A 57,671-nucleotide genomic window follows, 5' to 3' on the forward strand; every position below is an offset into this window, starting at 1 on the left:
AAGCTGAAAGAGTCGAAGCTGAAAGAGTCGAAGCTGAAAGAGTCGAAGCCGAAAGAATCGAAGCTGAACGAATCGAAGCTGAACGAATCGAAGCCGAAAGAGCAGCAAATATAGAAAAGCCAAAAAAAGAAGGCTTTTTTGCTCGCTTGAAAAAAGGCCTCTTGAAAACCAAGGTAAATCTTGGATCAGGTATTGCGTCAATATTTAAAGGCAAGAAAATTGATGACGATTTATTTGAAGAGTTAGAGACACAGTTACTAACAGCTGACCTAGGGGTGGATACCACTATGAAGCTGATAGATAGTTTGACTGATGCAGCAGATCGAAAGCAGCTAAAAGACGGTGATGCTTTATATGAGCTGATGAAACAAGAAATGGCGGAAATGTTAAAAGAAGCAGAAAAGCCTCTTGATATCCCTAAAAATAAGAAACCGTTTGTTATATTAATGGTTGGTGTTAATGGTGTTGGTAAAACCACCACCATTGGTAAACTCGCTAAGCAATTTCAACAAGAAGGTAAGTCGGTGATGTTGGCCGCTGGTGATACGTTTAGAGCTGCGGCGGTAGAGCAATTACAAGTGTGGGGAGAGCGCAACGATATCCCTGTTATTGCACAGCACACAGGTGCCGATAGCGCTTCAGTGGTATTTGATGCTTTTCAAGCTGCACAAGCTCGTAATGTCGACGTATTAATAGCCGATACGGCAGGCCGTTTACAGAACAAAGATAACCTCATGCAAGAGCTTGAAAAAATAGCTCGAGTAATGAAAAAGTTAGATCCCGATGCACCACATGAAGTGATGCTAACAATTGACGCAGGAACGGGTCAAAACGCAATTAGTCAGGTTAATTTATTTAACCAAGCCGTTGGGTTGACCGGGATTGCACTCACAAAATTGGATGGAACTGCAAAAGGGGGGGTTATTTTTGCAGTTGCAGACAAGTTTCAAGTGCCTATTCGTTACATTGGGGTTGGTGAAGGTATTGATGATTTGCGCACATTTAAAAGTGATGACTTTATTGATGCGCTATTTAGTCAAGAAGATTAAAAGATCTAATGATCACGGGGAGCTTTTGCTCCCTTGTTTTGCTTTATAAAAACAATATAGAAAGCGAGCGAACCATGATTAAATTTGAGCAAGTCAGTAAAACCTACCCTGGTGGGCATCGCGCATTAGAAAAGGTGACATTTGAGCTAGCTCGCAATGAGCTGGCTTTTTTAACTGGCCACAGTGGAGCTGGCAAAAGTACATTACTCAAGTTGATAAGTGTTATGGAGCGACCTTCTGCAGGACATGTCTATATCAATGGGGTCGACTTAAATGTGATAAATAATCGGCAAATACCTTTTGTAAGGCGAGATATCGGCATCATCTTTCAAAATCATCGCCTTCTTGAACGCTATAATGTATTTGACAATGTTGCTTTACCTTTGGTTATTGAAGGGATGCACCACAAACATATTGCAAAGCGTGTTCATGCCGCATTAGATAAAGTAGGTTTATTAGAAAAAATAAGGTGCCAGCCAAGTACTCTTTCCGGTGGTGAACAGCAACGAGTTGGTATTGCACGCGCGATTGTTAATTCTCCTCCACTTTTATTGGCTGATGAACCAACCGGAAATCTAGATCCAGAACTGTCTATGGAAATACTCCAGCTATTTGAAGATTTTAACCGTCACGGTACTGCTGTATTAATCGCAACACATGATTTGGGTTTAATTGCGAGAATGAAGTACCGTAGCTTAACGTTAGATCATGGGCGCTTGATGCAAGACCCTTTGGCACAGGAACGGTTATGAGTTTATTGTTCAAAAGTCGAGATAAGCAAAGTAATACACAAAAAAAATCTTGGTTATTAGAGATGTATTTTTTTGTATTAATGATTATTCGCCAAGGCGTGCATAGTTTAGGTGAAATGTGGCGTACGCCAATCGCTTCATTAATGACAATACTCGTTTTGGGTTTAAGTTTGACGTTGCCGGCGACCTTGTATGTGGTTGTAAAAAATGTGCAGCAGGTCAGCAGCGGCTTTAATGATGCTGCTGAAATTTCCTTATTTGTTAAAGAGTCAATGAATGAACAGCAAACGCAAACATTAGTAAAAAGGTTAGCACTATATCCAGAGATTGACAGTGTGAGTTATATCTCCAGCACACAAGCTTTAGAGGAGTTTAAGCGTGTATCAGGTTTTGGCCACGCGTTGGATTATTTAGAGAGTAATCCACTGCCTAACGTCGTGCTCGTAACGCCCACGAGTCGCCATAGAAAGCCACAAGCTGCGCAAAAATTGTTGGATAAACTCGAAACAGAACGAGAAATCGAATTTGGTAAACTTGATATTGAGTGGCTTGAGCGACTCAATGCATTGCTGAGTTTGTTGAAAGAAAGTGTTTTTACTGTGGGTCTATTGTTATTGAGTGCCGTTATATTAATTATTGGTAATACTATCAGACTGTCAATTATGGATAAAAAGGAAGAGATCCAAGTATTAAAACTGGTGGGAGCGACGAATACGTTTATTCATACCCCATTTATTTGGACTGGCGTATGGTATGGCGTTATTGGAGGTTTGGTTGCCTTTATTTGTGTTGTACTAATGCTTTGGTGGTTAGAATCCGCCGTAACGATGGTTGCAGGCGTATATCAAAGTAGCTATGTATTACAAGGGTTAGGAGGGCAAGAGTTACTGGTTTTACTGGGTTTAGCAGTTACGTTGGGCTTTAGTGGTTCATTTATTGCCGTTGCTAAATATATTAAAGAAATAGAGCCTGACCGAGTTTAGAGTGCCATTAAAGCGCGAATGGATAAAAGGTGGTTAGCGCTGTATTCGTCATTTAAAAGTCATAGTTTTGACTTATAGTGCATGAAAGGGCAAAGTTGCCCTGTTGTGAGTGTCTAGAAAATTCAATAATTTCAATGAACTATATTTATATTTTTTTAGACGATAAAAAGCTTGCTTTTTAAGTGAAAAACCTATTATATACACCTTAGCACTCTCAAGGAGAGACTGCTAATTTGAACTAAGATACTTATCACCGAGGTGAAAAATGAGTAAAGATTTATACGCAATGGCATTAATGTCTGGACAGCAAAGTGCAAGCATGGAAGGTTACTTACAAACCGTAAGTACAATACCTATGTTAGATGCTGAGCAGGAAAAAGTGTTAGCAACTCGCCTTCAGCAAGAAGGGGATTTGGAAGCTGCAAAACAGCTCATTGTGTCTCATTTACGATTCGTAGCGCATATTGCGAAAAGTTACTCGGGGTACGGCTTACCGCAGGCAGATCTCATTCAAGAAGGTAATATTGGCTTGATGAAAGCGGTAAAACGCTTTAACCCAGAAGTCGGGGTGCGTTTAGTCTCTTTTGCTGTGCATTGGATTAAGGCCGAAATACACGAATATGTGTTAAAGAACTGGCGTATTGTGAAAGTTGCAACAACAAAGGCGCAGCGTAAATTATTTTTCAATTTAAGAAAAAATAAAAAACGCTTAGGTTGGTTTAACCAAGATGAAGTGTCAACGGTTGCATCAGAGCTAGGTGTGAGTGAGAAAGAAGTCCGGGAAATGGAATCTCGTATGAGTGGTCAAGATATGGGATTTGATTTAACCAACGATGATAACGATGATGCTCCTGCTTCGAGCTTTTCTCCGGTACAGTATTTAACTGATTCTGCAAGTGATTTGGCGGAAGAAGTTGAGCAAGAACAGTGGAAAGAGCAGTCTCAAAACCGGTTGTTCTCAGCGCTTAAGACACTAGATGAACGCTCGCAAGACATTGTTAGCGCACGTTGGTTGGCGGATGAAAAGGCAACGCTGCAAGAGTTAGCTGAAAAATATAGTGTGTCTGCCGAACGAGTTAGACAACTAGAAAAGTCTGCAATGAAAAAGCTACAGACCGCGATGAGCTGAGTATCAAGTTTGTAATAAACATAATGTATAAATACAGAAATGCCGCTTCCTAGCGGCATTTTTCTTTTATGTGCTTAGTAAAAATTTGAGCTTACAAGTGTTCGCTATTTTGATTATAATGCGTAGCAATATAAATGAGGAGCGCCTATTTTGTTAGTTTTATTGCGCATCATTGCGATGGCATTATTTATTATTTTAAGTGGTATTTTAGGGTTATTGATGTGTTTGGTGAGACCATTTCATCATAATAATGTTCATGTCATTGCTAGCTGGTTTGGGAAAATGTCATGTGTTATTGGTGTGAAGCTAGAAATAACACGTCATCCAGACAGTGAGCAAATAGGACCTGCTATATATGTTGCGAATCACCAAAATAACTATGATTTGTTTACATTGCCAGCAGCAGTACCGAGAAGTACAGTTAGTATGGGTAAAGAAAGTTTAAAGTGGATCCCATTTTTTGGCCAAATGTATTGGCTATCAGGCAATATTTTAATAAACCGAAGTAACCGTTCAAAGGCTATGGGGACTTTGGGTAAGTCAGCACAGAAGATTAAGCAACAAAGGCTTTCAGTATGGATGTTTCCAGAAGGCACACGAAGCTATGGTCGTGGTCTACTGCCTTTTAAAACGGGCGCGTTTCATACTGCAATGAATGCAGATGTTCCTATTGTGCCAGTATGTATGAATACCACGCATAATTGTATTAAACTAAATCGCTGGGACAATGGTACAATATATATTGATATGTTAGCGCCGGTTTACCTTGATAAAAAAATCAGTGCTAGAGACCATGCTGGGGCAATTCAGGCATTAATGCAATCTAGAATTACCGAGCTTGATGCGAAAATGAGAGATAAAAATGGAAAATTGGCGCGAAATTAGCGAAGAAATTGTAGAGTCACTATTAGAGGATGGCTCATCAACCGATACTTTATATGAAGTTGAGCATCACTTTGTTTGCGAAGATTTTGATAAATTGGAAGCTGCTGCACTTGCTGCATTTAAGCTTGGCTATGACGTTGAAGAGCCTGCTGAATTAGAGTTAGAAGACGGTGGTAAGATTTGGGGCTTTGATGTTGTTGTGGAAGTTGAATTAGACGCCGATGTGATTATGGAAGATGTTGATAAATTGGCGGCGTTAGCGGTTGAACATAATATCGAATACGATGGTTGGGGAACGTACTTTCAAGAGTGATCAGTTTGAAGGCTAATTAAATACCAAAGAAAAGGAAGCGAGTGCTTCCTTTTTTGTTTTAAATAGTGGTCACTGATGTTATGGGCTTGATTTTAATTTAGCAACTAAGCTAAGTAAAAATCATTAAATATGGTGTGAATGATAGACTTTTTATAGTAAAAAGTGCTATTAATCACTTTTACTATTCAATAGTGCATTAATCCTAATATGCGGGTAACGCTTCCAATTACAGAGCTTCTACCAGGTATGTTTGTTGACAGTGTCAATAAGCAGCGCAGTGATGCGGGTATTAAAATCAAATCACGTGGTATGGTTAGAGATCAAGCTATTATTGCGAAGCTATTGGCTGAAGGTGTTTTAGAGCTCAATATAGACTTTGCGCAAAGTGATATTGAGATCCCGGCGAAATACCAACCACAGCCTATAGAATCGTCCCCACCAGAGCCTATATCTAAACCACCAGAGCAGACTAAACTGGCTCAACCTTCGACAAAGAAAGTCAGTAAGGCGATAGCACCGCTAACATTAGAAAAAGAGTTTGAACGTGCAAGCCAGCATTTTGAAATGCATAACCGAAAAATTCAATCTTTATATGGTGATGTGACTGCGGGCGGGAAAGTCGACATTAGCTTGATAAGTGATGTAAGCAAAGAAATAGTTCAGTCTGTGTTGCGTAATAGCAATGCCATGGCAATATTAACTCGATTGAAAGATAAAGACGGTTACAACTGGCGTCATATGATCAATTGCACCATTTTAATTAGCGTGTTTGCAAAATACCTCGGGTTAAAAAATAGTGTTATTCAGCAACTAGCGATGGGCGCTATGTTACATGATGTCGGTCATGCACGTTTACCACAAGGGCTAGTCAGTAAAGATTCAAAACTTACCGAGCTTGAGTATAAAGCGGTTAAAAAGCATGTGGTGCAATCGCTTGGGTTAATTAAAGGTGAAAAAGGGATCACACCGGTTATGATGGATGTGATTATTAATCACCATGAACGTGTTGATGGCAGCGGTTACCCAAGAAGGCTTCGCGGAGATAAAGTGAGTAAAGCTGCGCGTATTATGGCCATTATTGACGTGTATGACGCGATGACATCTGATAGGCCTCATCAAATGAGTGAAGAGCCCGTTCATGCGCTTAGGTATCTATTAGCAAATAAAGAACAGTTTGACGCAGAGCTTGTACAGCGATTCATCAAGTGTATGGGGGTTCACCCCGTAGGGACAATCGTTAAGCTGACAAATGAACGCTTGGCATTAGTGTTAGAAGGTAATAAACAAGCACCAACCGCACCGAAAGTACGTGTTTTTTATAATACCAAACATATGCATCATATTACGGCAAAAGAATTGGATTTAAGTGATGCAGAACATGAGGTGAAAATTGTTGCGAGTGTGAGACCTCTAGATTATCAAATTAATTTATCCCGCCTGTTAAAAGAGCATCTGTTGGTTTAGATTTACTGCAATGGCGTAGCTTCTGTTTGCGGGCTGACAATAAAGCGCCTGATAAGCAACTACTCATGAGAAGTAACCACACATAAGTCCCATCTTGCGTGTGAAAAGCAAAGCAGCAACATCCCAATGAAATAAGTGAAAATAATATCGAAGCTAACCAGTAATGATTGATTGGGTTATCACACTCACCAGCATGGTTACATGCACAATAGTTTGCCTTGCAAAAACTAAATACACTGGCGCCTGAAAATAATAGTGCCGCAACTACGAGTATTATCATTGTTATCATTATTTAGTTCTCCATACTGAATCAAGCCTGAGCAAGAGTATACAAAGTTAAGGTGATTCGTCAATACAAATAAGAATTAATATCAATTGCAGGTTTGGTCAGTAAGTCATCCGATCTGTTCCTATATTTCATTATTTGCTGTTAAGTTGTGCAATTGGAAGCTTAATTTCCGTTAGTTTGAAGATTTTTGTTTTGAATTTAGGTAGGGTGTAGCCGATTATTTAGATGTCGGTACATAACCGGGTTTACAGATGGGAATGAAAATGACGGGATTTAAGAAAACTTTATTAGCATCGAGTGTGATGCTGTTATCTGGGCAAACATTTGCTGCAGCGTTTCAGTTGGCGGAGCAAAGTGTATCGGGTCTTGGGCGTGCATATGCAGGTGAAGCTTCGGTGGCTGATGATGCGTCGGTCGTGGCACGTAATCCAGCATTGATGAGTCAGTTTAAAGGGTCAAAAGTGAGTGTGGCTGCAATGTATGTTAAACCTGATGTTAGCTTGTTAGGCACTTCGACTAATAATGGGTTGAGCCCATCAGTGCTTGATAGTAACAGCATTGCGCCAAGCGCGATCGTACCTGCTGCATTTTATACGACAGATCTAGGAAATGACTGGTATGTTGGTGTTGGCTCATACTCCCAGTTTGGGCTTGCGACCGAATTTGCAGCCGATTATGCACCAGGTCAGCTCGCTGGCGAAACCGAGATTATTACGATTAACACCAAATTAAGCGTTGCTTATCGGCTTAATGATGCTCTGACAGTTGCATTGGGTTTAAACCATGTCTACGCAGATGCAAAAATTTTGCGTACCTTTGGTGCATCACCAACGGCGATACCTACTGCAACAGAGGCAGTTAATTTAGAAGGGGATGATCATGCGTATGGTTGGGATGTGGGTTTTAGTTATCAGTTAGACAAACACAATCGTTTTGGTGTGCATTATAGAAGTGAAACTGATGTGCGTTTTGAAGGAGAGTTTAGCAACCAGTTGCCAGCAGGTGCACCGTTTTATGGTACGCAAGATCAAGCGCTGCCAGGCTTTGTTGAACTGACTTTACCCGCGATTGCTGAAGTGTCTGGTTCTCATCAAATTGATAAGCAAACGGCCTTACACTACAGTGTTGTATGGACTGGGTGGAGTAGTTTTAAAACCCTAGCGGCGCAAGTTGAGGGACGTGGCACCGTGTTTAGTAAAGATGAAAACTTCTCGAACTCACTGCGTTACGCTGTTGGTGGAGATTATCAATATAGCGAACATTTAAAGTTACGTGCCGGTATAGCTTATGATGAATCCCCTGCCGATCAGCATCATATGTCAATTTCTATTCCGGATACGGATAGAACCTGGTTTTCATTTGGTAGTGAATATCAATTAACAGCCAAGAGTAGTGTTGATATTGGGGTGAGTATACTACGGGGAAAAACACAGAACTTTGTAGAATCAGATAACCTAGGCCAACAGTGGGGTTTTGAATCAAAAGGGCACGCAACGGTCATAGGTGTTCAGTACAATATGCACTTTTAATTAGAATCTTTGTTAAAAAGAAAAGGGCAGTATTCACTGCCCTTTTTTATTGATGTTTATTAAATTGAGCGTGTTAGTCTCAGGTTTTATAAACTTTCAATTTTTGTTTTTTGCTCTAATAGTTTACTTTTAGCATCTGAAAATTCAGCGAGCTTTTCTTTCTCTTTCGCTAATACGGCTTCAGGTGCATTATTTACAAATTTTTCATTCGCCAGTTTCTTTTCCACTTGCGCTAGGCCTTTTTCGGCTTTTTCAAGCTGTTTTGCAATACGTGCAAGTTCCGCTTCAACATCGATAAGGCCAGCCATTGGGATTAATATCTCTAGGTTACCAACAAATGCAGTTGCACACGCAGGGGCATCATCTGTATTTTCAAGTACAGTAAACTCTTCAAGCTTCGCAAGCGCACTTAAGAATGCTTTGTTTTGCTCTAGGCGGCGTAAATCTTCAGCATCTACTTTGGCCAGTAGAACACTTAATGGTTTGTTTGGACTAATGTCCATTTCACCACGAATGTTACGAATGGCCAGAATAAACTGTTTCACCCACTCCAAATCAGACATTGCTTGCGCATCTACTTGGCTTGCGTCAAATTCAGGGAAGTTTTGTAGCATGATGGTATTTGCTTCAATACCGGCCAATGGTGCAACACGTTTCCAGATAGTTTCTGTAATGTATGGCATGAGTGGGTGCATTAAGCGTAGTAAACCTTCCAATACGGTGATCAGAGCATGGCGCGTACCACGTTGCTGTGCTTCATTCCCCTTAAATAAAACTGGTTTTGTGAGCTCTAAATACCAATCGCAGAATTGGTTCCACGTAAACTCATAAATGGTATTAGCTGCAAGGTCAAAACGGTAATTATCAAGGTGCTCAGTAAACGTTTGTACTGTATTTTGAAATTGACCCAAAATCCAGCGGTCGGCTAATGAATATTCTTTTTCACCACTACTAAAACCACAGTCTTGTTCTTCAGTGTTCATTAACACGTAGCGACTGGCATTCCATAACTTGTTACAGAAATTACGATAACCTTCTAAACGGTTCATATCCCAATTGATATCACGGCCAGTCGATGCCATTGCCGCAAGGGTAAAGCGTAACGCATCAGTACCGTGTGGTTCGATACCATCAGCAAAGGTCTTACGGGTTGTTTTCTCAACTTTGGCAGCCACTTTTTCTTGCATTAAGTTGCTAGTACGTTTGGTTACAAGGCTTTCTAAGTCGATGCCATCGATCATATCGAGAGGGTCAAGTACATTCCCTTTAGATTTTGACATTTTATCGCCATTTTCATCGCGAATAAGGCCAGTGACATACACCGTTTTAAATGGGACTTGTGGTTTGCCATCGTCATCTTTAACAAAGTGCATAGTCATCATGATCATGCGGGCGACCCAGAAGAAAATAATATCAAAGCCAGTAACAAGTGTATCAGATGGATGGAATACTTTTAAATCATCGGTATTTTGTGGCCAGCCTTGGGTTGAGAACGTCCATAAGGCAGATGAGAACCACGTATCAAGTACGTCTTCATCTTGAGTTAGAGCGACGTCGTCAGCAATATTATTGTCACGGCGAACTTCTGCTTCATCACGACCAACAAACACATTACCTTCTGCATCGTACCAAGCTGGAATACGGTGTCCCCACCAAAGTTGTCGTGAAATGCACCAATCTTGTACGTCGTTCATCCAAGAGAAATACATATTCTCGTACTGTTTAGGGACAAATTGAATGTCACCATTTTTTACAGCATCTTTTGCCGGTTCAGCAAGGGGGGCTACGCGTACATACCATTGATCTGTAAGCAGAGGTTCAATCACAACCCCTGAACGGTCGCCGTAAGGGACCGTTAGGCTGTGGTCGTCAATTTTTTCAAGTAAGCCAGCTTCTTCAAACTCAGCAATAATCTGTTTACGAGCATCAAAGCGATCAAGACCTTGGAAACGCTCAGGAATTGGCGCATCTAGTTCAAGTTCTTTACCATCAAACGTATAGCCTTCACCTGCGGTTAATACGGCCGCATCTTTATTAAATACGTTGATCATAGGTAGTTGATGACGTTTACCGACTTCATTATCATTGAAATCATGAGCAGGTGTGATTTTTACACAACCAGTGCCTTTTTCCATATCAGCATGTTCGTCAGCAACAATGATAATGCGACGATTTACAATCGGAAGTAAAATTTCTTTTCCGATTAAGTTTTGGTAGCGTTCGTCATCTGGGTTAACTGCAACTCCGGTATCGCCAAGCATTGTTTCAGGACGGGTGGTTGCCACAACAATATAATCTTTCCCATCGTGTGTTTTAACACCATCAGCCAGTGGGTAACGTAAGTTCCACATATGACCTTGCTTGTCTTTGTTTTCAACTTCTAAATCAGAAATTGCAGTATGTAGTTTTGGATCCCAATTTACTAGGCGTTTACCACGGTAAATTAAATCTTCTTTATGCAAGCGAACGAAGACTTCTTTTACGGCTTCAGATAAGCCGTCATCCATCGTAAAACGCTCGCGCTCCCAATCAACTGAGGCGCCGAGACGACGAAGTTGCTTGGTGATTGTGCCACCTGATTGCTCTTTCCATTCCCAGATTTTGTTAATGAATTCGTCGCGCCCTAGGTCATGGCGAGTTTTCCCTTCTTCGGCTGCGAGTTTACGTTCAACAACCATTTGCGTTGCGATACCTGCGTGGTCTGTACCGACTTGCCATAAAGTATTATTGCCTTGCATACGCTTGTAACGCGTTAGGGTATCCATGATAGTGTCTTGGAATGCATGGCCCATATGCAGGCTACCCGTGACATTTGGAGGTGGGATCATAATTGAATATGCGTCACCCTTGCCAGATGGCTTAAAGTAGCCATTATCTTCCCAGTCTTGGTATAAAGACTGCTCTATATCTTGTGGATTATAGGTTTTATCCATTTCACAGAACCTTAATAAAATACTTTAGTTTTCAATTTCTTTGGTAGAAATATTGGCACCAAACTGACGTAAACTTTTAAATCGTTCACGAGCGGCTTGCTTGGCGGTTTGTTCAGCGGGTACAAAATCATACACCGTACTGAAGCGTCTAATAAAATTAGGTAGATGCGTCGCTAAATTGATCAATACCGCTCGTTTTCCTACGGGAGGTGTTTGACCTATTTCGACCGGAGCTCCGCCTTTTGGACCTTCACCTTGTAAATTGTGAGGCACAAAACTGTCGGGCTCAAAACACCACAAATGTTCATCAATAGCATGTGCATCATCAATCGAGTCGACATAAATAAATATGCGCTGCCCGGCACGATACTGTTTGGCCGCCGTTCGAGCGGCTAGATCAAAATGAGCCGGGCATGTTGCTCCCAGCTCATTATCATGCTTTAACACATAAAACTGTGCATTGATGGTCATGGCGTTGGCTTAATCTTAGGCACTTGGTGATGTTTTTTTATCATCAATTAGTGCGTTCAAAATAAAGCCGCATTTTGACACATAAAGCCAGCGCCATCAATCAAGCACAGAGGTTAATCCTGCTGTGCGTCACTCACCTCAATACGGTTTAGCAAGTATTGAGTCAACATTGGGACTGGGCGGCCTGTTGCCCCTTTATTCTTTCCACTTTTCCATGCTGTGCCAGCAATGTCTAAATGCGCCCAATTATACTTTTTAGTAAATTTAGATAAGAAACATGCTGCTGTGATGGTGCCGGCTGCACGACCTCCTAAATTAGTAAAATCAGCAAATGGGCTGTCAAGTTGGTCTTGATAATCATCCCATAATGGCAGTTGCCATGCTCTGTCGCCGCTTTGCTCGCCGGCCTTAAGTAAGTCGTGGGCAAGTGGATTATGGCTTGATAATAAGCCTGTTGCATGCGCACCTAGGGCGACAATACAGGCACCGGTCAAAGTGGCAACGTCGATCACAATTTCAGGCTCAAACTTTTCTACATACGTCAGTGCATCACACAGAACTAAACGCCCTTCGGCATCAGTATTGAGCACTTCAACGGTTTGTCCTGACATGGTGGTGAGTATATCGCCAGGACGATAAGCATTTGAGCTCGGCATGTTTTCACAGCCGGCAAGAATACCGATTACGTTTATCGGAAGTTGCATTTCTACCAGTGAGCGCATTAAACCGATAACGCCTGCGGCACCGCCCATGTCGTATTTCATCTCATCCATCGCTTCGCCAGGCTTAAGTGAAATGCCGCCTGAATCGAAGGTAAGGCCTTTACCAACAAATACTATTGGAGCTTGTTCTTTATTACCACCAGAGTAGTTGATGACTGACATAACTGATTCATTGACACTACCACGGCCAACAGCCAGATATGAATGCATACCTAACGCTTCCATTTCCTTTTCGCCAAGGAGCTCAACAGAGACATTATCAAATTCTTCAAGTACTTTTGCTTGCTCACCCAAATAGCGCGGATTACAGATATTTGGTGGCATGTTCGCGACGTCTTTACATAGTTTTGCACCAGAAGCAATCGCTAAACCATGTTCAATCGCGGTTTCGCCGATGGTGAGTTCTCGTCTAGTTGGCACATTGAATACAATTTTGCGTAACGGGCGACGTAAATCAGTCTTTTTACTTTTTAATTGGTTAAAAGTATATAGGCAGTCCTGTGTTGTCTCAACTGCTTGGCGTACTTTCCAATAGGTATCTCTGCCTTTGACATGTTGTTCAGTCAAAAAGCATACGGCTTCCATTGAGCCTGTGTCATTTAGAGTATTGATGGTTTTAGAGATAATTTGTTTATATTGCTTATCGTCTAATTCTCGCTCTTTTCCACAGCCGACTAATAGGACACGCTCGCTGAGGACATTGGGTACATGATGTAATAATAATACTTGTCCCGGTTTACCTTCTAAATCACCACGGCGTAGTAAGTTTGAAATGTAGCCATCACTGATTTTATCCAGCTGCTCACCGATTGGAGATAAGCGGCGTGGTTCATATACGCCAACAACAATGCATGCACTGCGCTGCTTTTCGGGGCTACCACTTTTAACGCTAAATTCCATTACGACTCCTGAGTCTATTGTTATGTCTTTTTGAACTTTATATGTCTTCTGCAATCAATACCATAAAAGCAGTATTATCTCTCGTGCGTCGGTATAAAAATTACGTTTGATGACATATAATAAAGTGACTAAAATAACCAGTTTACTCAAAATTTCCTACTATTCCAGTGAAACAAGACGTTTATAGGGGCAGGCATTGCTAATATTTCGTTATTTAACTGCTGAGGTGCTGAAATCGCAAGTTGCGGTGTTCCTCACATTAATGACCATTTTTGTATCTCAAAAGTTTGTGAGAATTTTAGGGGATGCGTCAGAAGGGGGGTTGCCCTCGCAAATGGTGGCTGCGTTTTTACTATTAAAATTACCACAATTGGCAGTGTATATTTTACCACTGAGTTTATTTCTTGGCATTATTTTAGCCTATAGCCGTGTATATGCCGACAGTGAAATGACGGTGCTGCGTGCGTGTGGCGTCAGTGAGTGGTACGTTGTAAGGATAACGCTTATTTCAAGTGTGGTGTTTGCGTTATTTGCAGGTTCTGTGAGTTTATATTTGGCGCCATGGGCCAGTGAAAAAGAATATCAATTAAAAGAGCAAGCGGATGCTGAATCAGGCTTATCAGCATTGAGGGCTGGGCGTTTTCAGCAAACGGGTAATGAAAAAGCGGTTGTCTTTGTTCACAATATTATTGATCAGGGGCGGGAATTGAATAGAGTTTTCGTTGCTCAAATGCCGGATAAAGACTCGAATCAAGCAGCACGAATAGTGTACGCACAAAAAGGGCAAGTGATTGAGCTAGAATCTGGTGAACAGCAGTTGTTATTAGATCAAGGCAAACGCTATGAAACAGATGGCCTCAGTCAGGCGTTAAGTAAAACTGAATTTGCCAGTTACCAAGTGCAAATACGTGAACAAGAAATAGAACATCAACGCCGAAAATTGGAAGCGATTCCATCGTTAACATTATTGGAAATGGGTACGCCAGCAGCATTGGCGCAGTTTCAATTACGTTTATCTGTACCCATTTCAATTATATTGTTAACTTTAATGGCTGTGCCATTGAGTGTTGTAAACCCTCGCCAAGGCAAGTTCGCCAAATTAGTACCTGCAATTTGTTTATATTTAGGGTATTTCATACTATTAAATGCAGGTAAATTTCTGGTTGCTGAAGGGAAAATACCGGCTACGGTGGGCCTCTGGTGGATCCACTTAAGTGCACTATTTATAGGCACCTATTTAATTGTGAAAGGACGTCCAATGGGAGTTTGGATTAGATCACTGTTTGCAAGTAAGGAGCAGACAGCATAATGAAAACTTTAGATTGGTATTTAGGGCGAAGCATATTACAGACTACCAGCTTTGCATTGCTGGTATTTGTTGGTATTAACACTTTAATTAAATATATAGAGCAATTGAAGTCAGTGGGTCGCGGCAGCTACGATATGACAACAGCATTACTGTACACGCTATATAGTATGCCGTCAGATATTGTGGTTTTTTTCCCGATGGCTGCATTAATTGGTGGATTGATAGGGTTGGGTGCATTGGCATCGAGTAGTGAACTGGTAGTGATGCAAGCTGCCGGTATGTCACGATTGCAAATTATAGGGTCGGTAATGAAAACGGCTATTGTGTTGGCTTTATGCATGATGGCACTCGGTGAGTGGGGAGTTCCACAAGCAGAAAAGCAGGCCAAGCAGCTTAGAAATAATGCAATATACGGTGGTGAAGTATTTAATGCTCAAAAAGGCGTTTGGGCGAAAGATGGTAATAACTTTATTAGTATTGATAATATAGAGGCTTCTGGTGATCTTAAGAATGTAAGTATTTATCACTTTAATGACTCATTAGCACTGGAAAAAATAACACGCGTAGCACAAGCCTCCAGCGTACCTCAAGGTTGGCAATTTAATGGCATTGAAGAGGTGAGTATGGGGGAGTCTCAGATTCATACCGAGTATAAAGAATCTATGTTGTATACCTCAGAGTTAACATCTGAAAAATTAGACGTGGTATCTGTCGAGCCTGAATCATTATCGTTTAGTGGCTTATGGTCATATTTGTCTTATTTAAAACAAAATGAACAAGATACGAGTAGCTATGATTTAGCGCTTTGGCGCAAAATTATGCAGCCGCTTACTATAGCAGTGATGTTACTTGTGGCGTTATCGTTTATTTTTGGTCCATTACGTTCAGTGAGTATGGGAGCAAGAATTATTATGGGGGTTGTGACAGGGTTAATATTTCATTTGAGTAATGAAATATTTGGTCCAATCGTTATTGTTTATAATGTGCCGGCTATGCTTGGGGCAGCCATGCCTAGTATTATTTTTGTTTTAGTTGCTAGTTACTTATTACAACGAAAGCAGTAAAAAAGGCGCGAGGCGCCTTTTTTACTTAATCTAAGCTATTGTATACTTTTTTATTTTCTTCTTTACTTAAAAATATAACTTCAGTACCGCATAGGAAATCTTGTAATGCGCGCTTTTTCTTAAAGTCAATTAACACAAATAAGTTACCTAACCCTAATAGCGATGTTAAGCTGCGTAACATTGCTGTTTTCCACGAAAGCAGATCCCCGTCCTGTGTTTGCACCTTTAGTCTCCATGCACGCATACCAATTGTTTGTCCACTCTTTGTCCAGAAGTAACTAAAAAACAATAGACTAACGAGTACGAGTAAGATTGCACGAAGGCTATAAAGTAGTGTTGAGTTTTGAATGAAGGCCGATACGTCTTCATGTTCTCCGAGTTGGAGTATGCCAGCCGAGATGAAGCTCTGTATAATGATTAAATAAACGATGGTCGTTAACATAGCAAACGCGATGACCACAAGGCCATCATACATTAACGACGCTAAACGACGACGAAGACCCGCTTTAGGGAAGTCTGACATAACAATACTCACAGTGTCATAGAGAAATAAAAACTAGTACTATTCTACACAAAGCGTTTACTAATGGCGAAGCCTATTGAAATTTGTAAGCTGTTTACTGGTTAGGTAAAAACAGGCGTAATAAGTATGTTCTTTCTGGGTGAATATTACACTATTTGTACATTTGTTAGTCTGTTGATATGAAATTGCAAAAAACAGCTTGCCGGGCTGAGTTATATTTGTATAATGCATGGCATAGAGACGAGGGCATACAAAAAAAGCCTTAGCTCAAAGTGGTTTTTCTTTATTTTCTCTTGTTTTAGAAGATGAAAGAAAAATTATGCCAGTGTGATGGAATTGGTAGACATGACGGATTCAAAATCCGTTGCCTTCGGGCGTGGCGGTTCAAGTCCGCCCACTGGTACCACTTTTTATAGCCCGCTGATTTATCAGCGGGTTTTTTCTTGCCTGAAATTTGAAGTTTTTCATCAACTTCTAAAATTATCGCTTCTACAGTAATAATCATTATTAATCTAACGCATTGACACCATGCGTCTTAATCATCAAAGGTCAAATGATCTTTAAATTCACTTTTATCATAGTTTAGTATTTACGACACAGTCCCTTTTCTGAGCTAAACTTAGTGCATTGATAGCAGCTAGGTGAGTTGTGTGCAGTTAAGACATTCAGTGTTATTGTTTAAAGGGGCTGCGTTTATAAGTACTTTGGTTGTGTGTATTGTAAGTTGGTTTTTATACACAGAAGTAACGAATGGTATTAAACTTGAGAGAGCTCTTAGCGATTTTGAAGGTTCAATTAATCGCTTAATTGAACATCAAGAACGTTATGTGGTTGAAAGAGAAGTGCATTTGGCACAAGCCATAGCACCTTTATTTTTAAATTATCAAGATCAATTTAATCACCTATTAACACTCATTCTTGACGAGCCCGAGCATGTGACTCAATTGAGTAAAATTGATGAAAAAATAAAAAAATTTAGCCATGTACTTGGTCTATTTGAACAGTCTCAAACTAAGCTCGGTTACAATGAAACTGAGGGGGTTTATGGGGAGTTTCGATACCATGCACATCGACTGCAATCTATTGCTACCCAAGAGTCGCTTCCTCAATTGGAAATTTTAATTTTGGAATTAAGGCGTGCTGAGAAAGATTACTTACTGCGCTTCAAACCACATTACCTAACGTTACATCAACAGCACTTTGAGAGAGCTACAGAGTTGATAGAAGCATCATTTGCGAAACAAGCAGGGTTTTATTTACAGTATTTAGCGAAATATCAACACGGTTTTCTAGAATATGTTTCATTAATACAGCAACAAGGCTTAACCCATAAGCAGGGGCTAAGGGCCAAAATGTATGAAAATATTCAAGCAGTAAAAACCCACAGTAAGATTTTAAACGAAAGCTTATCTAAGATGCGCCATGATAATAAGCTATCTCTCGTTTTTAGTGCGCTTATAGGAATAATTTTAATCAGTATAGGATGTTTGATATTACTGAACTATCTCAATAATCGAGTCTCAAAACATATATTAAAAATCAACAAAGTATTACAACGGGTAACGAAAGATGAGGATTTTTCGCTAAGAGCAGATCTGTTTGGTGATGATGAAATTGCACAAATAGGTCATCAGTTAGATGGTTTGTTTGCCTTCATTGAAACACTACTATCTCGTTTAAGTGCGGCTCAGACTCGACTCATTGAGGAAGCTAAAATAGCAAGTTTAGGTAATATGGTTAGTGGCTTTGCCCATGAACTAAATACTCCATTGGGCATTGCAATTACAAGTCAATCTCACTTAAAAGAGCAAGTTCAAGTGATCAAAGCTGATTTAGAGTCAGGCCTATTACAAAAGCAGGCACTGACAAAGTTGATAACTGAAGCTGAATCGGCTTTATTTCTTCTAGAGAACAACCTATTAAGAACCGCTTCTTTAATCGATGATTTTAAAAAAGTCGCCGTACATCAACAATATGATAATCTCGACGAATTTAATTTGAAGACACTTGTAACCGGGGTGTTTGATTGTTATCAATCGGAGTTATTCCCAGAACAGTATTCGGTTGAAGTCGAAATACCAGACAATTTGGTTTTGGATAGTTACCCAGCGACGTTTTGTCAAATTTTAAGTTATTGTATTAATAATAGTATTAGCCATGCCAAGGTGCCGAGTAGGCCGCTAACTATCCTTGTTTCAGCGATGGTAGTTAATGATTTTGTTCACGTGTATTTTAAAGATGATGGTAATGGTATTGATAAAGAGTTGATCTCAGTTATTTTTGAGCCATTTATTACCACTAAGCGACATGATGGAGGGACGGGGTTAGGGCTAAGTATTGTGTATAACCTAGTTACGCAAAAGCTAAAAGGAGAGGTGAAAATGCTAAGTCCAGATCACGGCGGCGCATGTTTACATATTATATTAGAAAATACCAAGTATCGTTACACAACGGATGAAGGTATTGCCAGCTGATCGTAAAAAGGGTAATCCGGGCATTATTTATTCAGTGGTTAATTAATTGAGTAGGTTAGACAAAATAGGTGGTTAGTGATCATGCCTATATTTTGTGTCTACTTCATTTATTTTATGGTTTATTTCTAAGCGCTTCAATTGCAAGTCTGGCTGCTTTTGCACAAAAAAAACCTTTAATAGGTAAATTCGTTCTTTCAATAAAACTTTCTAGCAAGTTCATTTGTACACTATGACTGCACACAACCGCAATAAACAAACATCCATGCTCTAATGACCAGATATATGAATCTCGAATAACCTTCATAACCTCCAAACAGCCTAGCGTTTCAGGATCAAGTTCTTCAATACGATACCATTGCTCATGTTGTGCGCTATTGACGATTGTTTTCAGTTGTTCAAATGCTTCAGTTACGCCTTTCATATTAAAAGGGCCTGATACATTTAAGCACAGTATATCGTCTTGCCATGTATATTCTACAAAGCCGTGGATATGCATGATGCTACCTCATTACATTCGAGATTAATTTGATGTAGGGGTAAATAACACGACAGCATGATTTGAGTCAAGACCCAGTTTAGCTGTGGCGTAAGACAGAGCGGGTATTTTTGTGCGGCTCTGTCTTAAGAGGTGTTAGTGTATTACTTTCCTTGATTTAAACTGGTTAATTTGTCCCCAATAGGTTTTGAGAAGTTATAACCGTCAAATTTGTCCCAGTTAATAGACCAAGTCATTACGCCGCCAAAGTTCGGGGCATTTTTAGCCGGTACAATGGTAGAGCAATTAATGCCTTTAACTAGGCAGTCTAATGCAGCAATAATGTTACCTATGGGGGCTTGTCCTGAGTTTGCAGACTGAGGACCAGATGGAAGGCCAATTGCAACTTGGTCATCACGTAGTGGCGCAAAGCGTGTACCGTTGGCTAATTCAAACCCTTCAAGTAACATTTTAGCATGTGCAACCATCATATTAACGGAGCCTTCTGGTGCACTGCCTGGCTGATATGGATTTGGTAACCCGCCATTGTTGTACAGTTGTACATGAAGTAGATCCAATGTGTCGCGAAGTTCATTTATAAGTGGAATGTAAGCGCCCCATATACCGGTATATGCAACCATACCACCGTGAACATAGGGGTGCTCTGGTGCCATTGTAAGGACCATATCCCCACCAATGTTTTGCTCAATTTCTTTTAATGCACGAGGTAACCTAGCTTGAATTTGCGTACCGTGCATGAGATTCGAACCACTTTCAAGGTCAATGTCTAAGCCGTCAAATCCCCATTCATTGATAATCGCGGTAAGGCTTGATACAAAGTTCACTTCATCACTGTCGGTATTTAATGTGATAGTACCTTCTGCACCTCCAAGGCTTAATACAAACACTTTCCCTTGTGCCTGAAGTGCTTGCATATCTTGTTTGAACTTCACTGGGTCAATTGCTGGGCAGTTAGAGTGAATGTCTTTTTCAAATAAGTTGAAATGAACCGTACCGTTTGAGTTACGATCATTGTCGGCAAATGCAATATCAATAATATCCCATGCAGGTGAGATTTGATCGAGTGGTAGTGGACAGCCAGCTGGATTAACAAAGTTATGCCAGTAACCAATTAGTTTGTGCGTTTTAGCTATGGGCGTGTCAATCACTTTAACACTAATACCTTCGCTAGTTGCTTGGTTTCCTAGATTATCTTGAGCAATGGCCGTAATGGTTTTATTGCCTAAACTCGCTGGAGTGTATTGTGTAGAGTACGGAGCTGTGGTGTCAGTAGCAACCAAAACCCCATCTACCGCAAAGCTGACTTGTGTTACTTGTCCTATTAAGGTTGATGCATCAGCGGTCAACTGCGTTGAACTACCTAAGGCTAGCTGGCTTCCTGCAACTGGGGAGGTAATTGAGCTGACGATTGATTTGTCTGTTATGGTAACGACTTGAGAGTTCGTTGTTTGATTACCTTCATCATCGGTCGCAATTGCTTTAAGCTGGATGGCTCCCAATTGTTGAGGTACCCAATTAACCAGATATGGTGCTTGCGTTAAGCTCGCTAGCAAACCATTACCAGCATAAATATCTACTTGACTGACTTGACCATCAGCATCAGATGCCGCCACTGCGATATCATAATTACGGCCTTTTAATAATGTGCTGTTTGCCGCTGGTGAATTAAAGGTTATGGTCGGTTTAATCGCACATATACCTTGGTCTGTCCAAGCGTCAGTCCATGCTTGACCAACACCCGGTTCATAAGCCCATAGAGCGTCAGAGCTACACCAAGGTCCAATATCACAGCGATATTTGTTGTTATTGTGTGCTACCACATCGCCTGTACTATAATTGCCACTTGCTTGATAGTTTGGAATGTTAGTACATCCACCCGACCCTAGCTGTGATACCGAAATAGTGGCAATCGCAGATGCCGTGGCATTTTTATTATCTTTAACAATCGCTTTAATTTGTTGATTGCCTACGGTTGCATTCCAAAGTGTTTCATATGGCGCACTGTCATCTGTTGCAAGTAATGTATCATTGACCCAGAAAGTTACATTCGTTACTTGGCCATCGGAGTCGGCTGCGGAAGCTGCAATTTTAACTTGCTCACCTTGCCTATATTGTGCGTTATTAAGCGGTGCAGTTAATTCAATTGTCGGGCTGACATTGGGCATACCATCAGAGACTGTTAATGTTGCAGCTGTGCTGGTGGTACTTGCGCCTACATTATCTGTGGCCACTGCGGTTACTTGATACTGTCCTGCTTGTGTTTGCCAGATAACTTGAAATGGCGCTTGTGTATCAATACCAGCCGATAGACCACTTACGAAAAACTCAACCTGTGTGATTGTGCCATCAGGATCAGTTGCTTGCGCATTAAAAACAGCGCTGTCATTTATGGGTAAAGTTGAACCGTTAGCGGGTGAGAGCAGGGTAACTTCTGGCGCTTGATTACCTCCACATGCCCCTAAATCTTGCCACACTGCATATGGGGTGGAATTGTCTGCTGGAGATTCTGCTTGTGTCCACCACTTGGCTTTATATGCGGTGTTATTTTGAGTGACAAAGTTGTCTGCGACATAGGTATTATTACTCGACCATGGTTCAATACCTTGGCAATCATAAGCAAATGAATAAAAGGGTAAGGAGCATAGCCCTATTACTGCACTATGTAGCACCTTGTTGGTGTTAAATTTCATCTTAATTTTCCTTTACAGTTGTGTTTTTTTTGCTCAAAAGCAAAGTTCAGCATATATGTAAGCTAAATGTTGATCAATTGTATTATTGTAACCAAACGGTTTGTTTAGTCTAAAGAGGTTAATAAATATGGCATAAAATAGGGGATTAGGTAGCGATCTGTTATACTTGATTTTCTTACAACAGCATCAAGATATTCAACAGCCTGTGTAAGTGCAGTCGGCTTAGCAGATGTCACATTGCTTTCATTTGTTAGGGCTTATGCCGCTGTGGTTTTCCTATCTATTTGTTGAAGATAAGCCCCAACACATGAGAGTTTAAATGACGTTTTCAGATTTGGGTTTGTCACCATCAATTGTTCAAAGTATTACAGATAAAGGCTATACAACCCCAACAGCGATTCAAGCTAAAGGGATCCCTGCGGTTTTATCAGGGCAAGATGTGATGGCTGCGGCACAAACGGGTACAGGTAAAACAGCTGCTTTTACGTTACCGCTTATCGAACAATTGTTAAAAGAGGACCGTCCACGTGCTAATCAAGCATTGGCGTTAGTGTTAGCTCCAACACGAGAGTTGGCTTTGCAAATAGCCGAAAACGTGGAAGCATATAGTCAAGGAACACGCTTACGTTCTGCGGTTGTATATGGTGGTGTGAAAATAAACCCTCAGATGATTCAATTGCGTAAAGGCGTGGATATTCTCATCGCTACGCCTGGGAGGTTGCTTGATCTCTATAGCCAAAATGCTGTTAAGTTCAATCAATTACGTACATTGGTGCTGGATGAAGCCGATCGTATGCTTGATATGGGCTTTATTCATGATATTAAACGTATTATTAAGGTATTGCCGAAAACGCGCCAGAACTTACTATTTTCAGCGACATTTTCAGATCCAATTCGAGAGTTAGCCAAAGGGCTGATTGTATCGCCAATTGAAATATCAGTGACACCAAAAAATGCAGCCTCGAAGACTGTAACTCAGTTTGCATATGCCGTAGATAAGCCCCAGAAAACTAAGCTATTGAGCCACTTAATTAGAACCAATAAATGGCAGCAAGTATTGGTGTTTTGTCGTACTAAGCATGGTGCAAACCGGTTAGTCACGCAGTTAGAGCGTGATAAAATAACTGGAGCTGCAATTCATGGTAATAAATCTCAATCAGCACGCGTAAAAGCACTCAATGGGTTTAAAACAGGCGAAGTCAATGTGCTTGTGGCAACAGATATCGTCGCGCGCGGATTAGATATTGCAGAACTGCCTTATGTGGTTAACTATGACTTACCGAATATTTATGAGGATTATGTTCATCGTATAGGGCGTACTGGGCGAGCAGGAAGTGATGGTCAAGCAATTTCATTTGTGACTGCCGATGACGCAGTTGATTTGTATGGCATTGAACGTTTTATTGGCGCTTTGATCCCAAGAGCTGAAGAAGATGGCTTTTTACCGCAACACCCTGTTCCTGAAAAAGCATTGGATACACGCCCAGTGAAACCTAAAAAGGCAAAGAAACCGAAAACCCACAGTGATCAAGTTCAAGGGCAAAGTCCATCAAATAAAGCGAAGCAAGGACAAAGCAAGCATAAACCACGTGGAAATGGAGGAAGCTCAGCAAAGTCACACGTAAAAGCTGCAATTGATAATCCGACCAATGCCAAGCCTAAACGTCGACGTTTTTCGGCGCCCAAACCTAAGGCGTCATAGCTGCCAGTGAAACGTACTTAATATAGTGTGACGCAGCGATAAAATAAGGTGATTTAACTTGCTTATCATCATTATTCATTGATAGTAGTAACAAACTACTTGATAAGGATAATGATGATTTATTATGTTTTGGCCAGCATAGGCCTTGTTCTGTTTATATATTCCATTAGTGTCCGGCAGCTTGCCAAGGCAGAAGTCACCGCCCCCATATTGTTTGTGTCATTTGGTGCATTACTCGCATTATTACTCCCTTATGAAAGCACTTCTACTCTGTTAGACGCCTCGATAGTTTTACCTGTCGTTGAAGTTACATTAGCAGTGGTTCTTTTTAGTGACGCTGCAAAGACACGATTGCGTATACTTTATGAGTCCTATCAATTGCCGTTACGATTATTACTGATTGGGCTGCCTTTAACGGTGCTTTTTGGGGCTATATTTGCTTATTGGTTATTACCGATCACTTGGGTTGGAGCCACTTTACTGGCCGTGATCATTGCGCCTACCGATGCCGCTTTGTGCAAAGGATTTTTGACAGAAAAGCGGGTGCCAATAAGGTTGAGGGAAGCGACTAACGTAGAAAGTGGCTTAAATGATGGATTATGTGTACCGCTTTTTTTATTTATGTTGGGAATTTTTGTAAATCATGAGAGTGCCGAATTATCAACGCTATCTTGGTTTTTTTTCAGAGAGTTAAGCATAGCTTGTGTGATCGCAATCACGGTGACGTGGCTTTCAATTTTGCTTATAAAAAAGGCCAAGCATCACCATTTTTTTGCGACGACGACAAGTCCTTTTTTGTTTGTTGGTGTTGCATTACTTGTTTTTTCACTGGCACAAGCACTGCATGGTAGTGGCTTTATTGCCGCTTTTGTAAGTGGTTTGCTATTTGACCGCTTTTATGATGATGAGGTGAAAGATCAATTGATTGAAGAGAGTGAGCATCTAGCCGATTTTGCGACATTATTAATATGGACGTTATTTGGTGTTGTATGCACTTCACTGTTGAGCAATGGGGTCAATGTTGATGCGATGGTGTTTGCTGTGTTAGCAATTTCAGTGGTCAGGATACTTCCAGTAATGCTGAGCTTGCTGCACAGTGATACTACGATACATGAACGGCTCACGTTAGCATGGTTTGGTCCTAAAGGGTTGGCAACGGTGGTTTTTACCCTAATGCTATTATCAGTAATGACAGGAGAGGAAGGAGCGCTAATTACTGAAGTCGCCATCTACAGTGTTTTACTGAGTATTTTTGTACACGGTATATCTACCCGGCCGGTTTCTTTGAGTTTTAAAGGATTGGAGTAAGTACTCAAAACGTCATGTAAATGAAATAAAAAAGTCATTATACGTCCCTAAAATGAGCATCGATTTTTAATTGCATAAGACTAATTTGCTCATACGTTACGGGAAGACCATGAAAAAGAAACTAATAACATTAGCAGTATCTGCTGTTTTACTCACTGCATGCAACGATGATACTAAAACGGTTGAAGTGATCAAAGAAGTAGAAAAAGAGGTTATAAAAGAAGTTGCACCCACACCAGTAACGTCAGTGAAAAATGTAATTTTAATGATTGGTGACGGCATGGGTGCACAGCAAGTTGGTTTACTGGAAGAGTATGCTCGCCGAGCGCCAAACTCGACTTATAACGCTCGTGGAAATCAAACGGCTTTATCCAAGTTAGCAGACGCAGGGCACATGGGGCTTTCATTAAATGCTCCGCATGGGGAAAATGGCGTGTTAGTGACAGACTCGGCATGTTCCGCGACACAATTGGCAACGGGTATGGCTGCTGGCTCTGAAATGATCGGTCTTGATGAGCAAGGTAACATTGTAGAAACTATTTTAGAAAAAGCGAAAAAAGCGGGTAAAGCAACAGGCTTGGTCTCAGATACACGTATTACTCATGCTACGCCAGCTGCATTTGCTGCGCACCAACCACATCGATCTATGGAACCTGAGATTGCTGAACAACTCGTAAATACCGGTATGGTTGATGTATTATTATCGGGCGGAGCGCGAGTCTTTATTCCATCAGATATTAAAACAGATGAAGCAGATCAAAAAGTACTTGCTGATTTAGGGATGCCAGCGAGCGTATACAAAAAGTCGAAACGCAATGATGATAAAAATATTGTATTAGCTGCGAAAGAACAATATGGATACGCATTGGCTTTTGACAAAGCACAGTTGCAAAATAGTGATGCAGATAAGTTATTGGGCTTATTTGCAAATTCAGGTATGGATGATGGCATTGCATATAAAGCATGTCAGGCAAGTAACAGTTGTACTCAGCCATCATTAAAAGAAATGACCGTTAAAGCATTGGATATTTTATCTAAAGATGAAGATGGATTTTTCTTAATGATTGAAGGTGGGCAAATAGATTGGGCTGGGCATGCAAACGATGCTGGCTGGATGCTTAATGAGCTTTTGAAGTTTGATGAAGCCGTTGAAGCTGTGCATGAGTGGGTCAAAGATCGTAATGATACATTGGTGGTGGTGACCGCAGATCATGAAACGGGGAGCTTTGGATTCAGTTATTCAAACGTTAATAAACCTGAACCGGTTTCTCTCCCAGGAGATGGTATGAATAATCGAGATTATAAGCCTAATTTTAATTTTGGATCTTTAAATATTCTGGATAATTTATACGAACAAAAAGGTACATTCTTCGATGTGATGGGAGCCGTTAATGCCGATACCGATTATAGTAATAGCACAGATGTACAGTGGCAAAAAGCCATAGAAGAATTGACACCATATACAGTCACATTAGAGCAAGCTGATAAAATTGATGAGTCGTATAAAGTAGGGGCTGATGATAAACCACTTCCTTATTTTAATGATTTTTCAGAGTTCTACGTATACGGTGGTGAAGATTTTACAGGTAAAATAGCGCGCGCAGTGGCGAGTCAGCAAAATGTTGTGTGGGGAACTGGTACGCATACAGCAGCACCAGTCCCTGTTTATGCTTTTGGTCCAGAAGGCGTCACTAAGCAGTTTTCTACTTTACAACATCATGTTGATATTTCTAATAAAATGATGGCTGCGTTAGAACTTAAATAAAATATTAAAATAGTATTCATTGAACAATTATCTAGAAAATTAATAATTGTTTAATGTTTTCTGGTTATATTTAAACCTCATTTTATAGGGAGTTTTTATGAGGTTTAAATTTACATTTTTATTCTTGCTTTTATCTAGCCAAATTAATGCTAATAATAACGAATATATAATTGAGGGCGTTGATGAGTTAGGTCAAGGAATAAATCAGAAAGTTAAAGTTGAAAATAAAAATGGAAAGACTTTATATCAAGGTGATATATTGGTTTCCGGTGTTAATATTAGAGATGTATTTGATATATCTCCTATGGCTATAGTAAAACCTAGCAATTATAGATGGCGTAACGGAGATGATTCAATTGCTTACTATCGATTTAACGGATTAGATTTTCGGCAGAGGCAGGCAGTATATCACGCAATGTCAGTTGTTGAACGCTCTTCAGGAGTACGCTTCAAAGAGTCTCAATCAGAAAAGGATATCATCGAAATAGTTAAAAGTGGTGATAGTGAGTGCTATTCGCAAGTAGGTAAAGTAGGTGGGATACAAGAACTCGGGTTGGGTAATGGTTGCTTTACAAGTGGTATTATCATCCATGAATTATTACATGCGCTAGGTTTTTGGCATGAGCAATCTCGTTCGGATAGAGATAACCACATTTTGATACATTGGGACAACATTACAGAAGAAAAAAAGCATAATTTTAATAAACAAGTTGGTAGTAATGTTGGCAACTATGATTACAAGTCTATCATGCATTATTCGAACTATAGCTGGGCGATAGATAAAACCAAACCAACTATAACAGTAATAAACGATCCCAACCTAGTTTTAGGTAGCAACTCTTTAAGTAGTACAGATATTAGCACTTTACAGAATATGTATGGTACTACGCCGAAGCTACGAGCAAGTTCCGGTCAATGTGGGGGGAATTACGATTTATATTGGAGTATGCCAAAACAAGGGGGTTACTATGAATATTATGCGGAAATTTACTTAGATAATGAGTTTAATAGAGATAGTGACTTTAGATTTGGAGAGACATCAATAAAAATCTATTCTAATAGTAGTGTCAAAGTAAGGTTATGTGAATCTGTTCAGGGGTATTGTGGCCCCTTTAGTAATACAGTGTACTTGCCAAGAGATACATCAGATGATTGCGATAGAGGGCCAAGAGATTAACGTTCTCTCAGCTACTTATTGAGTAATTTAACAAATGCATCTAGGGGCATGGGTTTAGCGTAATAAAACCCTTGCCCAAAATCACAGCCTGCTTGCAGTAACAATTGATGTTGAGTAGCGGTTTCAATCCCCTCTGCAATCACTTTTAAGCCCAATTGATGAGCCATCATTATCATCGCTTCACACAAAGCTAAATCGTCGGCACTGTTGGCAATTCCATCCACAAAGCGTTTGTCAATTTTAATGAAATCGGTATCCATCTGCTTCAAATAGGCGAGCGAGGAATAGCCAGTACCAAAGTCATCCAGTGCTAAAGCGAACCCTTGCTTAGTTAAAGCGGCTAGCCGCTGTTGGGTACGAGGCAGTGCATTCATCATTAGACCCTCGGTGATTTCAATAACGAACTGTTCAGCGGTTAACCCTTTGGCATTGAGTTGTTGATGCCAATTATTGAGGGTACTGTGCTTAGCCGTAAATTGAACCGGCGATACATTGATACTGAGCTGTACCTGATGACCTAATTGATTAAGGGTGCAGAGCGTATCGCATGCACTATTGAATATAAACTCGCCCATACCGTGTATTAACTGAGTCTCTTCAGCCAAAGGAATAAATAGAGCTGGGCTGACGATGCCTTTATCAGGATGAAGCCAGCGGATCAGGGCTTCAGCTTTAACAATGGATTGGTCCGTCATTTTTACAATTGGTTGGTAATATAAAGCAAACTGCTGTTGAGCTAATGCGACCCGTAAATCTTTCAAAAGCGTCATTCGGTGCTCTGCTTGTTCACGCATTTGTGCATTGAAAAATGCAAATCCGTTTCGACCATGTTGTTTTGCTTCATACATAGCTTGATCAGCAGCTTTGAGTAGTAATTCACTGCTGTCACCATCAACGGGAGCATGTGCAATGCCAATACTTGCGCTAATATGGCACTGCTCATTGTCAATTTGAATACTGGGCTTTAGTTGGGCGAGTACGGCGTTTGCTAATTTAGTTAATGCGGTGGTGTGATTGGTGTTTGTGACCAATACAAATTCATCGCCGCCAATTCGAGAGATCAAACTACAAGAAGGTGTTAATGCTGTTAATCGGTTGGCAACCTCAGTTAATAATTTATCGCCGAAATAATGGCCTAGAGTGTCATTTATGTCTTTAAAGTGGTCCAAATCGAGTAAGAGTATTCCGACTTTTACTGCGGTATTTTCCAGTTGAATTTTTAAGTGTCGTTTTAGTTCTCTGCGGTTCGCAAGCTCGGTGAGTTGGTCAAAATGAGCTTGACGCCAGATTAATTCATCTTTGCGTTTGCGATCAGTAATATCTGTGAAAATAGCAACGCGACGATACGCTTCGTTATATTGATTATACACGGTATTGATTGTTAACCACTCGGTGTAAAGCTCACCATCTTTACGGCGATTAATTATCTCGCCTTGCCAATATCCTTGCTCACATAATTGTTGCCACATTTGCGTATAAAAGTGTTTGTCATGCTTACCAGAACTTAAAATGCTGGTTGCTTTTCCGAGGGCTTCTTCTCTTTTAAACCCTGTTACTTGGCTAAATGCTGGATTAGTGTCAAGAATAAAACCATTTGCGTCAGTGATAACCATACACTCGCTGCTGTTATTGTAAACAAGCGCAGCCAAGCTAATTGCTTCTTCGTGCTCTTTTCGCTGACTAATATCTCTTATCACTAAAATAGCCTGTTGGTGCTCACTTATGTGATTAATTCTGCACTCATAAATACGCTGTATGTTATCTGTATCTAAATGTGAAAACTCAAGTTGACTGTAAGGTTGCTCTTCTAATAACGCAAGTTGTGCCATGATGCGTTTAAAAACATGCTCGGGAAATATAACGTCAATTGAGGACGCTGATTTTGAAAATGGACCATGAGACATTAAAATTTCTCCGTCCTTATTTACTCGTAAGTAACTGTCTGGTAATGCAGTGAGCAAAGCGATTAATTCAGCATGTTTGTGAGTGAGTGCTTGCTCTGCATTGAGTCTTGTATGCGCCATGTGTTCAAATTGTTGTGTGACCACATAAAACTCAGGACTCGACTGTTTGTTTTCCCATTGAGCTATTTCACCTTTTGTTACTTGTGCTATCGCATCTTGAAGGGCTTTGAAAGGTTGTAGTAACACTCGGTTGAGTTGCCATTTAGCCTGCCAAATTATCAATAAAATAGCCAATATGAAGAGTATTAGTGTGGTTGCAACTTTACTGTTAGCTCGATTTACTGCATCCTCAAATGGCAGTGAAAAGTGGATATATAAGCTCGTTAAGGGTTTACTTTGCTCAAGAGGAAGCTGCAAATATATTCTGCTTTGGTCATTGCCATCTTTTAATACCTGTGCAGTATCCAAAGTGCTAGGCCAGAACTCTTTTAAAGGCCGGCCGAGTTGCGCTGGTTGAAGCGGGTAGTGGGCAATAACATTATGTTGCGCATCACTTATCATAACCTCACTGTCAACGGGTAAAGAAAGCTTTGCAAGTGCATGACTCCACTTAGTGAGGGATTGAGCGACGACGATGGTGTGCCGAATATTATTATTTTCATCAATAACAGGTATCGCAAAGTTAACCGTGGCTTTGTTTAGTGATCTATCATGTTGAAATTGCCCGACAGTAAAACGTTTTGTTTTATTCGCATCTTGAAAGTATTTTCGGTCGCTGATATTGATTGGTTTTACGTTACTGATTATGGTGCACAACACATTCCCTTCTGGGGATACTATGCCAATATTTGCAATTCTTGAAGAGAGGGTTTGTGCATATCGTAAAATTGAAGGGCATTGTTCGGGTATTGTGGTATTCAATTCTGGATGACGGGCGAGCTGGGAGAGTAGTGCTTTTGTTTCGCTAATGTCATTTTGTTGTACCGCGGCAATATGCTCCGCTAATAATATCGCTTTAAACTCACTTTGCTGTAGTATTTCTGAATGTTCTTCAAGCAATTGGGCTAAAATCACCAAAAGTCCAGGTACACAGATCACGATGAGTAATCGATAAAATCGGTACGGTATTGATAAATTTGAAATAATCATGCCTGTGAGTAATTTAATTGTGGTGTAATATAATACAAAGATTTAAGGAGTATGAGCAAATAAATCCGTACTAAGAATAGGGGAATATAGAATTTAATCTCGCTTTTGTGCTGTAACAGAGGTTTGCAACCACACCAAATTTATTATTTTCAAGGTTTTATTATTTTGTAATTTTTTTGTTATCTGAAAACAATTTCTTATGCTTCCCACTTTTTCCCACCGAATTCATACACTTTCAGCAAAGCCGCATTTTTTCTGGGTTTTTAGCGCTTTACCAAAGAGCCTTTTGCTTGACAAAAACAGCTGTCAAGCCCTAAACTAACCTATCGTGGTAAAAAGTGGTTTTTAGTGGATCAAATTGGATCTTAGAGCAAAATAAAGGTCCACGGTAGGGGCAAGATGTTTAAAGGTGCGAGTTCACTGAGTTTGGACGATAAAGGCAGATTTGCGGTACCTACGAAGTATCGGCAAATGCTTATGTCCGAAGAACAGGGTTCACTTATTTGCACTATTGCTATCAATGAGCCTTGTTTGTGGCTGTATCCAATGAGTGAGTGGTATGAAATAGAAGCTCGCTTACAAAAACTTTCCAATATGAATCCTAGAGCGAGACGTTTACAACGTATGCTGCTGGGCCACGCAACTGAATATCAATTAGACAAAAATGGTCGGGTTTTGCTAGCGCCTTCTTTGCGGACGCACGCAGGGTTGAATAAAAAGGTCATGCTGGTAGGGCTATTAAACAAGTTTGAGATTTGGGATGAAGAACGATGGCATCAACAGATGCAACTTGATACTGATATTGAACGCAGTGGAGAGTTTGAGTCTAACTCCGAATTTGATAATTTTTCGCTGTAAGAATAAAAAGGCAAAATTTGAGCATGACAGCACAATTTCAACATGTATCAGTGTTAATGCAAGAAACTCTTGATGCACTCGCAATCGATCCAAATGGTACTTACATAGATGGTACATTCGGTCGAGGCGGACATTCAGGCCAAATATTGGCACGTTTGGGGGAACAAGGGTGCCTGCAAGCAATAGACCAAGATCCACAAGCGATTGCGGCTGCAGAGAAGTTTGCTAACGACCCCCGATTTGCGATTGCTCATACTCGGTTTTCAAATATAAATGATGTGGCTGAAAAAGCTGATTTACTGGGCAAAGTGGATGGAATTTTATTAGATATTGGAGTCTCATCTCCCCAGTTAGATGATGCAGATCGAGGGTTTAGTTTTATGAAAGACGGGCCACTTGATATGAGAATGGATCCAACCTCGGGACGAAGCGCAGCACAGTGGTTAGCTGAAGCAGAACTTGAAGACATTACTTTTGTGATAAAAAAGTATGGTGAAGAGAAGTTTGGACGAAGAATTGCCCATAAAATTATTGAAACGCGTGATGAAACTCCAATTTTAACGACAAAGCAATTGGCAGACTTGGTGGATGAGGCGGTGCCGGTTAAAGATAAACATAAACATCCAGCTACGCGCACGTTCCAAGCTATCCGTATTTATATTAATAGTGAATTGGAAGAGATTCAAACGGCATTACAGGCGTCTCTTAATGTGCTCAAACCTGGCGGGAGACTGGTTGTGATTTCATTCCATTCACTAGAAGATCGTATCGTTAAACAATTTATTAAAAAGCAAAGTAAAGGAGAGGCTTTACCTAGAGGGTTACCTTTGACTGATGCTCAATTAAAACAAAATTTAACTTTAAAAGCGCTTGGTAAAGCAATTAAACCCAGTGCAGAAGAAATTAGTGAGAACCCAAGGTCTCGCAGTTCGGTACTAAGGGTGGCGCAAAAGCTGTAATGAGTAAAGTGGTAGATAGGCAGCCAAAACTTTTTTCTGAGATGCTTTTTAGCTTATTTTCGAACAAGCTAACTTTATTGCTGCTGCTATTAACTTTTGTATCGGCATTGGTTGTTGTGCAAGTAACACATTTTGCTAGGCAGCAATTAATAGATCAAGATGTTTTGTTGCAACAACGGGATGAGCTTGACCTACAATGGCGGTACTTGCTGGTTGAAGAAGAGTTTTATTCTCAACATGCTCGCATTGAAGAAATAGCTAAAACCCAGTTAAAAATGAAGCGGCCAACCAGTAAAGATGAACAAGTTGTGGTATTGCAATGATGAAGCCTAAAAATACATCCGTAAATTTGATAACTTGGCGCTTTGCGCTGGTGTGTGTTGTTTTGGTTTTGGTGTTTATTACTTTAATGGCAAGAGCGGCTTATTTACAAGTAATTGAACCAGATAAAGCGCGAGCTGAAAATGCCAAACGTACGGTACGTGTTGAAAAACTCACCGTGCAGCGAGGTATGATTTTTGATCGTAATGGCAAAGAGCTAGCAGTCAGTGTACCTGTTGTTAGCGTGTATGCGGATCCATTAGCGTTAGATAAATCGATCGCAAAGAAAGTACTTAGAGCAGCACGTAAAAAAGGTGAAGACCATAAAGCGTTAGCACTTGATGAAGCCACCTTATCATTCAGAAAGCAACAATGGTATGAACAAGATTTACGCTGGCGAGAGCTGGCTGATGTACTTCAGATTGCGAATGATAAAGTCGACACACGTTTACGTGACAATACCAGCCGGCGTTTTGTGTACTTAAAACGTCAAGTGACCCCCGCAGTTGCCAATTATATTCGCCAACTTAAATTACCAGGCATTCATTTACTTGATGAATCAAAGCGCTTTTACCCGAGTGGTGAAGTTACAGCCCATATTTTAGGCTTTACCAATATTGATGGTGTTGGGATTGAAGGTGTAGAAAAGCTGTTTGAAAATGCATTAACGGGCGCGGAAGGGCAGCGTACTATTCGTAAAGATGCGCAAGGCCGAGAAGTGCAAGTTTTATCAGAAGAGCAACGTGTAGAACCTGAAAGTATTGAGTTGAGTATTGATTTGCGAATTCAAGCAATTGCTTATAAAGCACTAAAGAGTGCTGTGCTTAGTTATAAGGCGACTTCAGGTTCAGCCATGGTTGTTGATGTAACAACGGGTGAAGTGCTTGCTATGGTTAATAGCCCAAGCTTTAATCCCAATGACATGCGAGATGCGGCTCCTTATAAGCGCAGAAACCGAGCAATAACCGATTTATTTGAGCCAGGTTCGACCTTAAAGCCATTGGCAATACTTGCGGGGCTCGATTATGGCGCGATAGCAATGGATGATACCGTAAATACATACCCAGGGTGGATGCGTTTAGGTGGCAGTCTTGTAAAAGATACGCGTAACCACGGTGAAATGTCATTAAGAGAGATCTTAAAAGTATCATCTAATATGGGGGTTGCAAAAATTAGTCAAATGTTACCTAAAGAATACTTAGTCGGATTATATCAAAAAGTAGGGTTTGGTCAGGATACGGGCACGTTGATGGTGGGCGAGAGTAGTGGACTGTTTTACCCAAATCGCCGTTGGTCTGATTTTGAAATTGCCACGTTAGCATACGGTTATGCGGTATCTGCAAGTACCGCACAAATTGCGCGTTTATACGCCACATTCGGTGCCGGAGGTGTTTCTCGCCCTTTAACCATATTGAAACAACAAAAGCCACAACAGGGGCAACGGGTATTTAAAGAAGAAGACGTAAAAGCCGTTGTTACAATGATGGAATCAGTATTTGAAAAAGGTGGCACGGCTGCCAATGTAACTGTTGATGGTTATCGAGCCGCGGGGAAAACAGGTACGTCTAAAAAAGCAGTCGCAGGTGGGTATGGTGATGAGTATGTTGGCTACTTCGCTGGTGTAGCGCCAGTCAGCGATCCTCGCTTGGCTGTTGTGGTGATGGTGAATGAGCCAGGAGATGACATTTATTACGGAGGCCAAACTTCAGGGCCTGCATTTGCTGAAATTATGTCGAACTCGCTACGTATTCTCAATGTCGCTCCAGATAAAGAGCGTGTGGCGTATGTGGCGGAGTTAAAAAATGATGCGTAATTTAACGACTGTGCTTAATAGTTTTTGTATTGAGGGGCCTCCAATTATGATTCGTGATTTGCGAATTGATAGCAGGGAGATCGATGCTGGCGATGCATTTATTGCGTTACGAGGCCATGAACAAAATGGTGAAGACTATATTGAAGCAGCACTACACCAAGGAGCGCATTGTGTTCTGGTTGATAGCAGTTGCGAAGTATTAAGGCATGATAAGCGGGTTGTTCGTATCACCGCACTCAAGGATAACATAGCTCAAATAGCCGCTGATTTTTACGATAAGCCCAGTGAACGCGTTAAATTAATTGGTGTAACTGGCACGAATGGAAAGTCTACGACGACCGCGATGATAGCCAGTTTAGCCCAAGGCTGCGATGTGAAATCGGCTGTTATTGGTACTTTGGGTTATGGGGACATTGAATGTTTAACTCCACTTGCTAACACAACTCCATCCCATATTGACTTACAACGGATTCTCGCCAAATTGAGTGAGAATAATAAGTTGGTTGCGATGGAGGTTTCTTCGCACGGATTGGCACAAAATAGGGTTGCTAGTAGCCATTTTGAAGTTGCTGTTTTTACCAATTTGTCTCGTGATCATTTAGATTATCATGGCTCGATGCAGGCGTATGCTGATGCGAAATTGACACTTTTTCAGCAATGCCAACCGAAAATATGTGTGATAAATGCGGATGATGCATTTGCTCAGCAGTGGTTGAAAGAACACGAATTCAAAAACTTAGTGGTGTTTGGAGAAAAGCCTAAATCACATATATTCTCTCATTATGTGTGGTTTGATGATGTTATTTACTCACAATTTGGTATACAAGCCACAATAACGTCCAGTTGGGGTTGTGGCGTTATAAAACTTCCGTTATTTGGGTTATTTAATTTATATAACCTCGTCGCGTCTTTGGCTGCACTGTTGGCTCAAGGTTATGACTTTGAAATGCTGCTTAATGCAGCATCTACATTACAGCCTGTACCTGGACGGATGGAAGCGGTGTTTACTGAAGGCAAACCGACATGTGTGGTGGATTATGCCCATACACCAGATGCTTTAGCCTTGTCATTACAAGCGTTACAACAGCATGTACCAGGTAATGTGGTCTGCGTGTTTGGATGTGGTGGAGACAGAGATCGGGGCAAACGCGCTTTAATGGCAAAAGCCGCAGAGCAATATGCTAATAAAGTCATTATTACCAGCGACAATCCGCGCAGTGAAAACCCCGAACAAATCATCGCAGATATTAAGGCTGGGCTCAGCCAACCTCAGTATGCTTATTGCCAGTCAGACCGTGCATTAGCCATACGTTATGCGATAGAGCAATCCGCAAGTAGTAGCGTGGTGTTAATTGCAGGTAAAGGTCACGAAGATTACCAAATTATAGGAAAACAACGTTTTCCGTTTTGTGATAGACAATGGGCTAAAACAATTTTAAAAGGGGAAAGTGCGTGATCAAAGTGGATTTCACTTGGCTTGCTAATGTACTAAATGCCTCTTTCGATGGGGAAAACCGAGCTGTCGGTAATATAAACACAGACACAAGAACTATAACGAACAATGATGTATTTTTGGCGCTAAGAGGCCCTAATTTTGATGGGCACAAATTTGTTCGTCAAGCACAAGAAAAAGGTGCGATTGCAGTAATTGTTGATACATTAACTGAATGTGATATTCCTCAGTTTGTGGTCCAAGATACACGCTTGGCGTTGGGGGAGTTAGGCAAGGCTGTTATGAGTCAGGTTGCCCCAAAAACTATCGCAATTACAGGTAGTGTTGGTAAAACGACGGTAAAGGAAATGTGCGCGGCAGTGTTATCACGACGTGGTAATGTGCTAGCAACAGCGGGCAATTTCAATAATGATATTGGCGTACCGCTAACACTGTTGAGACTTAATGAGGCGCACGAATATGCCGTTATTGAACTCGGTGCAAACCACATTGGTGAAATCGCTTATACCACAGCATTAACGCAGCCCGATGTGGCTGTAGTCTGTAATGTTGCACCAGCACACATTGAAGGGTTTGGCTCCATCGAAGGTGTTGGCCAAGCTAAAGGCGAAATTTATTCGGGATTAAAATCACATGGTGTTGCGATCATTAACTGTGACAGTGAGTTCGCATCGATGTGGCAAGACTCCATTGTGGGTAAAGAACAAGTTCGTTTTTCATTATCGGAACAGCTTGATATTTGGGTTGAAGACGTAGCGCTTGATAATATGGCCCATGCTAGCTTTTTGCTGTGTTCGCCAACTGACAGAGTGTCAGTAGCCTTACCATTACCAGGGGAGCATAATGTGATGAATGCAGTTATTTGTGCTGCATTGACTATGCAATTAGGAGCGAGCTTAAGCGATGTTGCTGAAGGTATTTCGCATATGAACGCACCAAAAGGGCGAGTTAACTTAATAAAAGTTCACGAGACATTAACCGTTATTGACGATACATATAATGCTAATGTGCGCTCAGTCAAAGCTGCTATTGATTTATTAACAAAAATGCCGGGGTATCACATTTTTGCTTTGGGAGATATGGGAGAGCTTGGTGAGCAATCCCGTGAATATCACGAAGAAGTAGGGGTGTATGCACAGCAAAAAGGTATAAATGAGTTATTGACTTTAGGGGTGTTAAGTCGTTATGCCAGCGATGTTTTTGAAGATAATGGCAAACATTTCTCAACCCGAGAGCATTTATTACAAGCGGTAAAGCATAGTCTTGCTACACGGCCAGAGCATTGCACCGTGGTAGTGAAAGGATCGCGCAGTTCTCGTATGGAATTATTGGTAGCAGAATTAGTCGACAGTGGCCGTAAAACAGGCACTGATGGAGCATCAGTATGTTAGTTTGGTTAGCTGAATATTTAACGCAGTACTACAGTGGTTTTAATGTTTTTTCTTATTTAACTTTACGCGCGATACTAGGGATTTTAACGGCGTTATTTATTTCGTTGTATTTTGGCCCTAAGTTAATTCGGGCATTACAACGGATGCAAATAGGGCAAACAGTTCGTGATGATGGACCTGAATCTCACTTATCTAAATCAGGTACTCCTACTATGGGCGGGTTGTTAATATTAGCCGCTATTTTTATTAGTACGTTAATGTGGGGAGATTTAGACAACAAATATGTGTGGGTGACGCTTTTTGTTGTGGGGAGTTTGGGGGTTGTTGGCTTTGTAGATGATTATCGTAAGGTGATCCGAAAAGACAGCAAAGGGCTGATAGCTCGATGGAAATACTTTTGGCAATCAGTGATAGCGATTAGTGTGGCAAGTTTTATGTATTTCACCTCAAACTCAGCTGCTGAAACCGTACTGGTAGTGCCATTTTTAAAAGATGTCATGCCTCAATTAGGCTTATTCTATTTAGTGATGAGTTACTTTGTTATTGTGGGAACATCGAACGCGGTTAATTTAACCGACGGTTTAGATGGGTTAGCTATTGTGCCGACAATATTAGTCGCAGCTGCGCTAGCCATCATTGCTTATGTAACTGGTAACGTTAATTTTTCAAATTACCTCCATATTCCTCATATACCATTGGCATCAGAACTTGTTGTAGTGTGTACCGCCATTGTTGGAGCCGGTTTGGGCTTTTTATGGTTTAACACCTACCCTGCACAGGTGTTTATGGGCGATGTTGGTTCATTGGCCTTAGGTGGTGCTCTTGGGATTATAGCCATTTTAGTTCGTCAAGAGTTAGTGTTGCTCATCATGGGCGGCGTATTTGTTATGGAGGCATTGTCGGTTATTTTACAAGTCGGCTCATATAAATTACGGGGACAGCGAATTTTTAGAATGGCACCAATTCATCATCATTACGAGCTTAAAGGTTGGCCTGAGCCTCGGGTGATTGTGCGGTTTTGGATTATCTCAATAATTTTAGTTTTAGCTGGCTTAGCAACTTTAAAGATTCGATAGATGCAATATTTAGACGAACTGAAAGATAAAAAAATAACAGTGCTTGGGCTCGGTGTTACTGGCCTGGGCATTGTGCGCTTTCTGTTGTCGCATCAAGTCACACCAAAAGTCGTTGATAGCCGTGCAGTTCCCCCTGGAGCTGATTGGTTAGCAGACAATGCACCTGAATGTGAAGCTGTATTTGGACCACTGGCAGAAGCAGGTTTATCTTATGCAGACATGGTGATAATTAGCCCAGGTATAGCTTTGTATGAAAACAGTGTCGCGCATGCGATTGCTGCTGGTGTCGAAGTTATTGGTGATATTGAACTATTTGCTCGATTGAATAACACCCCTGTTGTCGCTGTGACTGGTTCAAATGGTAAGTCTACGGTTGTTAGTCTAGCGACTGAGGTATTTAAAGCTGCTGGCTTACACGTTGGCTTAGGTGGTAATATTGGTACATCGGTTTTGGCTCTATTAGATACAACATATGATGTGGTTGTATTGGAGCTATCTAGCTTTCAACTGGAAACCACGGCTAGTTTAGAGTGTCGTTCGGCCATGATACTCAATGTGACTGAAGACCATATGGATAGGTACCCAAACTTTGCTGGGTATTGTGCGGCTAAACAGCGAATTTATAAGCATGTTGAGCATGTGGTATTCAATGCGGACGATGCTCTTACACTTTCAAATGACCATAAAGGCACCAGCGTTTCAATAGACGGTGGGGACTATAGTATTGCAACGGTTAATGGGGTCGCGCAATTTTCTGCTCACGGTAAAACCCTGTTACCTGTTAACACATTAAATATGTTAGGTCGACATAATCAATTTAATGCACTTGCTGTATTGGCATTATTGGCACCGTTTAATTTATCAATGAACGCTTTTGCATCTGCTTTTAGTACATTTAAAGGGTTAGAACACCGCTGCCAGCTAGTGACGGAGTATAACGGTGTTCGCTATTTTAATGATTCAAAAGCAACTAATGTGGGCGCAACAGTCGCAGCTCTTGAAAGTTTGCATAATGAGCAAGGAAAGATTTTATTGATCCTAGGTGGAGATGCCAAAGGCGCCGACCTGCAACCTCTTATGGCACCGTTACAGAAGTACTGCAAAGCGATCTTTTGTTTTGGTAAAGATGGTGCGCAGTTTTTGAGGTTACATGAACAGGCGAACCTGGTCAGTGGTTTAGATGAAGCGGTTCATAAAGCGTCATCTATTGCAAGTGATGGCGATAGCATATTGCTGGCGCCAGCGTGTGCCAGTATTGATATGTATCCAAATTATATGGTGCGTGGCGAAGCATTTTGTAAACTCGTGATGGAGCTTGACGTATGAGCAGACTGTCACAACTCAAATTAGCTTTAACACCGCGTCAATCAGATGCTTTGTTTGATGTACCGTTGTTTTATAGCATGTTATGTCTCATAGGTGTGGGCTTTGTTATGGTAACGAGTGCATCAATGCCAGTAGCAGAGCGGCTTTTCAATAATCCTTACCATATTAGTATTCGACATGGCGTGTTTTTGGGAATAGGACTCTTTCTATTCTGGGCTACAACTAGTGCACCAATGACGTGGTGGAAGCGTTGTAATCCATACTTATTATTACTTGGGTTGGGCTTATTGGTACTCGTCTTATTAGTAGGCCGGGAAGTGAATGGTTCTAAACGCTGGATCCCAGTTGGACCTGTTGGAGTACAAGCTGCTGAATTAGCTAAGCTCTTTTTTTTCAGTTATATAGCAGGTTACTTAGTCCGAAAAAAAGAAGAAGTACAAGAGAACTTAAAAGGGTTTGCAAAGCCAATAGCTGTTTTTGCTGTATATGCTTTTTTAATTTTAATGCAGCCAGACTTAGGTACCGTGGTCGTGATGTTTGTGACGACAGTTGGTTTACTTTTTTTAGCTGGCGCAAAATTATGGCAGTTTTTTGCATTGATATTAACCGGTGTTTTTTTAGTTGTTTTATTGATCATTTTTGAGCCTTATCGTATGGCAAGAGTCGTGGGGTTTTTAGAGCCATGGGATGATCCATTTGGCAAAGGCTACCAACTTGTTCAATCTTTAATGGCGTACGGGCAAGGTGGCTGGTTTGGTCAAGGGTTAGGAAATAGCGTACAAAAGTTACAATATTTACCTGAAGCACATAACGATTTCATTTTTGCGGTGATAGCAGAAGAGTTAGGGTTTATCGGCGTTGTTAGTATTATCCTACTGTTGGGTTGTCTTGTGTTTAGGGCCTTATTGATTGGTCAGAAAGCCTTAAAGCATAACAAAGAATATGAAGGCTATTTTGCGCTAGCTATTGGGATTTGGTTTGCATTTCAAACCATGGTTAATATCGGAGCGAGTGCCGGTATTTTGCCAACAAAGGGGTTAACGTTACCATTTGTATCTTATGGAGGCTCTAGCTTGCTAGTGATGGTGGTTGCTGCCGGTGTTTTGCAACGAGTGGACTTTGAAACGAAAATGTCGACTAAGCAAGCGACGTCCAGAGGAAATAAACGATGAGTAAACGCTTATTGGTGGTTGCTGGTGGCACAGGAGGTCATATATTCCCTGGTATTGCTGTTGCAAATGAACTCAAATCCCAAGGTTGGGAAGTCTCTTGGATAGGAACGGCGGATCGTATGGAATCTGAGGTAGTACCTAAACATGGGATTGACATTGATTTTATTCGTGTTCAAGGTTTGCGTGGCAATGGAGTTAAACGATTAATTAAAGCCCCATTTTTGGTGATAAAAGCAGTTCTTGATGCACGTAAGGTAATAAAAGCTCGCCGACCAGATGTGGTACTCGCGATGGGAGGATATGTAACGGGTCCTGTTGGTATTGCTGCTAGGTCTTTAGCTGTGCCATTGGTAATTCATGAGCAAAATGCAGTTGCAGGGTTAAGTAACCGACTATTAGCAAAAATTGCTGATGTTGTGCTGAGTGCCTTTCCAAGTGCGTTTAAAACAGCGCAGAGTAAGGTGGTAGGAAACCCAGTTAGGGCCTCAGTTTCGCAGTTACAACCAAAGCAAGCGGTGCAACAGATTAACTGTTTAGTTATGGGGGGCTCATTAGGTGCGAAAGTCTTAAACGATACTTTGCCTGATGTTTTTGCGAAGTTACAAACAAAAACTGAGCTGCCTTTATTGGTTAAACATCAAAGCGGGAAAGGTGAAAGTAGTACATTGCAGTATCGTTATGATAATGCGGGTGTTACGGCTGAAGCCGTCGATTTTATTGATGATATAGATAAGGCTTATGAGTGGGCTGACATTGTAATCTGCCGTTCTGGTGCGTTAACGGTGAGTGAGGTTGCTGCCGCGGGCAAGATGGCGCTGTTTATTCCTTACCCGCATGCGGTTGATGACCATCAAACTGCTAATGCAAACTATTTAGTTAAAGGTGAAGCTGCGCTGATTATGCCGCAGTCTCAATTTGAATCTGCAGCGATTATCAAGATGTTGTTACCATTTATTTTACAGCCTCATTTGATTACCGAAGTAGCTAAAAAAGCTAAAAATCTAGCTGAATTAGATGCTACGCGTTCAGTAGCCCAAGAGTGTGTGCAATTAAGTCGTTAGTTTATGAAGTGATAACATGATTAAAGAGTGTGTAGTGAAAGAATCAAGTAAACGCCGAGCTATGAGAAGAATTAACACCATTCATTTTATTGGAATTGGTGGTGCCGGTATGGGTGGAATAGCCGAAGTGCTTGCTTTTGAAGGTTATCGAATTACCGGCTCAGACATTGCTAATAACGCGATGACCGAGCGCTTAATTAAAGCTGGGGCCGAAGTTTTTATTGGCCATCATCAAAGTAATGTCAAGGATGCAGATGTTGTGGTTGTATCAACAGCAATTGATGTAACAAACCCAGAGATCGTGGCGGCTCAAGCGGCACGAATCCCTGTAGTTCGTAGAGCGGAAATGCTTGCTGAATTGATGCGCTTTCGCCATGGTATTGCCGTGGCTGGTACGCACGGAAAAACAACTACGACTAGTTTAATTGCCAGTATTTTTGCACAAGCTCAATTAGATCCCACATTTGTTATTGGTGGCTTGTTAAATAGTGCAGGAACTAATGCCAAACTAGGTAATAGTGATGTGCTCATTGCAGAAGCAGATGAAAGTGATGCGTCTTTTTTACATTTACAACCTATGGTATCGGTGATCACGAACGTTGAAGCTGATCATATGGATACATATGGCGGTGATTTTGAGAAGTTAAAAGATACCTATGTTGAGTTTATTCATAATTTGCCCTTTCATGGTTTAGCGGTCGTTTGCATTGATTCAGAGGTCGCTTATGAACTTATCCCGCGATTTGCTCGCCCAACAATTACATACGGTGAGTCTGAAATTGCTGATTACAAAATGGTGAATTTTACTCAAACTGTGAATAGTTGTGAGTTTACAGTAATGACGAAGCAAGGTGAGTGCATTGATGTCGTGCTAAATATGCCCGGCAAGCATAATGCACTAAACGCCACTGCGGCAATAGCTGTGGCAAAAGATCATGATATTGACAACGCGTTTATTTTGAAGGCATTAGCAGATTTTGAAGGTATAGGCCGACGTTTTCAGCATTATGGAGAATATGAGAATGAGCGCGGTAAAGTGATGCTAGTGGACGATTATGGACATCACCCATCGGAAGTTCAGGTTACAATTCAGGCTGCAAGAGCTGGGTGGAGTGATAAACGCTTGATCATGATATATCAGCCGCATAGGTTTTCCCGTACCAGAGATTTATATGAAGACTTTGTACGAGTACTTGCTGACGTTGACCAGCTGATCTTATTGGACGTTTATAGCGCAGGAGAGAGTCCTATTGTCGGCGCTGATAGTAAAAGTTTATGTCGAAGTTTACGTCAAAGGGGCGTAGAGCCTATTCATGTATCGGACCATAATGAACTGGCGGGTGTGCTGTCAGAAACTTTGGCTGATAATGACCTAGTTATTACTCAAGGTGCGGGTAATATTGGACAAATTGTTAAAAAGCTAGCGGCTACAAAGATGTCGATTAACATTTTAAAACAAGGTGATGCATGAAGCAGTTTGGTAAAGTAGCAGTTTTGCTGGGGGGAAGTTCAGCAGAGCGCGAAGTATCATTAATGTCAGGAAAAGCCGTTTTAAACGGATTGTTAGCTGCCGGAGTGGATGCAGTTGCCTTTGATCCAGCACAACGTAATATTTTAGAGCTGAAAGCACTGAAAATAGATAGGGTATTCATTGCACTTCACGGCCGGGGTGGTGAAGATGGTACAATTCAGGGGGCATTGGAGTTTATGTCTTTGCCGTATACTGGCAGTGGTGTGTTAGGCAGTGCGTTAGCGATGGATAAAGTGCGGAGTAAACACTTATTCAAAACAGCTCAGTTAAGTACGGCTGCATATACAGTAGTGAATGCTTCAGAAGGGTTTGATGCAAACGCGATTATGGCTGATTTTGGCAAAGTTATGGTTAAACCAAGTCATGAAGGATCAAGCATAGGAATGGCGCAAGCTAATACAGCACAGGAGCTGACGCAAGCTTTAACAGCCGCATTTGACTATGATGACGAAGTATTAGTCGAGCAATGGATCACTGGTCGGGAGTTTACCGTTGCGATGCTCGGGAATGACGCGTTACCCGTTATTGAAATGAAAACACCGCGTGGTTTCTATGATTACGAAGCTAAATATCAGGTAAATAGCACCGAGTATTATTGTCCTGCGAATATGAGTGATGCTCACAGAGCGCAGCTCCAAGTTATGGCGAAGCATGCATTTAAATTAGTCGGGGCTTCAGGCTGGGGACGAGTGGATGCTATGCAAGATGAAAATGGTCAGTTTTACTTATTGGAGGTCAATACGGTCCCCGGAATGACGGAAAAATCATTGGTTCCTATGGCTGCGAAAGCACAAGGTGTGAGTTTTGAGCAATTAGTTGTTCGCATTTTGGAGCAAACGCTTTAATATGCGTGCGTTTTTCAAAAAAGCTAAATCCTTAAATCAAAGATTGAATTGGTCTTTGCTTTTCGGCTTAGGTTTTTTCATGGTGGTAATTTTCGGTTTAATAAAAAGTATGTACTGGGTTAGTGATTGGTTAGTTGCACATAAAGATGCACAGTTTAGGCAACTTACTGTATTAGGGCAGCCCAATTATAGCAGTGAACATGACATAGTTACCGCGATTAGGCGCGTGGATTTAAGTAGTTACTTTGAGTTAGATATTAAAGCTGTACGGGAGTCCGTGTTGTCTTTGCCTTGGGTGGCAAGTGTGTCTGTTCGTAAGCAATGGCCGGATCAATTGCTGGTTTATGTGGTTGAGCATAAACCAGTGGCAATATGGAACAGTGATTTATTGCTGAATGAAAGTGGTGATGTTTTTCAGGCACCAAATGAAAGCTTAACAAGTATGTTGCCGCAACTATATGGGCCTGAGGGCAGTGAAACGGAAGCATGGCATACTTTTTTACAGTTAAAAGCCATGCTTGAAGTTAACCAATTCCACTTAGTCAGCCTTGCATTATCAGAGCGATTTGCTTGGCAGCTGTGGTTAGAAAATGGCATTCGTCTAAATTTAGGTCGAGAAGAAAAAGCAAAACGAGTACAGCGCTTTATTGATGTTTACCCGAAAATGCACAAGCCGAATGGGGCTTTAATTGATGCTATTGATTTACGCTATGACACAGGGCTTGCGGTGAGCTGGAAATACCCGCTAATTGAAGAACAACAAAATAAGAGTAAAGCATGACGAAGTCAGCAGAAAGAAACTTAGTGATAGGGCTCGATGTTGGTACCTCTAAAGTAGTCGCAACGGTTGGAGAGATCACGGCAGATAATCAGCTCAGTATTGTGGGAGTGGGCAACCAAGTATCCCATGGTATGGATAAGGGTGGCGTGAATGATTTAAATTTAGTTTCTGAATCTATTCGCCGTGCAATAGATGAAGCCGAATTGATGGCTGATTGCCGAATAAGTTCTGTTTACTTAGGCATATCAGGCAAGCATATTCAATGCCAAAATGAAAGTGGTGTTGTTGCGATTAATAATTCTGAAGTAACAGACGATGATATTGCAAATGTCATTCATATAGCGCGATCAGTTCCAATTTCCGCAGAGCGGAAAATGTTACACTCTTTGCCACAAGAATATAGCATTGATATGCAAGAGGGAATAAAAAACCCTTTGGGTATGAGTGGTGTACGTATGGAAGCAAAAGCACACATTATTACGTGCTCTAATGACATGGCAAAGAATATTGAAAAATGTGTTGAGCGATGTGGCTTAAATGTTGACCAACTGACCTTTAGTGCACTGGCGTCATGTTATTCCGTGCTGACTGAAGATGAAAAAGAGCTCGGTGTGGCGGTTGTTGATATAGGTGGTGGTACGATGGATATCGCTATTTATCTTAATGGAGCTTTACGTCATTCGGCTGTTATCCCTGTTGCCGGTAATCAAGTTACGGGGGATATCGCTAAGATATTTCGAACCCCGATTTCCCATGCTGAATCTTTAAAAGTGCAATATGCATGTGCAAGTAGCCAAATGGCCAGTAGTGAAGAGACCATTGAAGTTCCTAGTGTTGGTGGAAGACCTGCGCGTTTAATGTCACGGCATACACTTTCTGAAGTTGTGGAGCCACGTTTTAGGGAGTTGTTAGAGTTAACACTGGAAGAGATACGTCGTTCGGGTTTTGAAGATCAAATAGCAGCGGGACTAGTTATCACGGGCGGGAGTGGTAAAATGGCGGGTGCGCTCGAAGTTGCTGAAGATATATGTCAAATGCCCGTAAGAGTTGGTAAACCTATTGGAATTACCGGATTAACAGATTATGTTAACGATCCTGCATATGCAACAGCTGTAGGTTTGTTACAATATGGCCGTACTTTGCAATCGATGAATGCACAGAAGTCGAAAGCTGAGTCGGATGGAAATTGGTGGAACCGAGTTACTAAATGGTTTCAAGGCGAGTTTTAAGCTCAAGTCGGAGAGTGAAAGATGTTTGATATAATGGAAGAACACAGCGAAGAAGCTGTTATTAAAGTGATAGGTGTCGGCGGTGGTGGTGGAAACGCCGTTGAGCATATGGTTAAGCAGGAAATTGAGGGTGTACGTTTCGTTGCTGCAAATACGGATGCACAGGCATTGCGGAAGTCTTCAGCAGATATAACTGTTCAATTGGGTACGCAAATTACTTCAGGGTTAGGCGCAGGCGCAAACCCTGAAGTTGGTCGTAAATCGGCTGAAGAAGACATTGAAACTATAAAAACAGCACTTGAAGGTGCTGATATGGTATTCATCGCTGCAGGTATGGGTGGTGGAACAGGTACTGGGGCAGCCCCTGTTGTTGCTCGTGTAGCGAAAGAGTTGGGTATTTTAACGGTTGCTGTAGTGACAAGACCTTTTGATCTTGAAGGTAAGAAGCGTATGGCGGCCGCTGATCAAGGTATTGGTGAGCTGTCAGAAATTGTTGACTCACTGATTACAATTCCAAACAATAAATTACTTAAAGTTTTAGGTAAAGGAACTACACTTTTAGACGCGTTTGCTAAGGCGAATGACGTACTCTATGGTGCAGTTCAAGGTATTGCTGAACTAATAACACGTTCTGGTTTGATCAATGTGGATTTTGCAGATGTAAGAACTGTTATGTCGGCAATGGGCACCGCGATGATGGGAACGGCTTCTGCATCTGGGCCAGATAGAGCACAAGAAGCAGCAGAAGCTGCAATTTCAAGCCCTTTATTAGAAGATGTAGATTTAACGGGTGCAAAAGGTATTTTGGTTAACATTACAGCTGGAATGGATATTACCATCGAAGAGTTCGAAATTGTTGGTAATCATGTAAAAGCATTAGCATCTGAAAACGCGACGGTTGTTGTTGGTGCCGTAATCGACCCTGATATGAGCGATGAATTACGCGTAACAGTGGTTGCTACAGGGCTTGGCGGTGAGCGTCGTCCTCAGTTTGGCATAGTTGATAATGGCTTTAAGAAAGCCGCTGGTGGTGATGTTACCTCAGCATCAACAAATCAGCAATCCAGTGGTATGTTTGTTCCAAGCTTTACTCAATCAGAGGTTACATCTGAAAACACTGGAAATGTAACGAACTCAACATCGACAGTGAGTACAGCAGCGCAAGAGAGTCAGGCGGTAAGTAAAAGTGTTGATCAAGACACAGACAAGGGAGATTATTTTGATATCCCTGCGTTTTTACGTAAACAGTCAGACTAAATTTGGTTGATAATTAAACAATTGGCAGGTGGTCGTATCTGTGATACAATCCCCCGTCTAAGTGTTATTTGAAGTGGGCGAAGTTATGATTAAACAACGTACAATTGCTGAAGTTGTTAAAGCAACAGGTGTAGGGCTTCATAAAGGTGAAAAGGTCACAATTACTCTCCGACCTGCGAGCGAAAATACCGGTGTGGTATTTCGTCGTGTAGATCTTGACCCTGTGGTAGATTTTGAGACTACGCCAGAAGCTGTTGGTGATACGCAGTTGTGTACTTGTTTAACGAACAAAGATGGAATACGTCTTTCCACCACTGAGCATTTAATTGCAGCTGTTGCGGCACTGGGTATAGATAACCTAGTTGTAGAGCTTGATAGTTCAGAAGTGCCTATTATGGATGGTAGTGCATTACCATTCATTTATTTATTACAAAAGGGCGGTATTAAAGAGCAAAACGTCGCAAAGCGGTTCATTCGAATTAAAGAAAAAGTTCGTGTGGAAGATGGTGATAAGTGGGCTGAGATCACCCCTTACGATGGCTTTCATATTGATTTTGAAATTGCCTTTGATCACCCTGCGATAAATGACAGTCGTCAGCGCATCGGTTTAGATATTACCGCACAGAGTTTTACGGAAGAAATTAGTAGAGCCCGCACATTTGGTTTTATGAAAGATATTGAGTATATGCATGCTAATAACCTAGCGTTAGGCGGTAGTATGGATAATGCAGTGGTACTTGATGAATATAAAGTATTAAACCCGAGTGGTTTGCGCTATTCAGATGAGTTTGTTAAGCATAAGATATTAGACTGTGTGGGTGATATGTTCATGGCAGGGTATAATATTTTAGGTAAAATTACGTGTTATAAGTCAGGTCATGGTTTGAACAACAAACTTTTACGTGAAATTATGGCATCAGAAACTGCATGGGAATGGGCTACTTTCGAAGAACCAGTCAGCATGCCAGCGCCGGGTATGGAAATTACCACGGCTTGAAAATCGAAAAATTCTAAAAAATGACGCATATCGCGTCATTTTTTTTGTGCATGACTTGCTAATTTGAGCAGTTTGGCTTGCAAGCTAGATGGTGCATTGTTGGCTAGTTCGATGAGCTGTAAACCCGTTTGTTCACTCATAGATCTCCTTTCATGCGTTTCATCATTGATTGTTTTGTTTTCTTTTTTCGGGGTAAGTCTTTGCTGCGCTTCGGGGTTAGTTACTATTTTTACTTGCGCGCATTCGAACATTCCAGAAGCTCTAAACTGAGACAGAATATCCATTTTTAAAAAATTAAGCCGGGTGGCTAATGTTGCTGAAGCAGCTTCAATAACTAAAGTCCCGTCTCGGTAATTTCCTATGCGGCATTTCTTAATTAATACGGGGCCCACCGCTTTTTCTAGGCAACTTTGCCACTGTGACATGGCTTGTGATTTCTCTGAATAACTGACCATTTTATTGGACCACTTTCCCATAAGCTCATTAAGTTGTTTTGGGGCAAAACGGTTCTTAGCCATAGTTATTAGCTCATAATGTTCATTTAATCAACGTAAGTATAGCTGCGTCGAAAAAGTAAAAAAAGTTAAATCATCTAAATAGCTTGAATTATGCCTAAATATCACCATATATACAGTTAATCTCGATTATGTTTCAATTTGTTGCTACATTGGGTATTTGTTGCTAACAAAAATAGCAACATTAGTTTACGTGGCTCCGCTTTTTACCAGTAAAACTTCGCTGTTTTGACTTCAATGGTTTGCAGCTTCGCAGAGTCTGGTATGATAGGGGCAATAAATTGAATTAGGCACATTGCAAAAACAATTAAGCATTTGTTGCCCACAGGAAGCAGTGCGACCTCAGTACCCAATGACGAATAAGCATAGGTAAGGTCAGCCATCAATAGAGTGAAAACGGTTTTAACATGATAGCTAATATTTTTACCAAGATTTTTGGTAGTCGCAATGACCGCACTATTAAAAACTTAAGAAAGACGGTCACCTTAATCAATGCCTTAGAAGAGCAGTACGCAGCTCTAACTGATGAGCAACTAAAAGCGAAAACAGCAGAGTTCAGAGAGCGTTTTGAGCAAGGTACAAGCTTAGACGATATCTTACCTGAGGCCTTTGCGACAGTACGTGAAGCCTCAAAACGTGTTTACAACATGCGTCACTTCGATGTGCAAATGGTGGGTGGGATCGTGTTACACCAAGGCCGTATTTCTGAAATGCGCACCGGTGAAGGTAAAACATTAACAGCAACATTACCTGCATACTTAAATGGTTTAACAGGTAAAGGTGTTCACGTTATTACAGTGAATGACTATCTTGCAAAACGGGATGCAGAAACAAACCGTTCGTTATTTGAATTCCTAGGTCTAAGTGTTGGTTGCAACGTTCCGGGTATGATGCCTGAGCAAAAGAAGCAAGCCTATCGTGCTGATATTACTTATGGCACGAATAATGAATTCGGTTTTGATTACTTACGTGACAATATGGCGTTTACCGTAGAAGAGCGAGTGCAACGTCCACTATATTATGCTGTCGTGGATGAGGTTGATTCAATTTTGATTGATGAAGCTCGTACACCACTTATAATTTCAGGTCCAGCAGAAGATAGTTCTGCGCTATACACTCAGATAAATAAGATCGTGCCATCGCTAATTCTTCAAGATAAAGAAGATGAAGAAGGTGTGGAAGGTGACGGTGATTTCACAATTGATGAAAAGTCAAAACAGGTTCACTTAACTGAACGTGGCCAAGTTAATGTTGAAGAGCTATTGCTTGAGCATAAACTAATTGAAGAAGGCGATTCACTCTACTCAGCAGCAAGTATCACCTTGTTAAGCCATGTTTACGCCGCTCTTCGAGCACATAAACTTTATCAAAAAGATGTTGATTATGTTGTTAAAGATAATGAAGTTATTATTGTTGATGAGCATACTGGTCGTACAATGGAAGGGCGCCGTTGGTCTGAAGGGTTACACCAAGCAGTAGAGGCGAAAGAAGGTGTTCGTATTCAAAACGAGAACCAGACATTAGCATCAATTACCTTCCAAAATTACTTCAGAATATATGACAAGCTGGCAGGTATGACTGGTACAGCGGATACTGAAGCATTTGAGTTTCAATCAATTTATGGCTTAGATACTGTTGTTATTCCAACAAATAAACCAATGGTTCGTGATGATCGAGCAGACCTTGTTTATCTAACACAAGAAGAGAAGTTTGAAGCCATTCTTGAAGACATTAAAGACTGTCAGGAGCGTGGGCAGCCTGTTCTTGTTGGTACGGTGTCAATTGAAAGCTCAGAGTATTTATCGCACTTCTTGAGAAAAGAAAAAATAGAACATAATGTTCTCAATGCCAAATTCCATGCTCAAGAGGCCGATATTGTTGCTGATGCTGGTTTGCCTGGTAAAGTCACAATTGCTACAAATATGGCTGGTCGCGGTACAGATATTGTTTTGGGTGGTAATTGGCAAAGTGATTTAGAAAAACTTGATAACCCATCAGAAACACAGATTACAGAATTAAAAGCTCAGTGGAAAGTTACTCATGATGCGGTGTTAGCTGCAGGTGGTTTGCATATTATAGGTACTGAACGTCACGAATCACGTCGTATCGATAATCAACTACGAGGGCGCTCAGGTCGTCAAGGAGACGCGGGTTCTAGTCGTTTCTATTTGTCGATGGATGATGCGTTGATGCGTATTTTCGCCGGTGAGCGAATGACAAATATGATGCGTAAGTTAGGTATGCAACGCGGTGAGGCGATAGAACACCCGTGGGTAAACCGAGCTATTGAAAATGCTCAGCGTAAAGTTGAAGCGCGAAACTTTGATATTCGTAAGCAGTTGCTTGAATATGATGATGTTGCTAATGATCAACGCCGAGTTGTTTATGAGCAGCGTAATGAGCTGTTGGAAGAAGGCGATATATCGGAAACGATTAATGCGATCCGCAGTGATGTTTTAAATGGCACAATTGATCAATTTATTCCACCACAAAGCTTAGCTGAAATGTGGGATATTAAAGGACTAGAAGATCGTATAAAGGGCGATTTCTTAATCGAGTTACCAATTGAAAAGTGGTTAGCTGATGATGAAAAACTGTATGAAGAAAAGCTGCGCGATCGAATTAATGATGAAGTTGAAAACTCATATAAAGATAAAGAGCAAATGGTTGGCCCTGACGTACTGCGCCAATTTGAAAAAGCGATTATGCTACAAAGCCTTGATCAACATTGGAAAGATCATTTAGCAGCGATGGATCATCTCAGACAAGGTATTCACCTGCGAGGCTATGCTCAGAAGAACCCTAAGCAAGAGTATAAGCGTGAGTCATTTGAGTTATTTTCTGAAATGTTGGAAAATTTAAAAATTGATGTGGTGGGTATTCTTAGCAAAGTACAAGTACGCGCTGAGGAAGACGTTGAGAAAGTAGAAGAGCAGCATCGCCGCAGTGAGCAAATGCCGAAAGAGTATCAACATGCTGAGGCTGAGCACGTTGGCGGTAATGTACCTGAGGGGGTATCGGTAGCAGCAAGAACTGACGTAAAAGTTGGTAGAAATGAAGCATGCCCTTGTCAGTCTGGTAAAAAGTTTAAGCAATGTTGTGGTAAACTAAAGTAATAACATTGTAAATTTTGATTTTTTAAAAAGCGGCTTTAGAGTCGCTTTTTTGATCTGGAGAAATGTTGTGAGTAAAAAAGTGATTGAAGTCGCCGTTGGTGTGATTAAAACAGGCTCAAAGATATTTATCAGTAAGCGGCATGAATCTCAGCACCAAGGTGGTTTATGGGAGTTTCCTGGAGGAAAAGTAGAGATAGGAGAAACGGCTTTCACAGCTTTGAAGCGAGAATTAAAAGAAGAGGTAAATATTGATGTATTAGGCTCTCGTGAGCTACAAATCATAGAGCATGATTATGGAGATAAATGTGTACGATTGATTGTTCATATAGTTGATAAATTTGCAGGAGAAGCTAAAGGCTTAGAAGCGCAGCTATGTCAGTGGGTTGAGATAACCTCATTAAATAATTATGCGTTTCCTGCAGCGAATCAAGCAATTATTGATAAATTACACACTGAAATGTCATAAAGTATGCCATTGTAAATATAGTACATGTTGTACTTCACGCGGCTTTCTTAAGATGACCATAACTGTTGCCACTATGGGAATGGGTAGCTTATTATAAAATTAAACTCATATTGGAATACATTGATGAAAAATATATCTTTAGCAGCTTTAGGTGTTGTAATCTCCCTTGGTGTAGCTGGTTGTAGTGAGCCTCCCGCTGAAAGTAAGATGCAAGTAGATCCAATTGACCTGAATAAAAACAATAAATTAGAACTAAAGTCAGGTATTGAATTGAATAATATTGATACTTCAGTCCGCGCAGAAGATGACTTTTACTATCACGTCAATGGAAAATGGCTTGAGAAAACAGCAATTCCAGCGGATAAATCGAGTTATGGTTCTTTTACAGCTTTGTATGATGAATCACAAAAAGCTTTGCGTAAAGTATTGGATGATGCACTAAAAAACACCACAATGGCGGTCGGAAGTGATGAATATAAGCTTTCAGCCTTTTATGGGAGCTACATGGATGAAACTGCAAGAGAAGAATTAGCTTTATCACCCTTGAAGGCATATTTAGAGCCAATAGACTCGTTGATTAGTCGTGCCGACTTACCTCGTGTCATGGCTTCTATGTTATTGAATGGTGGAACAACTCCCTTTGGCTGGTATGTAAATAATGATGCAAAAAACTCAAGTGAGTACGCATTGTATTTGTATCAAAGCGGTTTGGGGTTACCTGACCGAGATTTTTATTTAAAGGATACCGAGAAGTTTGTAAGTATACGCGCTGCATATAAGACATACATTCAGCAAGTTTTTATTCGATTGGGTTATCCTCAGCCTGAGCAGGCTGCAGATAACATTCTGGAGCTTGAAAGTCGTATAGCTGCGGTTCAGTGGTCTAGAGTGGAGAGTAGAGATGCAACTAAAACTTATAATAAATTGTCGATGGTTGATGCAAATAGACTCATTCCATCATTTGATTTAGAAAGTTATTTTGTTTCCGCAAATTTAAACGTGACGGACGTTGTCATAAACCAGCCATCTTACTTAGAAAACCTCGCGAAAGTCGTGGCTGATAGCCCATTAGAAACGTGGCAACACTATCTTACTTTTCACTTCGTAAATAATCATGCTGAGCTTTTGAATAAAGAGATGGTAAATCTTAAATTTAATTTCTTTGATAAAATATTACGAGGCGTACAAGAACAAGCACCAATCTGGAAGAAGGCAGTTGACTCTAGCAATGAAGTTTTAGGTGAATTGTTAGGTAAAATTTACGTTGAAACGTACTTTCCTCCAGAAGCTAAAGCACGGATGACCGAGTTAGTAAGTAACCTAATTAAAGGCTTTGATCAGGCCATTGATGACCTTGAATGGATGAGCCCTGAAACAAAAATTGCAGCAAAAGATAAACTAAGTAAGTTTACACCTAAAATTGGTTACCCAGATAAATGGCGAGACTATTCGCAACTACAGATAAGTCCAGATGATCTATTAGGTAATTATGTTCGCTATACGCAATGGTCTTATAACGATATGATCAATAAAATAGGAAAGCCAGTGGATCGCTCTGAGTGGTTCATGACACCTCAAACAGTGAATGCTTATTATAACCCTGTAAATAATGAGATTGTGTTCCCTGCAGCAATATTGCAACCACCATTTTTTAATCTTGAAGCTGATGATGCGGTGAATTATGGAGCCATTGGTGCTGTAATTGGTCATGAGTTGGGTCATGGTTTCGATGATCAAGGGTCTAAGTATGATGGAGAAGGTAATTTACGTAATTGGTGGAGTGAATCGGACCTTACACAATTCGATCAACGAGGCAGTAAGTTGGTTGCTCAGTATAACCAATTCAGCCCTTTTGAAGATGCGCATGTAAATGGTGAACTTACCTTAGGTGAAAATATAGGTGACTTAGGAGGCTTAACGGTATCTTATAAAGCTTACTTACTTTCTTTAGCGGAAAGAAAAGCTCCTATCATTGATGGTTATACTGGCGAGCAGCGCTTTTTCATGGGGTGGGCACAAATTTGGCGAAGACAATACCGAGAGGAAGAGCTACGAAATAGGTTAATGACGGACTCTCACTCACCAAGTCATTATAGAGTAATTGGTGTGCTACCAAATATGCCTGAGTTTTATAAAGCCTTTAAGGTGAAAGAGGGCGATGGTATGTATATACCGTCGGCTGAACGCGTAAAAATTTGGTAAGATTTTAACTTTAATAAAATTTAATAATTATAGCCCACTGTTTTGTGGGTTTTTTTTTATATTTTTTCAAGAAGTCATACATCAGAGTAAATATTGATAGCGCTGTCATTTTTGATTTTATATGATGAGGTTATTGTTAATAGTGACTGAACACTTTACGCTCAAGCTTCTATATAGATAAATAGAGCCACAGGTGTTTACCAAGGAGCAAACCTATGACCTTTAAGCAACACTTGCTAGCAAGTTTACTGATCACGACACCCCTGTTCGCCAATGCAAATCTATCACAATCACAACTGAATGCGTTTACGCAGGACACCAAGCTTGTGTTTGCCGCAGAGGATAACTTTCATAATGGTGCCTCAAGTTTATTAGCCTCAATGACTTTGACAAATAATTCAAATATTATTTTGGAAAAAGGCAAAGCTGATTGGCAAATCTACATCCACTCGGTACGTAAAATTCATACTAAGTCAGTTAATGGATTTACGATAGAGCATGTAAATGGTGATTTACATCGTTTTGTACCAAATAAAGATTTTGCAGGGCTGGCTATCGGTGAAAGTCTCACCGTTGAATTTGAAGCAGGTGCATGGATAGCAGCATATAGTGACTTTATGCCGCGTGCGTTTATGGTTTCTAAACAGCACACCCCGGCGATTTTTGCAAATACTGACACGGAAGATTTTAAGCAATACATTGCCCCATTTGAGCGGGAGAATCAGCTTAGGCGATATAATGATCCGATAGATAAAACGCAGCTAGCATCTGCTCAATTACGTTATGAGCGTAACCTTTCTTCTGCGTCTATTACCAAAGAAGTAGCATTGAAACGGATCATTCCAACACCACAAAAGGTTGATTTCAATCGTGGAACAGCGGTGTTAGATTCATCATGGCAAATACGTTTTTCTGGTCGTTTGACTTCAGAGGTAGCTGTTTTAAAAAGTGATTTAGCCAACTACGGCTTAGATTTACACAGTGCAGCAGATCACATTAAGGCATCAAATGTTCCTACTATCTATTTGAACGTAGATGAGAAGCTCGCTGAGGGAGCTGCTGAAAGTTATCGGTTAGAAATCGATGACGATAAAATTGAAATTATAGGCAGCGATAACGCTGGTGTATTTTATGGTATTCAAAGTTTGCTCGCGTTATTTCCAGCCGGTAGCAAAAATACCATTAAAGTTCCCAATGTTGAGATTGAAGATACCCCAAGGTTTGTATGGCGTGGTATGCATTATGACAATGCACGTAACTATCATGGCAAAGACGCATTATTTAAGTTGGTGGAGCAAATGGCGCGTTATAAGCTGAATAAGTTCCATTGGCATTTTTCAGATGATGAAGGTTGGCGAGTTGAAATTCCAGGTTTACCAGAGCTAACAGATATTGGGGCTCATCGCTGTTTTGATTTAGAAGAGCAACGTTGTCTATTAACTCAGTTGGGTACGGGGCCCTTTAAATCAGGTTCTGGAAATGGGTTTTTATCTCGCAAAGATTTTGTCGAACTCATTAAGTTTGCAGATGCTCGACATATTCAAATTATTCCTGAAATTGAAGGCCCAGGCCACGCTCGTGCAGCGATCAAATCTATGGAAGCGAGATATAATACGCTCAAAGACAAAGGGAAGTTAGAGCAAGCTAAAGCCTATTTATTAACAGATCCAAAGGACGAGTCACAGTATATCACGGTGCAAAATTACACAGATAATTCATTTAATGTGTGTTTAGACTCTACGTATGCTTTTATCGAGAAGGTGACTTACGAGCTACAAAGTATGTATCGAGATGCGGGGACTAGATTAACGAATTTACACTTTGGAGGTGATGAAGTCGGTGCAGGTTCATGGACACAGTCTCCCGCTTGTGATGCTTTATTTATGGATGCGAATAATGGGATTGCAGGGCCAGCGGATTTAAAACCATACTTTACTCAAAAGGTGGCTCATATATTAGCCAAACGCGGTATTTCTCCTGGCGCTTGGGAGGATGGATTAATGTATGACAAAGTAAACCCTTTTAAAAGAGATGAGTTCCCCAATGACACTTTTACTGCAAATGTGTGGGACAATATTTGGGAATGGGGGGTTGCAGATAGAGCATACCGGTTAGCTAATGATGGATATCAAGTGGTATTATCTCATGGCACACACTTGTATTTTGATCATCCATATGAAGCTCATCCAGAAGAGCGAGGTTATTATTGGGCAACGCGTTTTATTGATACTAAAAAAGCGTTTAGTTATATGCCTGATGATGTATACGCCAATGCTGATTTTACGCGAACTCGAGAACCGATTGTAAATTTAGAAGCACTCG

General features: G+C 40.9%; 43 protein-coding genes and 1 tRNA gene (1 of these 44 running past the window's edge). 36 read left to right on the forward strand and 8 right to left on the reverse strand.

The window, feature by feature from the left end; genetic code table 11:
• From ftsY to J8M01_RS02100, 8 genes are all read left to right on the forward strand, one after another.
• Nucleotides 1–1,049 (forward strand): signal recognition particle-docking protein FtsY (ftsY, locus tag J8M01_RS02065; protein ID WP_211056832.1); only part of this gene is annotated, 1,049 nt, incomplete at its 5' end.
• Nucleotides 1,050–1,123: 74 nt separating this feature from the next.
• Nucleotides 1,124–1,801 (forward strand): cell division ATP-binding protein FtsE, encoded by a 678-nt coding sequence (ftsE, locus tag J8M01_RS02070; protein WP_192508496.1) that lies wholly within the window; start codon nucleotides 1,124–1,126, stop codon nucleotides 1,799–1,801.
• Nucleotides 1,798–2,784: a permease-like cell division protein FtsX gene (ftsX, locus tag J8M01_RS02075; protein WP_211056833.1), complete on the forward strand. Its 987-nt coding sequence runs from the start codon at nucleotides 1,798–1,800 to the stop codon at nucleotides 2,782–2,784. Before ftsE ends, ftsX begins: the two co-directional genes overlap by 4 nt.
• A gap of 265 nt (nucleotides 2,785–3,049) precedes the next feature.
• On the forward strand, nucleotides 3,050–3,913 hold the full coding sequence (gene rpoH, locus J8M01_RS02080) for an RNA polymerase sigma factor RpoH (RefSeq protein ID WP_210995340.1): 864 nt from the start codon (nucleotides 3,050–3,052) through the stop codon (nucleotides 3,911–3,913).
• Nucleotides 3,914–4,063: 150 nt separating this feature from the next.
• Nucleotides 4,064–4,798, forward strand: a complete 735-nt coding sequence (locus J8M01_RS02085) for a 1-acylglycerol-3-phosphate O-acyltransferase (RefSeq protein WP_211056834.1) — start codon at nucleotides 4,064–4,066, stop codon at nucleotides 4,796–4,798.
• Nucleotides 4,776–5,111: a ribonuclease E inhibitor RraB gene (gene rraB, locus J8M01_RS02090; RefSeq protein WP_192508492.1), complete on the forward strand. Its 336-nt coding sequence runs from the start codon at nucleotides 4,776–4,778 to the stop codon at nucleotides 5,109–5,111. Before J8M01_RS02085 ends, rraB begins: the two co-directional genes overlap by 23 nt.
• 207 nt (nucleotides 5,112–5,318) lie before the next feature.
• Nucleotides 5,319–6,575, forward strand: a complete 1,257-nt coding sequence (locus J8M01_RS02095; RefSeq protein WP_211056835.1) for an HD domain-containing phosphohydrolase — start codon at nucleotides 5,319–5,321, stop codon at nucleotides 6,573–6,575.
• A gap of 552 nt (nucleotides 6,576–7,127) precedes the next feature.
• The gene (locus J8M01_RS02100) at nucleotides 7,128–8,393 is read left to right on the forward strand and encodes an outer membrane protein transport protein (RefSeq protein WP_211056836.1); all 1,266 of its coding nucleotides are present in this window, start codon (nucleotides 7,128–7,130) and stop codon (nucleotides 8,391–8,393) included.
• An 86-nt stretch (nucleotides 8,394–8,479) separates the two neighbouring features.
• On the opposite strand, the gene J8M01_RS02105 is transcribed toward J8M01_RS02100, so the two are convergent.
• The 3 genes from J8M01_RS02105 to pepA form a co-directional block, all read right to left on the reverse strand.
• Nucleotides 8,480–11,326 (reverse strand): valine--tRNA ligase, encoded by a 2,847-nt coding sequence (locus J8M01_RS02105; protein WP_211056837.1) that lies wholly within the window; start codon nucleotides 11,324–11,326, stop codon nucleotides 8,480–8,482.
• Nucleotides 11,327–11,350: 24 nt separating this feature from the next.
• Nucleotides 11,351–11,797 carry a DNA polymerase III subunit chi gene (locus J8M01_RS02110; RefSeq protein ID WP_192508488.1) on the reverse strand — a complete coding sequence of 149 codons (447 nt, stop codon included), beginning with the start codon at nucleotides 11,795–11,797 and terminating at the stop codon, nucleotides 11,351–11,353.
• Nucleotides 11,798–11,910: 113 nt separating this feature from the next.
• The gene (gene pepA / locus J8M01_RS02115) at nucleotides 11,911–13,419 is read right to left on the reverse strand and encodes a leucyl aminopeptidase (RefSeq protein ID WP_211056838.1); all 1,509 of its coding nucleotides are present in this window, start codon (nucleotides 13,417–13,419) and stop codon (nucleotides 11,911–11,913) included.
• A gap of 196 nt (nucleotides 13,420–13,615) precedes the next feature.
• Here pepA and lptF point away from each other — a divergent pair, with 196 nt between their 5' ends.
• Together lptF and lptG are read left to right on the forward strand one after the other, a co-directional pair.
• Nucleotides 13,616–14,728, forward strand: coding sequence for an LPS export ABC transporter permease LptF (gene lptF, locus J8M01_RS02120; protein WP_210995344.1), 1,113 nt, complete (start codon nucleotides 13,616–13,618; stop codon nucleotides 14,726–14,728).
• The gene (gene lptG / locus J8M01_RS02125) at nucleotides 14,725–15,792 is read left to right on the forward strand and encodes an LPS export ABC transporter permease LptG (RefSeq protein ID WP_210995576.1); all 1,068 of its coding nucleotides are present in this window, start codon (nucleotides 14,725–14,727) and stop codon (nucleotides 15,790–15,792) included. Before lptF ends, lptG begins: the two co-directional genes overlap by 4 nt.
• A gap of 25 nt (nucleotides 15,793–15,817) precedes the next feature.
• On the opposite strand, the gene J8M01_RS02130 is transcribed toward lptG, so the two are convergent.
• On the reverse strand, nucleotides 15,818–16,315 hold the full coding sequence (locus J8M01_RS02130; protein ID WP_211056839.1) for an RDD family protein: 498 nt from the start codon (nucleotides 16,313–16,315) through the stop codon (nucleotides 15,818–15,820).
• A gap of 321 nt (nucleotides 16,316–16,636) precedes the next feature.
• Between J8M01_RS02130 and J8M01_RS02135 the strand changes: the two genes are divergently transcribed.
• A tRNA-Leu gene (locus tag J8M01_RS02135) sits at nucleotides 16,637–16,721 on the forward strand.
• A 244-nt stretch (nucleotides 16,722–16,965) separates the two neighbouring features.
• Nucleotides 16,966–18,789, forward strand: coding sequence for a HAMP domain-containing sensor histidine kinase (locus J8M01_RS02140; RefSeq protein WP_211056840.1), 1,824 nt, complete (start codon nucleotides 16,966–16,968; stop codon nucleotides 18,787–18,789).
• Nucleotides 18,790–18,901: 112 nt separating this feature from the next.
• Here the strand turns inward: J8M01_RS02140 and J8M01_RS02145 are convergent, their stop codons facing one another.
• Both J8M01_RS02145 and J8M01_RS02150 read right to left on the reverse strand, forming a co-directional pair.
• Nucleotides 18,902–19,285, reverse strand: coding sequence for a hypothetical protein (locus J8M01_RS02145; protein ID WP_211056841.1), 384 nt, complete (start codon nucleotides 19,283–19,285; stop codon nucleotides 18,902–18,904).
• A gap of 143 nt (nucleotides 19,286–19,428) precedes the next feature.
• Nucleotides 19,429–21,975 carry an Ig-like domain-containing protein gene (locus J8M01_RS02150; RefSeq protein WP_211056842.1) on the reverse strand — a complete coding sequence of 849 codons (2,547 nt, stop codon included), beginning with the start codon at nucleotides 21,973–21,975 and terminating at the stop codon, nucleotides 19,429–19,431.
• 319 nt (nucleotides 21,976–22,294) lie between these two features.
• Between J8M01_RS02150 and J8M01_RS02155 the strand changes: the two genes are divergently transcribed.
• The 4 genes from J8M01_RS02155 to J8M01_RS02170 all read left to right on the forward strand — a co-directional run bounded on the left by J8M01_RS02155 (nucleotide 22,295) and on the right by J8M01_RS02170 (nucleotide 27,927).
• Nucleotides 22,295–23,677, forward strand: coding sequence for a DEAD/DEAH box helicase (locus tag J8M01_RS02155; RefSeq protein ID WP_211056843.1), 1,383 nt, complete (start codon nucleotides 22,295–22,297; stop codon nucleotides 23,675–23,677).
• Nucleotides 23,678–23,788: 111 nt separating this feature from the next.
• Complete coding sequence (locus J8M01_RS02160; RefSeq protein WP_247670952.1) at nucleotides 23,789–24,985, forward strand: cation:proton antiporter; 1,197 nt, start codon at nucleotides 23,789–23,791, stop codon at nucleotides 24,983–24,985.
• A gap of 109 nt (nucleotides 24,986–25,094) precedes the next feature.
• A complete protein-coding gene (locus J8M01_RS02165; RefSeq protein ID WP_211056844.1) occupies nucleotides 25,095–26,750 on the forward strand; it encodes an alkaline phosphatase in 1,656 nt (551 codons plus the stop codon).
• A gap of 97 nt (nucleotides 26,751–26,847) precedes the next feature.
• On the forward strand, nucleotides 26,848–27,927 hold the full coding sequence (locus tag J8M01_RS02170; protein ID WP_211056845.1) for a M12 family metallopeptidase: 1,080 nt from the start codon (nucleotides 26,848–26,850) through the stop codon (nucleotides 27,925–27,927).
• Nucleotides 27,928–27,938: 11 nt separating this feature from the next.
• On the opposite strand, the gene J8M01_RS02175 is transcribed toward J8M01_RS02170, so the two are convergent.
• On the reverse strand, nucleotides 27,939–30,980 hold the full coding sequence (locus J8M01_RS02175) for an EAL domain-containing protein (RefSeq protein ID WP_211056846.1): 3,042 nt from the start codon (nucleotides 30,978–30,980) through the stop codon (nucleotides 27,939–27,941).
• A 399-nt stretch (nucleotides 30,981–31,379) separates the two neighbouring features.
• Here J8M01_RS02175 and mraZ point away from each other — a divergent pair, with 399 nt between their 5' ends.
• The 16 genes from mraZ to lpxC all read left to right on the forward strand — a co-directional run bounded on the left by mraZ (nucleotide 31,380) and on the right by lpxC (nucleotide 49,050).
• Nucleotides 31,380–31,838: a division/cell wall cluster transcriptional repressor MraZ gene (gene mraZ, locus J8M01_RS02180; protein ID WP_192508477.1), complete on the forward strand. Its 459-nt coding sequence runs from the start codon at nucleotides 31,380–31,382 to the stop codon at nucleotides 31,836–31,838.
• 23 nt (nucleotides 31,839–31,861) lie between these two features.
• On the forward strand, nucleotides 31,862–32,797 hold the full coding sequence (gene rsmH, locus J8M01_RS02185; RefSeq protein ID WP_192508476.1) for a 16S rRNA (cytosine(1402)-N(4))-methyltransferase RsmH: 936 nt from the start codon (nucleotides 31,862–31,864) through the stop codon (nucleotides 32,795–32,797).
• On the forward strand, nucleotides 32,797–33,120 hold the full coding sequence (gene ftsL / locus J8M01_RS02190; RefSeq protein ID WP_192508475.1) for a cell division protein FtsL: 324 nt from the start codon (nucleotides 32,797–32,799) through the stop codon (nucleotides 33,118–33,120). The genes rsmH and ftsL overlap by 1 nt, the downstream gene beginning before the upstream one ends.
• A complete protein-coding gene (locus J8M01_RS02195) occupies nucleotides 33,117–34,931 on the forward strand; it encodes a penicillin-binding transpeptidase domain-containing protein (RefSeq protein WP_192508474.1) in 1,815 nt (604 codons plus the stop codon). Before ftsL ends, J8M01_RS02195 begins: the two co-directional genes overlap by 4 nt.
• Nucleotides 34,924–36,387, forward strand: a complete 1,464-nt coding sequence (locus J8M01_RS02200) for a UDP-N-acetylmuramoyl-L-alanyl-D-glutamate--2,6-diaminopimelate ligase (protein WP_211057011.1) — start codon at nucleotides 34,924–34,926, stop codon at nucleotides 36,385–36,387. The genes J8M01_RS02195 and J8M01_RS02200 overlap by 8 nt, the downstream gene beginning before the upstream one ends.
• Nucleotides 36,384–37,775 carry a UDP-N-acetylmuramoyl-tripeptide--D-alanyl-D-alanine ligase gene (gene murF, locus J8M01_RS02205; RefSeq protein WP_211056847.1) on the forward strand — a complete coding sequence of 464 codons (1,392 nt, stop codon included), beginning with the start codon at nucleotides 36,384–36,386 and terminating at the stop codon, nucleotides 37,773–37,775. The genes J8M01_RS02200 and murF overlap by 4 nt, the downstream gene beginning before the upstream one ends.
• Nucleotides 37,769–38,851 (forward strand): phospho-N-acetylmuramoyl-pentapeptide-transferase, encoded by a 1,083-nt coding sequence (gene mraY, locus J8M01_RS02210; protein ID WP_211056848.1) that lies wholly within the window; start codon nucleotides 37,769–37,771, stop codon nucleotides 38,849–38,851. Before murF ends, mraY begins: the two co-directional genes overlap by 7 nt.
• Nucleotides 38,852–40,177, forward strand: coding sequence for a UDP-N-acetylmuramoyl-L-alanine--D-glutamate ligase (gene murD, locus J8M01_RS02215; protein WP_211056849.1), 1,326 nt, complete (start codon nucleotides 38,852–38,854; stop codon nucleotides 40,175–40,177).
• The gene (gene ftsW, locus J8M01_RS02220) at nucleotides 40,174–41,349 is read left to right on the forward strand and encodes a cell division protein FtsW (protein WP_211056850.1); all 1,176 of its coding nucleotides are present in this window, start codon (nucleotides 40,174–40,176) and stop codon (nucleotides 41,347–41,349) included. The genes murD and ftsW overlap by 4 nt, the downstream gene beginning before the upstream one ends.
• A complete protein-coding gene (gene murG, locus J8M01_RS02225) occupies nucleotides 41,346–42,410 on the forward strand; it encodes an undecaprenyldiphospho-muramoylpentapeptide beta-N-acetylglucosaminyltransferase (RefSeq protein WP_211056851.1) in 1,065 nt (354 codons plus the stop codon). Before ftsW ends, murG begins: the two co-directional genes overlap by 4 nt.
• A 16-nt stretch (nucleotides 42,411–42,426) precedes the next feature.
• The gene (gene murC, locus J8M01_RS02230; protein WP_192508468.1) at nucleotides 42,427–43,881 is read left to right on the forward strand and encodes a UDP-N-acetylmuramate--L-alanine ligase; all 1,455 of its coding nucleotides are present in this window, start codon (nucleotides 42,427–42,429) and stop codon (nucleotides 43,879–43,881) included.
• Nucleotides 43,878–44,786: a D-alanine--D-alanine ligase gene (locus J8M01_RS02235; RefSeq protein ID WP_211056852.1), complete on the forward strand. Its 909-nt coding sequence runs from the start codon at nucleotides 43,878–43,880 to the stop codon at nucleotides 44,784–44,786. Before murC ends, J8M01_RS02235 begins: the two co-directional genes overlap by 4 nt.
• A gap of 1 nt (nucleotide 44,787) precedes the next feature.
• Nucleotides 44,788–45,567 (forward strand): cell division protein FtsQ/DivIB, encoded by a 780-nt coding sequence (locus J8M01_RS02240; protein ID WP_211056853.1) that lies wholly within the window; start codon nucleotides 44,788–44,790, stop codon nucleotides 45,565–45,567.
• On the forward strand, nucleotides 45,564–46,796 hold the full coding sequence (ftsA, locus tag J8M01_RS02245) for a cell division protein FtsA (RefSeq protein ID WP_192508465.1): 1,233 nt from the start codon (nucleotides 45,564–45,566) through the stop codon (nucleotides 46,794–46,796). The genes J8M01_RS02240 and ftsA overlap by 4 nt, the downstream gene beginning before the upstream one ends.
• Nucleotides 46,797–46,817: 21 nt before the next feature.
• Nucleotides 46,818–48,053 (forward strand): cell division protein FtsZ, encoded by a 1,236-nt coding sequence (ftsZ, locus tag J8M01_RS02250; RefSeq protein WP_211056854.1) that lies wholly within the window; start codon nucleotides 46,818–46,820, stop codon nucleotides 48,051–48,053.
• 85 nt (nucleotides 48,054–48,138) lie between these two features.
• Nucleotides 48,139–49,050: a UDP-3-O-acyl-N-acetylglucosamine deacetylase gene (gene lpxC, locus J8M01_RS02255; RefSeq protein ID WP_192508463.1), complete on the forward strand. Its 912-nt coding sequence runs from the start codon at nucleotides 48,139–48,141 to the stop codon at nucleotides 49,048–49,050.
• A gap of 35 nt (nucleotides 49,051–49,085) precedes the next feature.
• Here lpxC and J8M01_RS02260 read toward each other — a convergent pair whose 3' ends face one another.
• Nucleotides 49,086–49,568: a DciA family protein gene (locus J8M01_RS02260; protein WP_211056855.1), complete on the reverse strand. Its 483-nt coding sequence runs from the start codon at nucleotides 49,566–49,568 to the stop codon at nucleotides 49,086–49,088.
• A gap of 404 nt (nucleotides 49,569–49,972) precedes the next feature.
• Between J8M01_RS02260 and secA the strand changes: the two genes are divergently transcribed.
• The 4 genes from secA to J8M01_RS02280 all read left to right on the forward strand — a co-directional run.
• Entirely contained in the window at nucleotides 49,973–52,681 is a 2,709-nt protein-coding gene (gene secA, locus J8M01_RS02265) for a preprotein translocase subunit SecA (protein WP_211051691.1), read from the forward strand.
• A gap of 67 nt (nucleotides 52,682–52,748) precedes the next feature.
• Nucleotides 52,749–53,147, forward strand: a complete 399-nt coding sequence (gene mutT, locus J8M01_RS02270; RefSeq protein ID WP_210995367.1) for an 8-oxo-dGTP diphosphatase MutT — start codon at nucleotides 52,749–52,751, stop codon at nucleotides 53,145–53,147.
• Between the two features lie 123 nt (nucleotides 53,148–53,270).
• The gene (locus J8M01_RS02275; RefSeq protein WP_211056856.1) at nucleotides 53,271–55,349 is read left to right on the forward strand and encodes a M13 family metallopeptidase; all 2,079 of its coding nucleotides are present in this window, start codon (nucleotides 53,271–53,273) and stop codon (nucleotides 55,347–55,349) included.
• A 215-nt stretch (nucleotides 55,350–55,564) separates the two neighbouring features.
• Nucleotides 55,565–57,671: the 5' portion of a family 20 glycosylhydrolase gene (locus tag J8M01_RS02280; RefSeq protein ID WP_211056857.1), read on the forward strand. The gene runs 473 nt beyond the window's last position; only the first 2,107 of its 2,580 coding nucleotides appear in the window; the start codon lies at nucleotides 55,565–55,567; its stop codon lies off the right edge, out of view.

This window comes from Pseudoalteromonas sp. MMG005 (assembly GCF_018101015.1).
GTDB lineage: Bacteria > Pseudomonadota > Gammaproteobacteria > Enterobacterales > Alteromonadaceae > Pseudoalteromonas > Pseudoalteromonas aurantia.

Excerpts from the sequence above, each read along its gene's own strand:
- ftsE (WP_192508496.1), top strand. The coding sequence starts at position 1,124 with ATGATTAAATTTGAGCAAGTCAGTAAAACCTACCCTGGTGGGCATCGC.
- ftsX (WP_211056833.1), top strand. The coding sequence starts at position 1,798 with ATGAGTTTATTGTTCAAAAGTCGAGATAAGCAAAGTAATACACAAAAA.
- rpoH (WP_210995340.1), top strand. The coding sequence starts at position 3,050 with ATGAGTAAAGATTTATACGCAATGGCATTAATGTCTGGACAGCAAAGT.
- rraB (WP_192508492.1), top strand. The coding sequence starts at position 4,776 with ATGGAAAATTGGCGCGAAATTAGCGAAGAAATTGTAGAGTCACTATTA.
- J8M01_RS02095 (WP_211056835.1), top strand. The coding sequence starts at position 5,319 with ATGCGGGTAACGCTTCCAATTACAGAGCTTCTACCAGGTATGTTTGTT.
- J8M01_RS02100 (WP_211056836.1), top strand. The coding sequence starts at position 7,128 with ATGACGGGATTTAAGAAAACTTTATTAGCATCGAGTGTGATGCTGTTA.
- J8M01_RS02105 (WP_211056837.1), bottom strand. The coding sequence starts at position 11,326 with ATGGATAAAACCTATAATCCACAAGATATAGAGCAGTCTTTATACCAA.
- J8M01_RS02110 (WP_192508488.1), bottom strand. The coding sequence starts at position 11,797 with ATGACCATCAATGCACAGTTTTATGTGTTAAAGCATGATAATGAGCTG.
- pepA (WP_211056838.1), bottom strand. The coding sequence starts at position 13,419 with ATGGAATTTAGCGTTAAAAGTGGTAGCCCCGAAAAGCAGCGCAGTGCA.
- J8M01_RS02130 (WP_211056839.1), bottom strand. The coding sequence starts at position 16,315 with ATGTCAGACTTCCCTAAAGCGGGTCTTCGTCGTCGTTTAGCGTCGTTA.
- J8M01_RS02145 (WP_211056841.1), bottom strand. The coding sequence starts at position 19,285 with ATGCATATCCACGGCTTTGTAGAATATACATGGCAAGACGATATACTG.
- J8M01_RS02150 (WP_211056842.1), bottom strand. The coding sequence starts at position 21,975 with ATGAAATTTAACACCAACAAGGTGCTACATAGTGCAGTAATAGGGCTA.
- J8M01_RS02155 (WP_211056843.1), top strand. The coding sequence starts at position 22,295 with ATGACGTTTTCAGATTTGGGTTTGTCACCATCAATTGTTCAAAGTATT.
- J8M01_RS02160 (WP_247670952.1), top strand. The coding sequence starts at position 23,789 with ATGATGATTTATTATGTTTTGGCCAGCATAGGCCTTGTTCTGTTTATA.
- J8M01_RS02165 (WP_211056844.1), top strand. The coding sequence starts at position 25,095 with ATGAAAAAGAAACTAATAACATTAGCAGTATCTGCTGTTTTACTCACT.
- J8M01_RS02170 (WP_211056845.1), top strand. The coding sequence starts at position 26,848 with ATGAGGTTTAAATTTACATTTTTATTCTTGCTTTTATCTAGCCAAATT.
- J8M01_RS02175 (WP_211056846.1), bottom strand. The coding sequence starts at position 30,980 with ATGATTATTTCAAATTTATCAATACCGTACCGATTTTATCGATTACTC.
- mraZ (WP_192508477.1), top strand. The coding sequence starts at position 31,380 with ATGTTTAAAGGTGCGAGTTCACTGAGTTTGGACGATAAAGGCAGATTT.
- rsmH (WP_192508476.1), top strand. The coding sequence starts at position 31,862 with ATGACAGCACAATTTCAACATGTATCAGTGTTAATGCAAGAAACTCTT.
- ftsL (WP_192508475.1), top strand. The coding sequence starts at position 32,797 with ATGAGTAAAGTGGTAGATAGGCAGCCAAAACTTTTTTCTGAGATGCTT.
- J8M01_RS02195 (WP_192508474.1), top strand. The coding sequence starts at position 33,117 with ATGATGAAGCCTAAAAATACATCCGTAAATTTGATAACTTGGCGCTTT.
- J8M01_RS02200 (WP_211057011.1), top strand. The coding sequence starts at position 34,924 with ATGCGTAATTTAACGACTGTGCTTAATAGTTTTTGTATTGAGGGGCCT.
- mraY (WP_211056848.1), top strand. The coding sequence starts at position 37,769 with ATGTTAGTTTGGTTAGCTGAATATTTAACGCAGTACTACAGTGGTTTT.
- murD (WP_211056849.1), top strand. The coding sequence starts at position 38,852 with ATGCAATATTTAGACGAACTGAAAGATAAAAAAATAACAGTGCTTGGG.
- ftsW (WP_211056850.1), top strand. The coding sequence starts at position 40,174 with ATGAGCAGACTGTCACAACTCAAATTAGCTTTAACACCGCGTCAATCA.
- murG (WP_211056851.1), top strand. The coding sequence starts at position 41,346 with ATGAGTAAACGCTTATTGGTGGTTGCTGGTGGCACAGGAGGTCATATA.
- murC (WP_192508468.1), top strand. The coding sequence starts at position 42,427 with ATGATTAAAGAGTGTGTAGTGAAAGAATCAAGTAAACGCCGAGCTATG.
- J8M01_RS02235 (WP_211056852.1), top strand. The coding sequence starts at position 43,878 with ATGAAGCAGTTTGGTAAAGTAGCAGTTTTGCTGGGGGGAAGTTCAGCA.
- J8M01_RS02240 (WP_211056853.1), top strand. The coding sequence starts at position 44,788 with ATGCGTGCGTTTTTCAAAAAAGCTAAATCCTTAAATCAAAGATTGAAT.
- ftsA (WP_192508465.1), top strand. The coding sequence starts at position 45,564 with ATGACGAAGTCAGCAGAAAGAAACTTAGTGATAGGGCTCGATGTTGGT.
- ftsZ (WP_211056854.1), top strand. The coding sequence starts at position 46,818 with ATGTTTGATATAATGGAAGAACACAGCGAAGAAGCTGTTATTAAAGTG.
- lpxC (WP_192508463.1), top strand. The coding sequence starts at position 48,139 with ATGATTAAACAACGTACAATTGCTGAAGTTGTTAAAGCAACAGGTGTA.
- J8M01_RS02260 (WP_211056855.1), bottom strand. The coding sequence starts at position 49,568 with ATGGCTAAGAACCGTTTTGCCCCAAAACAACTTAATGAGCTTATGGGA.
- secA (WP_211051691.1), top strand. The coding sequence starts at position 49,973 with ATGATAGCTAATATTTTTACCAAGATTTTTGGTAGTCGCAATGACCGC.
- J8M01_RS02275 (WP_211056856.1), top strand. The coding sequence starts at position 53,271 with ATGAAAAATATATCTTTAGCAGCTTTAGGTGTTGTAATCTCCCTTGGT.